Annotated in this window: 58 protein-coding genes, 2 tRNA genes and 1 pseudogene (2 of these 61 cut by a window edge); 35 read left to right on the forward strand and 26 right to left on the reverse strand. The window is 42.8% G+C overall.

The window, feature by feature from the left end; genetic code table 11:
- The 7 genes in view from AC4MCC_RS00510 to AC4MCC_RS00540 are tightly spaced (at most 26 nt apart) and all read left to right on the forward strand, a layout consistent with a single transcriptional unit that may run on beyond the window.
- A protein-coding gene (locus AC4MCC_RS00510; protein WP_491885520.1) for a polysaccharide biosynthesis protein crosses the window boundary here: on the forward strand, positions 1–635 show its 3' end. Its footprint begins 1,240 nt before the window's first position; the window shows 635 of its 1,875 coding nt (coding positions 1,241–1,875); the start codon falls outside the window, past its left edge; its stop codon occupies positions 633–635.
- Between the two features lie 26 nt (positions 636–661).
- Positions 662–1,537: a UTP--glucose-1-phosphate uridylyltransferase GalU gene (galU, locus tag AC4MCC_RS00515; RefSeq protein ID WP_491885521.1), complete on the forward strand. Its 876-nt coding sequence runs from the start codon at positions 662–664 to the stop codon at positions 1,535–1,537.
- Positions 1,538–1,552: 15 nt separating this feature from the next.
- Positions 1,553–2,809, forward strand: coding sequence for a nucleotide sugar dehydrogenase (locus tag AC4MCC_RS00520; protein ID WP_312157531.1), 1,257 nt, complete (start codon positions 1,553–1,555; stop codon positions 2,807–2,809).
- Positions 2,809–4,464 carry a glucose-6-phosphate isomerase gene (gene pgi, locus AC4MCC_RS00525; protein ID WP_491885522.1) on the forward strand — a complete coding sequence of 552 codons (1,656 nt, stop codon included), beginning with the start codon at positions 2,809–2,811 and terminating at the stop codon, positions 4,462–4,464. Before AC4MCC_RS00520 ends, pgi begins: the two co-directional genes overlap by 1 nt.
- A 22-nt stretch (positions 4,465–4,486) precedes the next feature.
- Positions 4,487–5,503 (forward strand): UDP-glucose 4-epimerase GalE, encoded by a 1,017-nt coding sequence (gene galE / locus AC4MCC_RS00530; protein WP_491885523.1) that lies wholly within the window; start codon positions 4,487–4,489, stop codon positions 5,501–5,503.
- Positions 5,504–5,509: 6 nt separating this feature from the next.
- Positions 5,510–5,725, forward strand: a complete 216-nt coding sequence (locus AC4MCC_RS00535; protein ID WP_491885863.1) for a hypothetical protein — start codon at positions 5,510–5,512, stop codon at positions 5,723–5,725.
- The gene (locus AC4MCC_RS00540; protein ID WP_491885524.1) at positions 5,694–6,386 is read left to right on the forward strand and encodes a beta-1,6-N-acetylglucosaminyltransferase; all 693 of its coding nucleotides are present in this window, start codon (positions 5,694–5,696) and stop codon (positions 6,384–6,386) included. Before AC4MCC_RS00535 ends, AC4MCC_RS00540 begins: the two co-directional genes overlap by 32 nt.
- A gap of 73 nt (positions 6,387–6,459) precedes the next feature.
- On the opposite strand, the gene AC4MCC_RS00545 is transcribed toward AC4MCC_RS00540, so the two are convergent.
- The gene (locus AC4MCC_RS00545; RefSeq protein WP_491885525.1) at positions 6,460–7,830 is read right to left on the reverse strand and encodes a phosphohexomutase domain-containing protein; all 1,371 of its coding nucleotides are present in this window, start codon (positions 7,828–7,830) and stop codon (positions 6,460–6,462) included.
- Between the two features lie 143 nt (positions 7,831–7,973).
- On the opposite strand from AC4MCC_RS00545, the gene AC4MCC_RS00550 reads away from it, so the two are divergent.
- Entirely contained in the window at positions 7,974–9,038 is a 1,065-nt protein-coding gene (locus AC4MCC_RS00550) for an acyltransferase family protein (protein WP_491885526.1), read from the forward strand.
- Between the two features lie 56 nt (positions 9,039–9,094).
- Here the strand turns inward: AC4MCC_RS00550 and glmS are convergent, their stop codons facing one another.
- The 9 genes from glmS to AC4MCC_RS00595 all read right to left on the reverse strand — a co-directional run bounded on the left by glmS (position 9,095) and on the right by AC4MCC_RS00595 (position 19,056).
- Positions 9,095–10,933 (reverse strand): glutamine--fructose-6-phosphate transaminase (isomerizing), encoded by a 1,839-nt coding sequence (glmS, locus tag AC4MCC_RS00555; RefSeq protein WP_491885527.1) that lies wholly within the window; start codon positions 10,931–10,933, stop codon positions 9,095–9,097.
- A gap of 12 nt (positions 10,934–10,945) precedes the next feature.
- Positions 10,946–12,313 (reverse strand): bifunctional UDP-N-acetylglucosamine diphosphorylase/glucosamine-1-phosphate N-acetyltransferase GlmU, encoded by a 1,368-nt coding sequence (glmU, locus tag AC4MCC_RS00560; protein ID WP_491885528.1) that lies wholly within the window; start codon positions 12,311–12,313, stop codon positions 10,946–10,948.
- A 20-nt stretch (positions 12,314–12,333) separates the two neighbouring features.
- Positions 12,334–12,810, reverse strand: a complete 477-nt coding sequence (locus tag AC4MCC_RS00565; RefSeq protein WP_491885835.1) for a phosphatidylglycerophosphatase A family protein — start codon at positions 12,808–12,810, stop codon at positions 12,334–12,336.
- Between the two features lie 22 nt (positions 12,811–12,832).
- Positions 12,833–13,750, reverse strand: coding sequence for a thiamine-phosphate kinase (gene thiL / locus AC4MCC_RS00570; RefSeq protein WP_491885529.1), 918 nt, complete (start codon positions 13,748–13,750; stop codon positions 12,833–12,835).
- A 17-nt stretch (positions 13,751–13,767) separates the two neighbouring features.
- The gene (gene nusB / locus AC4MCC_RS00575; protein ID WP_005233270.1) at positions 13,768–14,217 is read right to left on the reverse strand and encodes a transcription antitermination factor NusB; all 450 of its coding nucleotides are present in this window, start codon (positions 14,215–14,217) and stop codon (positions 13,768–13,770) included.
- Positions 14,218–14,221: 4 nt separating this feature from the next.
- Positions 14,222–14,692, reverse strand: coding sequence for a 6,7-dimethyl-8-ribityllumazine synthase (ribH, locus tag AC4MCC_RS00580; RefSeq protein WP_004280926.1), 471 nt, complete (start codon positions 14,690–14,692; stop codon positions 14,222–14,224).
- An 11-nt stretch (positions 14,693–14,703) separates the two neighbouring features.
- Entirely contained in the window at positions 14,704–15,825 is a 1,122-nt protein-coding gene (gene ribBA, locus AC4MCC_RS00585; protein ID WP_179992743.1) for a bifunctional 3,4-dihydroxy-2-butanone-4-phosphate synthase/GTP cyclohydrolase II, read from the reverse strand.
- Positions 15,826–16,239: 414 nt separating this feature from the next.
- Positions 16,240–17,751 carry an acetaldehyde dehydrogenase ExaC gene (gene exaC, locus AC4MCC_RS00590; protein WP_166135102.1) on the reverse strand — a complete coding sequence of 504 codons (1,512 nt, stop codon included), beginning with the start codon at positions 17,749–17,751 and terminating at the stop codon, positions 16,240–16,242.
- 336 nt (positions 17,752–18,087) lie between these two features.
- Entirely contained in the window at positions 18,088–19,056 is a 969-nt protein-coding gene (locus AC4MCC_RS00595) for an alpha/beta hydrolase (protein ID WP_491885530.1), read from the reverse strand.
- A gap of 519 nt (positions 19,057–19,575) precedes the next feature.
- Here AC4MCC_RS00595 and AC4MCC_RS00600 point away from each other — a divergent pair.
- The gene (locus AC4MCC_RS00600; protein ID WP_491885531.1) at positions 19,576–20,166 is read left to right on the forward strand and encodes an LOG family protein; all 591 of its coding nucleotides are present in this window, start codon (positions 19,576–19,578) and stop codon (positions 20,164–20,166) included.
- Positions 20,163–20,564 (forward strand): NUDIX hydrolase, encoded by a 402-nt coding sequence (locus AC4MCC_RS00605; protein ID WP_034170792.1) that lies wholly within the window; start codon positions 20,163–20,165, stop codon positions 20,562–20,564. The genes AC4MCC_RS00600 and AC4MCC_RS00605 overlap by 4 nt, the downstream gene beginning before the upstream one ends.
- 342 nt (positions 20,565–20,906) lie before the next feature.
- Here the strand turns inward: AC4MCC_RS00605 and AC4MCC_RS00610 are convergent.
- A tRNA-Gly gene (locus tag AC4MCC_RS00610) sits at positions 20,907–20,982 on the reverse strand.
- 45 nt (positions 20,983–21,027) lie between these two features.
- Positions 21,028–21,103: transfer RNA gene (locus tag AC4MCC_RS00615), tRNA-Gly, on the reverse strand.
- Positions 21,104–21,333: 230 nt separating this feature from the next.
- Between AC4MCC_RS00615 and AC4MCC_RS00620 the strand changes: the two genes are divergently transcribed.
- The 5 genes from AC4MCC_RS00620 to AC4MCC_RS00640 all read left to right on the forward strand — a co-directional run bounded on the left by AC4MCC_RS00620 (position 21,334) and on the right by AC4MCC_RS00640 (position 24,135).
- Entirely contained in the window at positions 21,334–21,642 is a 309-nt protein-coding gene (locus AC4MCC_RS00620; RefSeq protein ID WP_419375109.1) for a BolA family protein, read from the forward strand.
- Positions 21,643–21,651: 9 nt separating this feature from the next.
- The gene (locus tag AC4MCC_RS00625; RefSeq protein ID WP_491876389.1) at positions 21,652–22,044 is read left to right on the forward strand and encodes a SirB2 family protein; all 393 of its coding nucleotides are present in this window, start codon (positions 21,652–21,654) and stop codon (positions 22,042–22,044) included.
- A gap of 61 nt (positions 22,045–22,105) precedes the next feature.
- Positions 22,106–22,942, forward strand: a complete 837-nt coding sequence (locus tag AC4MCC_RS00630) for a ParA family protein (protein ID WP_491876390.1) — start codon at positions 22,106–22,108, stop codon at positions 22,940–22,942.
- A gap of 13 nt (positions 22,943–22,955) precedes the next feature.
- Positions 22,956–23,348: a hypothetical protein gene (locus AC4MCC_RS00635; protein ID WP_491885532.1), complete on the forward strand. Its 393-nt coding sequence runs from the start codon at positions 22,956–22,958 to the stop codon at positions 23,346–23,348.
- A gap of 193 nt (positions 23,349–23,541) precedes the next feature.
- Positions 23,542–24,135 carry a threonine transporter RhtB gene (locus AC4MCC_RS00640; protein WP_419375110.1) on the forward strand — a complete coding sequence of 198 codons (594 nt, stop codon included), beginning with the start codon at positions 23,542–23,544 and terminating at the stop codon, positions 24,133–24,135.
- Between the two features lie 25 nt (positions 24,136–24,160).
- Here the strand turns inward: AC4MCC_RS00640 and AC4MCC_RS00645 are convergent, their stop codons facing one another.
- A complete protein-coding gene (locus AC4MCC_RS00645; protein WP_034704672.1) occupies positions 24,161–24,799 on the reverse strand; it encodes a DedA family protein in 639 nt (212 codons plus the stop codon).
- A gap of 482 nt (positions 24,800–25,281) precedes the next feature.
- On the opposite strand from AC4MCC_RS00645, the gene guaA reads away from it, so the two are divergent.
- On the forward strand, positions 25,282–26,850 hold the full coding sequence (gene guaA, locus AC4MCC_RS00650; protein WP_005233328.1) for a glutamine-hydrolyzing GMP synthase: 1,569 nt from the start codon (positions 25,282–25,284) through the stop codon (positions 26,848–26,850).
- Between the two features lie 68 nt (positions 26,851–26,918).
- Here guaA and AC4MCC_RS00655 read toward each other — a convergent pair whose 3' ends face one another.
- Both AC4MCC_RS00655 and AC4MCC_RS00660 read right to left on the reverse strand, forming a co-directional pair.
- A complete protein-coding gene (locus AC4MCC_RS00655) occupies positions 26,919–28,142 on the reverse strand; it encodes a GGDEF domain-containing protein (protein ID WP_491885533.1) in 1,224 nt (407 codons plus the stop codon).
- A 159-nt stretch (positions 28,143–28,301) separates the two neighbouring features.
- The gene (locus tag AC4MCC_RS00660; protein ID WP_419375112.1) at positions 28,302–29,654 is read right to left on the reverse strand and encodes a GGDEF domain-containing protein; all 1,353 of its coding nucleotides are present in this window, start codon (positions 29,652–29,654) and stop codon (positions 28,302–28,304) included.
- Positions 29,655–30,149: 495 nt separating this feature from the next.
- Between AC4MCC_RS00660 and AC4MCC_RS00665 the strand changes: the two genes are divergently transcribed.
- From AC4MCC_RS00665 to AC4MCC_RS00675, 3 genes are all read left to right on the forward strand, one after another.
- The gene (locus AC4MCC_RS00665; RefSeq protein WP_491885836.1) at positions 30,150–31,097 is read left to right on the forward strand and encodes a pirin family protein; all 948 of its coding nucleotides are present in this window, start codon (positions 30,150–30,152) and stop codon (positions 31,095–31,097) included.
- 34 nt (positions 31,098–31,131) lie between these two features.
- The gene (locus AC4MCC_RS00670; RefSeq protein ID WP_180047783.1) at positions 31,132–31,530 is read left to right on the forward strand and encodes an OsmC family protein; all 399 of its coding nucleotides are present in this window, start codon (positions 31,132–31,134) and stop codon (positions 31,528–31,530) included.
- A gap of 120 nt (positions 31,531–31,650) precedes the next feature.
- Positions 31,651–32,301, forward strand: a complete 651-nt coding sequence (locus tag AC4MCC_RS00675) for a glutathione S-transferase (RefSeq protein ID WP_491885534.1) — start codon at positions 31,651–31,653, stop codon at positions 32,299–32,301.
- A gap of 52 nt (positions 32,302–32,353) precedes the next feature.
- On the opposite strand, the gene phoR is transcribed toward AC4MCC_RS00675, so the two are convergent.
- From phoR to AC4MCC_RS00690, 3 genes are all read right to left on the reverse strand, one after another.
- Positions 32,354–33,712, reverse strand: coding sequence for a phosphate regulon sensor histidine kinase PhoR (gene phoR, locus AC4MCC_RS00680; protein ID WP_491885535.1), 1,359 nt, complete (start codon positions 33,710–33,712; stop codon positions 32,354–32,356).
- 24 nt (positions 33,713–33,736) lie between these two features.
- Positions 33,737–34,447 carry a phosphate regulon transcriptional regulator PhoB gene (phoB, locus tag AC4MCC_RS00685; RefSeq protein ID WP_491885536.1) on the reverse strand — a complete coding sequence of 237 codons (711 nt, stop codon included), beginning with the start codon at positions 34,445–34,447 and terminating at the stop codon, positions 33,737–33,739.
- A 221-nt stretch (positions 34,448–34,668) separates the two neighbouring features.
- Positions 34,669–35,361: a TetR/AcrR family transcriptional regulator gene (locus tag AC4MCC_RS00690; protein ID WP_179992733.1), complete on the reverse strand. Its 693-nt coding sequence runs from the start codon at positions 35,359–35,361 to the stop codon at positions 34,669–34,671.
- 219 nt (positions 35,362–35,580) lie between these two features.
- On the opposite strand from AC4MCC_RS00690, the gene AC4MCC_RS00695 reads away from it, so the two are divergent.
- The 10 genes from AC4MCC_RS00695 to AC4MCC_RS00740 all read left to right on the forward strand — a co-directional run bounded on the left by AC4MCC_RS00695 (position 35,581) and on the right by AC4MCC_RS00740 (position 44,932).
- Entirely contained in the window at positions 35,581–36,429 is an 849-nt protein-coding gene (locus AC4MCC_RS00695) for an SDR family NAD(P)-dependent oxidoreductase (protein WP_419365017.1), read from the forward strand.
- A gap of 185 nt (positions 36,430–36,614) precedes the next feature.
- Positions 36,615–37,556 carry a TauD/TfdA dioxygenase family protein gene (locus tag AC4MCC_RS00700; RefSeq protein WP_491885537.1) on the forward strand — a complete coding sequence of 314 codons (942 nt, stop codon included), beginning with the start codon at positions 36,615–36,617 and terminating at the stop codon, positions 37,554–37,556.
- Between the two features lie 118 nt (positions 37,557–37,674).
- On the forward strand, positions 37,675–38,379 hold the full coding sequence (locus AC4MCC_RS00705) for a Crp/Fnr family transcriptional regulator (RefSeq protein WP_491876394.1): 705 nt from the start codon (positions 37,675–37,677) through the stop codon (positions 38,377–38,379).
- 110 nt (positions 38,380–38,489) lie between these two features.
- Positions 38,490–38,705 carry a TOBE domain-containing protein gene (locus tag AC4MCC_RS00710; protein ID WP_179992729.1) on the forward strand — a complete coding sequence of 72 codons (216 nt, stop codon included), beginning with the start codon at positions 38,490–38,492 and terminating at the stop codon, positions 38,703–38,705.
- A gap of 13 nt (positions 38,706–38,718) precedes the next feature.
- Positions 38,719–40,206 (forward strand): hypothetical protein, encoded by a 1,488-nt coding sequence (locus AC4MCC_RS00715; protein WP_491885538.1) that lies wholly within the window; start codon positions 38,719–38,721, stop codon positions 40,204–40,206.
- A 24-nt stretch (positions 40,207–40,230) separates the two neighbouring features.
- Positions 40,231–41,298: an ABC transporter substrate-binding protein gene (locus AC4MCC_RS00720; protein WP_491885539.1), complete on the forward strand. Its 1,068-nt coding sequence runs from the start codon at positions 40,231–40,233 to the stop codon at positions 41,296–41,298.
- Between the two features lie 27 nt (positions 41,299–41,325).
- A complete protein-coding gene (locus AC4MCC_RS00725; RefSeq protein ID WP_491885837.1) occupies positions 41,326–42,180 on the forward strand; it encodes an ABC transporter permease in 855 nt (284 codons plus the stop codon).
- Between the two features lie 10 nt (positions 42,181–42,190).
- The gene (locus AC4MCC_RS00730; RefSeq protein ID WP_491885540.1) at positions 42,191–42,952 is read left to right on the forward strand and encodes an ABC transporter permease; all 762 of its coding nucleotides are present in this window, start codon (positions 42,191–42,193) and stop codon (positions 42,950–42,952) included.
- An 18-nt stretch (positions 42,953–42,970) separates the two neighbouring features.
- Positions 42,971–43,783 carry an ABC transporter ATP-binding protein gene (locus AC4MCC_RS00735; protein ID WP_166138948.1) on the forward strand — a complete coding sequence of 271 codons (813 nt, stop codon included), beginning with the start codon at positions 42,971–42,973 and terminating at the stop codon, positions 43,781–43,783.
- A gap of 336 nt (positions 43,784–44,119) precedes the next feature.
- Positions 44,120–44,932 carry an ABC transporter ATP-binding protein gene (locus AC4MCC_RS00740; RefSeq protein ID WP_491885541.1) on the forward strand — a complete coding sequence of 271 codons (813 nt, stop codon included), beginning with the start codon at positions 44,120–44,122 and terminating at the stop codon, positions 44,930–44,932.
- A 148-nt stretch (positions 44,933–45,080) separates the two neighbouring features.
- Here AC4MCC_RS00740 and AC4MCC_RS00745 read toward each other — a convergent pair whose 3' ends face one another.
- The 3 genes from AC4MCC_RS00745 to AC4MCC_RS00755 all read right to left on the reverse strand — a co-directional run bounded on the left by AC4MCC_RS00745 (position 45,081) and on the right by AC4MCC_RS00755 (position 49,233).
- Positions 45,081–46,448 (reverse strand): LLM class flavin-dependent oxidoreductase, encoded by a 1,368-nt coding sequence (locus AC4MCC_RS00745; protein ID WP_491885542.1) that lies wholly within the window; start codon positions 46,446–46,448, stop codon positions 45,081–45,083.
- A 161-nt stretch (positions 46,449–46,609) separates the two neighbouring features.
- Positions 46,610–47,974, reverse strand: a complete 1,365-nt coding sequence (locus AC4MCC_RS00750) for an MATE family efflux transporter (protein ID WP_491885543.1) — start codon at positions 47,972–47,974, stop codon at positions 46,610–46,612.
- A gap of 104 nt (positions 47,975–48,078) precedes the next feature.
- On the reverse strand, positions 48,079–49,233 hold the full coding sequence (locus AC4MCC_RS00755; protein WP_491885544.1) for a methionine aminotransferase: 1,155 nt from the start codon (positions 49,231–49,233) through the stop codon (positions 48,079–48,081).
- Positions 49,234–49,506: 273 nt separating this feature from the next.
- Here AC4MCC_RS00755 and AC4MCC_RS00760 point away from each other — a divergent pair.
- Positions 49,507–49,776, forward strand: a pseudogene (locus AC4MCC_RS00760) (type VI secretion system tip protein VgrG); the annotation flags it as partial.
- Between the two features lie 47 nt (positions 49,777–49,823).
- Complete coding sequence (locus tag AC4MCC_RS00765; protein ID WP_419365521.1) at positions 49,824–50,756, forward strand: IS5-like element IS17 family transposase; 933 nt, start codon at positions 49,824–49,826, stop codon at positions 50,754–50,756.
- 108 nt (positions 50,757–50,864) lie between these two features.
- Here AC4MCC_RS00765 and AC4MCC_RS00770 read toward each other — a convergent pair whose 3' ends face one another.
- Complete coding sequence (locus tag AC4MCC_RS00770) at positions 50,865–51,785, reverse strand: Dyp-type peroxidase (RefSeq protein ID WP_491885545.1); 921 nt, start codon at positions 51,783–51,785, stop codon at positions 50,865–50,867.
- Between the two features lie 159 nt (positions 51,786–51,944).
- Between AC4MCC_RS00770 and AC4MCC_RS00775 the strand changes: the two genes are divergently transcribed.
- Entirely contained in the window at positions 51,945–52,565 is a 621-nt protein-coding gene (locus AC4MCC_RS00775) for a LysE family transporter (protein WP_125279444.1), read from the forward strand.
- A gap of 39 nt (positions 52,566–52,604) precedes the next feature.
- On the opposite strand, the gene AC4MCC_RS00780 is transcribed toward AC4MCC_RS00775, so the two are convergent.
- The 4 genes from AC4MCC_RS00780 to AC4MCC_RS00795 are packed head-to-tail and all read right to left on the reverse strand — an operon-like array spanning position 52,605 to position 55,144.
- Complete coding sequence (locus AC4MCC_RS00780; protein WP_491885546.1) at positions 52,605–53,075, reverse strand: 2-thiouracil desulfurase family protein; 471 nt, start codon at positions 53,073–53,075, stop codon at positions 52,605–52,607.
- A 3-nt stretch (positions 53,076–53,078) separates the two neighbouring features.
- Entirely contained in the window at positions 53,079–53,879 is an 801-nt protein-coding gene (znuB, locus tag AC4MCC_RS00785; RefSeq protein WP_491880366.1) for a zinc ABC transporter permease subunit ZnuB, read from the reverse strand.
- A 3-nt stretch (positions 53,880–53,882) separates the two neighbouring features.
- Positions 53,883–54,665, reverse strand: coding sequence for a zinc ABC transporter ATP-binding protein ZnuC (gene znuC, locus AC4MCC_RS00790; RefSeq protein ID WP_419364987.1), 783 nt, complete (start codon positions 54,663–54,665; stop codon positions 53,883–53,885).
- Positions 54,647–55,144 (reverse strand): transcriptional repressor, encoded by a 498-nt coding sequence (locus AC4MCC_RS00795; protein ID WP_005233384.1) that lies wholly within the window; start codon positions 55,142–55,144, stop codon positions 54,647–54,649. The genes znuC and AC4MCC_RS00795 overlap by 19 nt, the downstream gene beginning before the upstream one ends.
- Positions 55,145–55,289: 145 nt before the next feature.
- On the opposite strand from AC4MCC_RS00795, the gene AC4MCC_RS00800 reads away from it, so the two are divergent.
- From AC4MCC_RS00800 to atpB, 3 genes are all read left to right on the forward strand, one after another.
- On the forward strand, positions 55,290–56,129 hold the full coding sequence (locus tag AC4MCC_RS00800; protein WP_180168100.1) for a metal ABC transporter solute-binding protein, Zn/Mn family: 840 nt from the start codon (positions 55,290–55,292) through the stop codon (positions 56,127–56,129).
- A 170-nt stretch (positions 56,130–56,299) separates the two neighbouring features.
- Positions 56,300–56,698: an ATP synthase subunit I gene (locus tag AC4MCC_RS00805; protein WP_166139355.1), complete on the forward strand. Its 399-nt coding sequence runs from the start codon at positions 56,300–56,302 to the stop codon at positions 56,696–56,698.
- Positions 56,699–56,802: 104 nt separating this feature from the next.
- On the forward strand, positions 56,803–56,827 hold the 5' portion of the coding sequence (atpB, locus tag AC4MCC_RS00810; protein WP_004970145.1) for a F0F1 ATP synthase subunit A. It continues 851 nt past the right edge of the window; only the first 25 of its 876 coding nucleotides appear in the window; its start codon is at positions 56,803–56,805; the stop codon falls past the right edge of the window.

The raw sequence follows: 56,827 nt of genomic DNA on the forward strand, positions 1-56,827 counted from the left end.
CAACCAATGTCATGGGTGCGACCAAACGTATGGCAGAGCTTTATTGTCAGGCCATGGCTGAAGCACAGAATCAAACCCAGATCAGTATTGTGCGTTTCGGAAATGTCCTAGGCTCATCGGGTTCGGTTGTCCCACTATTTAAACAGCAGATAGCTAAAGGTGGCCCTATCACCGTCACTGATCCTGAGGTCACACGTTTCTTTATGACAATTCCTGAAGCTTCGCAGTTAGTGATTCAGGCAGGTGCTTTAGGCACAGGTGGTGATGTATTCCTGCTCGATATGGGTGAACCGGTAAGAATCCAGGATCTGGCTCGTCAGATGATTTCACTGAGTGGCTTAAAGGTGAAAGACAGTCAAAACCCCGATGGTGACATTGAAATTCAATATACTGGGTTGCGTCCAGGTGAAAAACTATATGAAGAGCTGTTAATTGACCAAGAAAATACAGAGATTACTTCACATAAGCGAATTTTAAGATCAGTAGAAAAGCATTATCCTTTAGCTGAAATTTTGGAAGTATTTAATCGTATGCATGTGCTGACAGCGACTCAGAGTGATGTGGACTGGGCGTTAATGCAGCTTGAGCACTATGTCGATGGTTATCAGCGCGGTCAGGAAATTAAAGTAAATTAAATTTGGAAATAATTAGGTTGAATAACATGATTAAAAAGGCAATTCTCCCTGTTGCAGGACTTGGCACACGTTTTTTACCAGCCAGCAAATCCATCCCCAAAGAAATGGTGACGGTGGTTGACCGTCCGGCCATTGAATATGTGGTAAAAGAAGCAATTGCAGCTGGAATTGAACAAATTATTTTGGTGACGCATTCTTCCAAAGCATCGATTGAAAATTACTTTGACCGTAACTTTGAACTTGAAACTACACTTGAGCAAAAAAATAAAACCGATTTGCTTAAAGAAGTTACTGAAATTTTACCCCCTCATGTTAGTGTGATTAGCGTACGTCAGCCACAACCTTTAGGCCTTGGTCATGCCGTGCTCTGTGCTAAAGCTGTCATTGGTGATGATAATTTTGCTGTCTTATTACCGGATGTTCTGGTTAAAGATCAGGATACGCAAAATGACCTGTCTCGTATGATTCAACGTTATGAACAGTCTCGTGCATCACAAATCATGGTTGAGGCAGTTCCTGATCATCTGGTTGATCAATATGGGATTGTGGATGTTTCTGTTTCGCCTGCCGAAGGTGAAAGTACGGTGATGCAAGGTATTGTGGAAAAGCCAGCGATGGGTACCGCACCGTCGAATTTATCAGTAGTAGGCCGTTATATCCTTCCGGCAAAGATTATGCAACTACTGGAGCAGACACCGAAAGGGGCAGGTAATGAAATCCAGCTAACTGATGCGATTGCACTATTGCAGCTAACAGAAGTTGTCGAAGCTTATCGGATGAAAGGCCAAACCTTTGATTGTGGTAGCAAGCTCGGCTATCTTAAGGCTGTATTGCATTATGGCGTAGATCATCCCAAACTCGGTGCTGAGTTTAAAGCATTGATTCAGGAATTGGCCTTATAATAAAAAAGGGATACTATGAAAGTCGCAGTATTAGGAAAAACCTTATTCTCAGGTGTTATTTCAGCCCTTTTAGCTGAATGTGGCCATCAGGTCGTATGGTGTAATAGCTTCAATACAGGTGAGCCTGCCCGGACATATTTCCAAGATGAATCTTTACAGTTATTGCTACAAAAACAGCAGGAATTAGGATTCTTAAACTGTTGTGATTTTCAGCATCTGACTTTTAATCAGGATGTTTTTTTCTTCAGTTTTAATGCTACCGAAGAGCAGCTAGCATTTCAGATGTTAAATACCATTCATCATGCCTGCTTTGCGCACCCTAAACTGATGATTAATGCATCCACCTTTGGTTTACATGGTACAGCGCGATTCCAGCAACTTTTACCGAATGATGACTGGGTCTATCTTCCAGATATTATTCAAGAAGGAAATGCTATTCGCAGTTTCGTTCAAGCGACTCAACTGATTGTGGGTTGCGATCAGCCAGATGTACAGCTCAAAGTTAGAGAGTTGTTACGTCCCTTGTTCCCTCGTGCCCAGCAATATCTGTTTATGCCTATACTGGATGCAGAATTTACCAAGCTGAGTATTTCCGGCATGTTGGCTACCCGGATCAGTTATATGAATGATCTGGCGAGCGTTGCTGAAAAACTGGGAATTGATATTGAGCAAGTCCGTCAGGGTATGGCGGCAGATAATCGTATTGGTTCAGCTTATTTATTTCCAGGTGTGGGCTTTGGTGGAGAAAACTTTTCTCATGATATCCGGACGCTGACTCACGCTGTGGCGGATTCTGGGGTAAAAAACCAGTTACTGGAACAGGTTTGGGATATCAATGAGCAACAGAAAGAATTGTTATTCCGGAAGTTGTGGAATTATTTCCGTGGAGACCTGCAAGGCAAAACAGTCGCTATCTGGGGAGCTGCATTTAAAGAAAATACGCCAAGTATCCAGCAATCACCGGTGCATGCCATGTTGGCAGCATTGTGGGCACAAGGTGCGACAGTGAAATTGCATGATCCACAGGCTTTGACCAATATTGAACAGATTTATGGTCAACGTACCGATTTAATTTTATGTGAAGACCAGTATCAGGCGGTAGAAGATGCAGATGCATTGTGTTTAATCACGGCCTGGAAACAGTATGGTAGCCCGGATTATGCTTATCTCAGCAAGTTGATGCAGCATCCTTTGATTCTGGATGGACGTAATCTCTATGACCCTGCTTATATCAAGTCACGCGGTTTTAACTATATTGGGGTGGGACGTTGATGTTAGACCAGCTTAAATCAGACCAGAATAGCAATAATGCTTATAAAAAGCTGAATTCTGTAAAAGAACAATTGAAATCGATCCATTTACGCCAACTCTTTGCAGCAGATCCTGAACGGTTTAATCAGTACTCGGTGCAATTTGAGCAGGTAGTTTTTGACTATAGCAAACATAGAGTCAATCGTGAAGCTGTGCAGCATCTGATTGAATGCGCAGAGACACAAAATCTAAGATCCTGGATCGGGTCTTTATTTTCCACTCAGACGATTAACTATACTGAACAACGTGCAGCCATGCACTGGGCCTTACGTTTGCCGAAAGAGGACCAGCAGCATGAAGATCTGGCAGCTGAAGTTCATGCTCAGCTAGACCGTATGTATGCTTTGGTCGAGCAGATTCATGCCGGACAACGCCGTGGAGCTACCGGTGAAGTCATTCAGGATGTAGTGAATATCGGGGTAGGGGGATCTGACTTAGGACCGTTAATGGTTAGTCATGCGCTCTCGGATTTCAAATATCAATCTGCCAAACCCCTGAATGTGCATTTTGTTTCGACGATGGATGGTAGTCAGCTGTCTGAATTGCTTCATCAGTTACGTCCAGAAACCACGCTTTTTATTATTTCTTCCAAGTCATTTGGAACGATTGATACCTTATCCAATGCCCAAACAGTGCGTTTATGGCTGGAAAAATCTTTAGGCCAGCATCCTTCTATTGTGAAGCATCATTTTATTGGGGTATCCACTAAACCTGAAAAAATGACAGCCTGGGGAATTGCACCTGAAAATCAGCTGTTGTTATGGGATTGGGTCGGTGGGCGTTATTCTCTCTGGTCGTGTATTGGTTTGCCGATTGCACTCAGTATTGGAGTGGACGGTTTTAAACAACTGCTTGCGGGTGCTTATGCTGTAGATCAGCATTTCCAGTACAAGCCTCTGGAACAGAATATCCCAGTATTAATGGGCTTACTGGGTGCCTGGAATACGAATTTTCTGGATATTCAGACCCATGCCATTTTGCCTTATGATGGACGTCTGAAATATTTCGCGTCTTATTTACAGCAGCTGGAAATGGAGTCCAATGGTAAATCCATCCAGCGCAATGGTGAAAAAGTACAGCTCGACACTTGTCCGATTATTTGGGGCGAAGTCGGACCAAATGCTCAACATGCCTTTTACCAGCTGTTACACCAAGGCACTCAGGCAGTCAGCTGTGATTTTATTGCTCCTGTAAAACGTTATAACAGTCAGCAATATACCTATGTTGATAATGCTGATGCTTTGATTGAACAGCATCATCTGGCTTTATCTAACTGTCTGGCACAATCACGTTTACTGGCATTTGGTAATGATGCCTTGGATCAGACTGAATTGCAGGGCTTGCCAGCCTATAAACAATATGAGGGTAACCAGCCAAGCAGCACTATTTTATTACAGGAATTAAATCCTTATAGTTTGGGAATGCTGATTGCGTTGTATGAGCATAAAGTTTTTGTGCAGTCGGTACTGTGGAATATTAATCCCTTTGACCAATGGGGTGTAGAAAAAGGCAAGGAAATTGCCAATCAGTTATTGCCTATACTGAATGGTGAGCAAACTGATATTAGCGGTTTAGATGGTTCAACCCAGGGTTTGATTAAAATCCTAACAGCTTGATTAAAATTATAATAGGAAAGACATGGCTAAAATTTTAGTGACGGGTGGAGCAGGTTATATTGGTTCACATACCTGCTTGGAACTATTAAATACGGGGCATGACGTCGTAGTATTGGATAATTTATCCAATAGCTCGGTTGAGTCTTTAAATCGTGTCCAGCAGTTGACCCAAAAAAGCCTGAAATTTGTAGAAGGTGATATACGGGATAGTCAGGTCTTAGACCGAATATTCCAAGAAAATACCATTGATGCGGTGATTCATTTTGCTGGCTTAAAAGCAGTCGGTGAGAGCCAGCAAATCCCCCTTAAGTATTTTGAAAATAATATTTCCGGTTCAATTAGCCTGGTACAGGCCATGGAGCGTGCTGGAGTCTTCTGTCTGGTCTTCAGTTCTTCAGCCACAGTCTATGGTGAGTTCAACCCTTCACCTTATCAGGAAGATATGCCTCTAGGCATGCCAACCAATAACTATGGCTACACCAAAATGGTGGTTGAACAGTTATTGGAGAAGACCGCTCAAGCCAATCCACAGTGGTCGATTGCCTTGCTGCGCTATTTTAATCCGGTAGGTGCACATAAAAGTGGCCAGATCGGAGAAGATCCACAAGGTATCCCAAATAACCTGATGCCGTTTGTTACACAGGTGGCGGTAGGTCGACGTGAAAAGTTGTCGATCTTTGGTCATGATTATCCGACTGAAGATGGGACATGTGAGCGGGATTTCATTCATGTTGTCGATCTGGCCAAAGCACATGTATTGGCGATTCAGAACCGTTTGCAACAAATGGGTTGTCGTGCCTGGAATATCGGTACAGGAAAGCCTATTTCAGTACTGGCAATCAAGAATACTTTTGAGCAAGTAAATGGAATAAATATTGCATTTGAATATGCACCAAGGCGAGCTGGTGATTTGGCCAGCTTCTATGCAGATAGCCGCCGTGCGACAGAGGAACTTGGATGGACGGCTGCTTATACTCTCGAGGATATGCTAGCTGATAGTTGGAACTGGCAAAAGCAGAATCCCCATGGATATGGATAATAAAATATGAATTTTATTTATGGGATTATGTGTCATCAATTAACTAATCCACTTGTTTATCTTGTAAATGAGCTGATTAAAAGTCCTAATAGTAAAATTTTAATTCATGTAGATAGAAAATCAGATCTTGATCATATAAAAAAATCGCTACCAAGCAGCTCACAAATAGAATTTTTGACAGAAAGAGTGGATGTGCATTGGGGGGGGGTATACTCAAATTAAGGCCACTCTAAAACTTTTAAATTATGCCAGTCAATTTGAATATCAGTATTTTTCTTTATTGTCCGGTGATGATATTCCATTAATGTCTATTGAAAGTATAGAAAAATATCTTTTAAGCAGTGATCAGGAATATATCGGTTATGAACTTCAAGCAGATCCAAAAAACCGGATTAAATATTTGTATCCAGACTTCTTTTTTATTAAAGAAAAATCAATTTTAGAAAAAATCAAATGTAAGCTAATTATTTTTTTACATAAACTTGGTTTATATACTCAAAATATAGAAGGGTTGCCGAAACTATATAAAGGATCTTTATGGTTTATATTAAGCCATCAGGCGGTTCAATATATTTTAGACTTTATAAAAAATAATAAAGACTATGATTTGGCCTTTAGAAAATCACTGTGTGCCGATGAAGTTTATTTCCATACCATTATTCAGAATTCATATTTACAGGAAAGAATTTACCATCCAGAAGATAAGGAACAAGTATCTGAAGGGGGATTAAGATATATCGACTGGATGTCAGGACCAGATTACCCCAAAATTCTAGATGAGTCTGATTTTGATAAGATGAAACAATCAGGCATGTTATTTGCCAGAAAAGTGAAGGCAAATATCGATATAGATCTGCTCAAACAATATTTTCAATATTCATAATAAAAAGCCCCTTCAAAATGGACAGTTCTTCTAATCTGAAGGGACTTTTTTAAGATTTTTCTAATAGGTAGAATTATCCCTGAATTAACTGGGTGAGCTCATCTACATAAGACTGCATTGGACGAGGGTTCTGGTCGCGACGGCTTTCAATATTTAAACGTAACAAAGGTTCAGTATTGGAAGCACGAACATTAAAGCGCCACGCCCCAAAGTTCAGGCTAACGCCATCTGTCTGATCGATTTCTGGTTGCTGGTCGGCATAATGATCAAAGATTTTTTGGATCGTCGCCTGAGTATCTGCGACTTTAAAGTTGATTTCACCCGAACAAGGAAATTTGGCAATCATCTCTTCAACTAGGGAAGATAGTGATTTTCCGGTTTCTGATAAAACCGCAATGGCAAGCAACCATGGAATCATGCCACTATCACAATAAGCAAAGTCACGGAAATAGTGATGAGCACTCATTTCACCACCATAGGCTGCGTTGTGCTCACGCATGACATCCTTGATAAAAGCATGTCCTGATTTAGATTGAATAGCTGTTCCTTGATATTGTTCGACAACATCAAAAGTATTCCAGACCAGACGTGGATCATGCACGATTTTTTCGCCAGCTTGTTTTAGCAAGAAAGCCTGTGCCAGTAGACCGACAATATAATAGCCTTCAATAAACTGGCCTTTTTCATCAAACAGGAAGCAACGGTCAAAATCGCCGTCCCACGCAATACCCATGTCAGCTGAATGTTGAATCACAGCATCACGTGTACTAGCACGATTTTCAATCAGAATCGGGTTAGGAATACCATTCGGGAAATTACCATCCGCCTCATGATGAATCTTAATAAATTCGACTGGAATATTGAGTTCTTTAAATTTGATCTCAATTGCATCAATCACATGACCCGCTGCACCATTGCCTGCATTCACTACCAGTTTCATTGGTCGAATTTTTGCTGGATCAATATAACTCATCAGGTGATCGACAAATTCAGGCAGGATATTATATTTTTTTGTCGTACCCTTATTTGTAACTTCAGCGAATTCTTTATTTTCAGCCAGTGCCTGAATGTCTTTAAGGCCGGTATCTGCGCTAATCGGACGAGCATTTTCACGGACCAGTTTCATTCCGTTATAATCCATCGGGTTATGACTGGCAGTAATTTCAATGCCGCCCTGAACATCCAGATGAAATGCACCAAAGTAAACTTCTTCAGTGCCGGTCATGCCCAGATCGAGGACGTCGACACCTGCATCATTTAAACCACGAATGGTCGCCTGTTTTAAGTCTTCACTAGTCAGGCGTACATCACAGCCAACTACAACGGTTTTTGGTTGATAAATCTGTCCATAGGCACGACCAATGCGGTAGGCGATATCTTCATTTAATTCGGTACCTAACTTGCCGCGAATATCATAAGCTTTGAAACAAGAAAGTTTTTTCATAATTTATTATTTAAGAGTACAATTGAAAAATATATTCTAACCCAAATAAAGATTTTTACCATTCAGCTGGTTACATAATATTAAAATAATGTTTCATTTGAAAAATAAAGTATTGTATTAGAAAAATTATAAGGACGAAAAATATGTCTAATAATAAATTATATTCAATTAATATATTGAGATTTATTGCTGCAAGTTTTGTCTTGCTCAGTCATATAGAAAATAAAGTTCATCAGTATAATATCCTGTCTTTAGAGTGGTATCGATTTAGAGGGCCTGGTGTTGATATTTTCTTCGTAATGTCCGGTTTTATTATCTGTTTAACGACAGCTAAAAAAAATATAACCCCTATAAAATTTTTAAAAGGCCGTATGCAAAGAATATTGCCTCTATATTGGTTCTTTACCACTGTGGCTCTTTGTATCTTTTTATATAACCCCGACCTTATTAATATGAGTGGTGGATATACAAATGTTATAGCTTCTTATTTGTTAATTCCAGGGGAGCATAAGTTCCTTGTTCAAAATGGCTGGACCCTAAGTTATGATGTTTATTTCTATATCATTTTTGCTTTATCTCTCTATTTCTTTAGAAATAAAATAAATTATATTGCATTAATAGCGGTATTAACCTTTTTACCTGCTGTAGGAATATTGGTATTAAATTTAGATAAAGTATTCTTTTTTAATGTGATTTTTTTAGAGTATGCCTTGGGTATTTGTGCATATCTCATTTATATTGAATGCAATTTAAACTTTGTGCTGAATATTATTCTGATTCTATTGGGAACTGCATTTATTTTCTTTCAGAATATATTTAATGTGTTTGAAACTGGATTTGGTCGTGCTTTGGACAGAGGAGTGCCAGCCTTTTTATGTGTGGTTGGTGTGATTGGTTTGGAAAGCTTTTTTAAAAACCATTATCATAAATTTGTTAACATTCTAGATAGATTAGGGAACACGTCTTATTCTATTTACCTGAGCCATCCTTTTATCCTGGTCATAGGAACAAAATTATATATAAGCTATTACTTTTTTCAGAATCTTAATTTTGCTTTATTTTTATATGTGATCTGTATTTTCATTGGGTACTATGTAAATAAATTTATTGAAGTGCCTTTAAATAGGACAGTTAAGAATTCATTTAATTCAAATTCTATATGGATATTAAAGATTAAAATATTTATTCGGAATTTAAGAAATATATAGTTAACCTGTTATATGAGAGTAATCAATATCCTCATATAACAGGCTAATTTTATGGATTATTCCACTGTTACTGATTTTGCCAGATTACGTGGCTGGTCAACATCAGTACCACGCAGGACTGCCACATGGTAAGACAGTAGCTGTACTGGAATACAATAAACAATTGGCGCTAAAACAGCGTTTACTTCAGGAATATGCACGACATGCTGGCGTTCTTTGGCTTTAATACCGCTATTTTCATCAGCAAAGACAAATAATTCACCGCCACGTGCCTGAACTTCTTCCATATTGGATTTCAGCTTATCCAGCATGTCATCTTGCGGTGCTAGAATTACTACTGGCATATCATTATCTACTAAAGCCAGTGGACCATGCTTCAGCTCACCTGCTGCATAACCTTCAGCATGAATGTAGGAAATTTCCTTCAGTTTAAGTGCGCCTTCCAGTGCGATCGGGAAGTGTGTACCACGACCTAGGAAGAGACAGTGCTGTTTCTCTACAAAGAGTTCAGAGAGACGCAAAATTTCATCATCATGACTTAAAGTATCTAGCAGTACCTTAGGCATATGCCATAGTCCAGTCGTGATCTCAGTCATCTGTTCAGCTGAAATGGCATTTTTCACTGTACCGATTTTCAGTACCAGTAACATCAAAGCTGCGAGCTGGGTGGTAAAGGCTTTGGTCGAAGCCACACCAATTTCAGGACCCGCTAAAGTCAGCAGACTGTAATCTGTTTCACGTACCATTGAAGATGTAGCGACATTACAAATCGTCATCGTCGTAATGTTTACACCTTTTGATGTAGCACGTTTTTGCGTATCACGCAGAGCGGCTAAGGTATCGGCTGTTTCACCTGACTGAGAAATACACACATAGAGTGTGTTATTGACAATCACTGGCGTACGGTAGCGGAATTCACTGGCAATTTCGACCTGACAAGGCAGATCAATCAGCTGTTCAAACCAGTATTTGGCAATCATGCCGGCATGGTAACTGGTACCACAGGCAATAATCTGGATTTGCTGGATTGTTGAAAAATCCTGTTCTGCATTTACCAGAAAATCTTCACGCAGTGTATTGCCATTTAGGGCTTGTGAAATGGTCTGTTTTAGGGCTTCAGGTTGCTCATAGATTTCTTTGAGCATGTAGTGCTTATATTCACCCTTAGAAGCATTACTCACGGTGGCATCCAGTTCTTTTACTGGACGATCTACCAGTTGACCATCCACAAATACTTCAATGGTAGTACGGGTCAGACGTGCAATATCACCTTCTTCAAGATAGATAAAGCGATTCGTGATTGGTAATAAAGCCAACTGGTCAGAACTGATAAAGTTTTCACCAATCCCGACACCAATCACTAATGGTGAACCTTCACGTACAGTAATCAATTCATCTGGATGATCTGTATGTACGATCCCGAGCGCATAAGCGCCTTTCAGCTGTGGTACGACCTGACGAACAGCTTCAAGCAGGCTAGGGGTAGATTTCAGTGCATCATTGACCAGATGGGCAACCACCTCAGTATCAGTTTGTGAAGTGAATACATAGCCTAAAGCTCCAAGATCATCTTTCAGTTCCTGGTAGTTTTCAATAATCCCGTTATGAACCACAGCAACATTACCCGAAATATGGGGATGAGCATTGTTTTCAGTCGGTTTACCATGAGTTGCCCAGCGTGTATGCGCGATACCTAATGAACCATTAATCTGTGATTCATTCACAGCTTGTTCAAGGTTCGCAACTTTACCTACACGGCGCTCACGTAGCACCTGGCTATTATTGATTAAGGCCAGACCCGCAGAGTCATAGCCACGGTATTCAAGACGTTTTAGGCCTTCAATTAAGATATTGCTGATATTACGTTCCGCGATGCCACCGACGATACCACACATACTAACTTCCTCTTATTTCTTGATTTTTTGCGGACGCTGATAGTTTTCTTTGGCAAATTGCTTGGAACGTTCTACCGCTAAACTGTTCTCTGCCACATCACGGGTAATTGTTGAACCCGCTCCCACTGTCGCGCCATTACCGATCTGGACTGGTGCAACCAGAGAGCTGTTAGAACCAATAAAAGCATGATCCCCAATGATAGTCTTAAATTTGTTGGCACCGTCATAGTTGCAGGTAATCGTCCCTGCACCAATATTGGAACCGCTACCGACTTCAGCATCACCTAAGTAAGTGAAATGATTCGCCTTAGAACCTAGACCAATACTAGAATTTTTCACTTCAACAAAGTTACCAATATGGACTTCAGCTGCCAGTTTTGCCCCTGGCCGCAAGCGTGCAAATGGACCAATCTGTGCTTCTTCACCCACAATTGCCTGATCAAAGATGCTATATGGCTGAACTTTAGTACCCGCAGCAATCTTGGTATTTTTAATTACGCAGCCTGCACCGATTTCAACATTATCACCGAGTTCGCAATCACCTTCGATAATGACATTGATATCGATCCGCACATCTTTACCAACAGTGAGTTGACCACGTAAGTCAAAACGGCTTGGGTCAATCAGATGTACACCTTGCTGCATCAGCTGTTTAGCCTGATAAGCCTGGAACTGACGCTCTAAAGCAGCCAGTTGCACACGGTCATTGACGCCTTCCACTTCAAAAGCTAGCTCAGGTTCTACAGATGCAACACTCATACCATCTGCTAGTGCCATTGCCACGATATCCGTCAGGTAATATTCACCTTGGGCATTATCATTAGACAATTTTGGTAGCCATTCATGTAACTTGGTATTGCTGACCGCATAAATACCGGTATTAATTTCTTTAATTTGGCGCTGTTCTTCAGAGGCATCTTTATGTTCAACAATCGCTTGAATCTGACCATCATCTTTACGCACAATACGACCATAACCACTGGCATCTGCAAGGGTCAAGGTCACCAGGCCAATGCCTTGCTCTTGAGTAGCATCGAGCAGATTCTGAAGCGTCTGTTGGCTAATACAAGGGACATCACCAGACAGGATTAGTGAAATACCATCTTTAGGCAAAACAGGTAGTGTCATTTGTACGGCATGACCGGTACCAAGCTGTTTAGCCTGTTCTACCCACTGGATATCCTGGTCTGCAAATGCGGACTGAACCTGCTCACCGCCATGACCATAAATGGTAATAATATTGTCTGCATTGAGTTTTTTTGCTGTGTCGACTACATGGCCGAGTAAAGGTCGTCCTGCAAGCGGTTGTAATACTTTCGGTAAGTTGGAACGCATACGGGTTCCTTTACCTGCAGCAAGAATAATCACAGTCGTAGACATGTTCTAATCCTAGATATGGCTTAAGCCATCGTAAAGTAAAAATAAATCCAAATACAAAGTGCTGCCCAGAGGCCAGCGATAATGTCATCCAGCATGATGCCAAAACCACCACCAACCTGACGGTCAATGACCCGAATCGGCCAAGGTTTCCAGACATCAAATAAACGGAACAGGGCAAAACCAATGAGTAGCCATAACCAGTTCATCTGGGCTAAATAAATCAGTGGCAAAAAGGTGATGGATTGTCCTGCAAACTCATCCCAGACAATGCGTCCATCATCATGCACACCCATGAGCTTGGCTGTTTGGCCACAGATATATATGCCAATCAGGGACATGATGACAATGGCAAAAAGACTATTTACAAAACCTAAGTAGAGCCAGATGGGTACAAATAAAAGTGCAAAAGCTGAACCAAAAGTTCCGGGCGCTTTAGGCGCCAGACCAGAACCAAATCCTACCCCACTAAAGACAATGAGCCGGTTGGTCCATGACATGCTTTTAAAATTGATCGCAGGTTTATGCAAAATGTTGATACCCGTTAAATTGAAGTAAATGATCTACGCCATCTTTTTCAAAAGTTAAACCGTGTTGCTGCTGAATGGAGCCAATTATATTAATCGAAACATCCAGCTGTTTTTGCAATAATTTTTCATAATTTTGCGGGCTTATTGTAAAGCATAACTCGTAGTCATCACCACCCGCGAGTGCATATTGCCAACGCTGTTCATCACTTACTGCCTGTAGAGCAGGACTGATTGGTAATTTTTCAAGCGTTAGCTTTGCACCTACACCTGATGCCTTAAGAATATGCCCTAAGTCTTGTGCCAAGCCATCCGAGACATCAATCATGCTATTAGCTAGGCCTTTTAAGGCAGTACCCAACTGACAGCGTGGGGTTGGATAATCCAGACGTTTTTGCAATGGATGACCGAGATGATTTAAAGCAAAAGCGGCATCGCCCAGTGTACCGGATACACAAATCAGATCGCCAGGCTTGGCACCTGAACGTGGCACAGCTTGTCCTGTATCTACCCAACCAAGGGCAGTCACAGATAAGGTCAAATGAGGGCTTTGGGTGGTATCACCACCAATTAAACTCACACCAAATTGATCGCAGCAATCATAGAGACCCTGACTAAAGGCTTTTAGCCAGTCATGATCAATTTGGGGTAGGCTCAAGGCAAGTAAAATACTATGCGGGGTCGCGCCCATCGCAGCAATATCAGAAAGATTAACAGCGACAGATTTCCAGCCAATGGCATGTGGATCGGTGTCTAAAGGAAAATGACGTCCAGCAACGAGGGTGTCGGTACAGATGACCAGTTGTTGCTGTGGAGGAGGGGTGAGCAAGGCTGAGTCATCGCCAACGCCTAAATCGACAGAATTTTTATTCTGACGATTAAAATAGGTATCGATAATCGAAAACTCAGCCATACAACAATTCGACTAGATTAGTTGGCTTGCTGTTTTTCTGCTGCACGTAAAGTTGTCGCTAAACGGTCCAATACACCATTGATGTATTTATGGCTGTCTGCACCGCCAAAGTGTTTAGCTAACTCAATTGCTTCATCCAGAACCACGCGGTATGGAATCTCAAGGTGTTCTTTGAGTTCATAAGCGCCTAGGCGAAGTGTAGCGAGTTCTACACCATCAAGTGCAGAAAGTTCGCGATCCAGCACAGGGATAAGCAAAGCATCCAATGCTTCATGATTGGCAACCACTTGAGTCAACAATTCATGATAATAGCTGAGATCCACTTTGTGCATGGCATTGTCCACACGAGTACGTGCTTCAATCTCATGCACCGGATTGTGGCTCATCTGCCATTCATAAATTCCTTGTACAGCAAAGCGACGTGCTTTACGTTTTGCTGCATAAGTTGCTTGAAGTGTTTGCGACATAGCGTTAAATAGCCTTTAACAAGTTAACCATTTCAATTGCAGTCAAGGCAGCTTCACTACCTTTATTACCTGCTTTTGTACCCGAGCGTTCAATCGCCTGTTCGATACTATCCGTAGTCAATACACCATTAATCACTGGTAAGCCAGTGTCCAGGCCAACTACGCCCAGACCTTTGGCACATTCACCAGCTACAAAATCGAAGTGAGGCGTGCTGCCACGAATCACAGCGCCCAGCGCGATGATGGCATCGAAACGATCTGAAGCTGCCAGTTTTTTCGCAACCACAGGAAGTTCCCAAGCACCAGGTGCATGAACAACAGTGATATTATCCTCTGATACGCCATGGCGTTTCAATGTATCAATGGCACCTTCTAACAGATGTTCAACAACAAAGCTATTAAAACGACCAACTAAAATCGCATAACGGTCTTCGTTCGCGAGATGCAACATACCTTCAATACGGCGAACTGCCATAGGAACCTCGATTATTTCTCTGATGTTTGTTGTGCGGTGATGTATTCCACCACTTCTAAGTTAAAGCCGGACAGGGCATTGAAACGTAATGGAGAGCTGAGCAGCTTCATTTTTTCCACGCCGAGGTCACGTAAAATTTGTGCGCCGACACCAATGGTCTGATACTGCTGGGAAAGTGCAGCATTGGATTTTACATTTTTGGGTGCGGTAAGTGCATCTAGGGCAGGGCCTAAGTCCTGTAAATGACGCTGGCCAATCCAGACCAGAACACCACGATCACTGTTTGAAATTTCTTTTAAGGCACGGTCCAGATTCCAGGCCGGTTCACCATCTTGCTTGTTCAGCTTTAATAAATCACGGGTGGGATTAAAGCCATGAACACGTACAGTCGTCACGCCATCTTTAGGCTGGCCTTTCACCAGTGCTAAATGAATGTCGGGGTTACCGATTTCACGGTAACGATAGAGATCAAACACACCGTATTCAGTATCTATAGTTTGCTGGTCAATACGCTCAACCGTTTGCTCATTGGTCATACGGTAATGAATCAGATCAGCAATAGTGCCAATTTTCAGGCCATGTTTTTCTGCGAAAATTTCAAGATCTGGACGACGCGCCATAGTGCCGTCTTCTTTGATGATTTCACAGATCACAGAAGCTGGCTCAAGACCCGCAAGACGAGACAGGTCACAACCGGCTTCGGTATGACCAGCACGGTGCAATACGCCACCTGGCTGTGCCATTAATGGGAAGATATGTCCTGGCTGTACGATATCACTTGGTTTGGCATGTGCAGCCACCGCAGTTTGAATGGTATGCGCACGTTCAGCTGCAGAAATACCGGTAGTAATGCCGTTGGCTGCTTCAATTGAAAGGGTGAAGTTGGTTCCGTGCTGAGCGCCGTTAGCATCCACCATCAAAGGTAGATTTAACTGCTGGCAACGTTCTTTGCTTAAAGTCAGGCAAACCAGACCACGCGCATGGGTGATCATAAAGTTGATGTCTTCAGGACGCACGTGGGTCGCAGCAATAACCAGATCACCTTCATTCTCACGGTCTTCGTCATCCATCAGGATAACCATTTTTCCTGCACGGATATCTGCTACAAGCTCTTCAACTGTATTGAGCGGCATCAACCTTCACCTTCTTTTTTGATCTATACCAGACCGAATCATGACATTATTACTGCATAGTCTAACGCTTTTTAAGCAATTTTGCCTATGCTTATTGCTTTCCCTCAGGGGTTCATTGTTATACACAGTCTTGCGTAGCATGAAAAGTCGACTTTAAATGAAAGCACAGGCTTTATGCTGGATTTTTAAACGATCAGAAAGCATAAAAAATGACAAACTTATTTAAAATCAACATAACTATAAATAATCTCTTATTTTTTATGCAGTTTTATTTATTGGTTTAATACAGCCCCTAAAAATACGTATACCTCCCCCCATTCTTCCTTTTATGAATTTTTTACCAATCAGTTTAAAATTCTGTTTGAAATAATAAATGAATCAGGCGGACCGAAGTCCACCCGAATTCAGATCAGTTTAGAAGAAACCTGCTGGTTTGGTTGAATAACTCACTAACAGGTTTTTGGTTTGCTGATAATGATCCAGCATCATGCGATGGTTTTCACGGCCAATCCCGGATTTTTTATATCCCCCAAAGGCTGCATGAGCCGGGTAGATGTGATAGCAGTTGGTCCAGACCCGACCAGCCTGAATCGCGCGACCAGCGCGGTAAGAGGTATGTGCTGAACGTGACCAGACACCGGCACCGAGTCCATAAATCGTATCATTGGCAATTTTGATGGCTTCATCGAAGTCTTTAAAAGTCGTCACTGCCAATACCGGTCCAAAAATTTCTTCCTGAAAGGTGCGCATGTCATTGGAACCTTTAAAAATCGTTGGCTCGATATAAAAACCTTGTCCCACTTCCTGACGTTCATTGCCGCCTAACAAGATTTCTGCACCTTCTTCACGGCCAGTTGCAATACAGCCGAGAATCTTGTCTTGCTGCTCCTGAGAAGCCTGAGCACCGATCATGGTCTCGGTATCCAGGGGATGACCAGTCTTGATCTTTTTCACTCGCTCTACTGCAAGTTCCAAGAATTGGTCGGCAATACTTTCCTGAATCAGCGCACGTGATGGACAGGTACAGATTTCACCCTGGTTTAAAGCAAACATGGTAAAGCCTTCCAGGGCTTTTTCCAGGAAGTCATCTTTCTGATCCATGATGTCAGCAAAGAACAGGTTCGGAGATTTCCCTCCAAGTTCTAACGTGACGGGAATAATATTCTCAGTCGCATATTGCATGATCAGCTGACCCACAGCGGTAGAACCGGTAAAGGCAATCTTGGCAATGCGTGGATTAGTCGCCAGTGGACGGCCGACTTCAACGCCGTAGCCATTTACGATATTTAACACCCCTTCAGGTAACAGATCCTGAATCAGTTCGACCAGCACCAAAATACTCACTGGTGTCTGTTCAGCGGGTTTCAGCACAATACAGTTTCCGGCTGCAAGGGCAGGTGCCAGTTTCCAGGCAGCCATCAGAATCGGGAAGTTCCACGGGATAATCTGACCCACGACGCCCAATGGCTCATGAAAATGGTAGGCAATGGTGTCTTCATCAATTTCCGAGATGCCGCCTTCCTGGGCGCGAATGCAGCCGGCAAAATAACGAAAATGGTCAATGGCTAAAGGAATATCCGCTGCCAAAGTTTCACGGATCGGCTTACCGTTATCCCAAGTCTCTGCGACTGCCAGCAGTTCAAGATTTTCCTCAAGTCGGTCGGCAATTTTTAATAAAATATTGGAACGGGTAGTAGGGGAGCTGTTATTCCATTGCTGTTTGGCGGCATGAGCCGCATCGAGCGCCAGTTCAATATCTTCCACTGATGAGCGCGGAACTTTGGTAAAGGCTTTACCATCTACGGGCGAGACATTATCAAAATATTCACCTTTGACTGGTGGAACCCATTTGCCGCCAATGAAGTTTTCGTATTGGGATTTAAATTGCACTTTTGAACCGTCAGTATTGGGATCTGCATAACGCATAATTCTATTCCTTAATATGATTATTATTGATGAATGCCGAATCACTTCTGTCCTGCAAAAGCCTTCAGATTCAACATCTCAGCTCTACTATAGAGAGGGAAAAAAATCGCAGGATAAATACTTACAAGCTTGCTACAAAAGGCAACATTTGGATAAAAATAGAATTAATTATCTTTATAGATTTCAATATCTTATTTTTATCATGAAATGATTTTAATATGTGAAAAGCATTACTGATCAGCTTGATATTTTTATTTCATATCCAAGAAAAATAGGTAAATAAAATCATTGGAAAATAAGACAGGCAGAGCTTGCTACCTATCTTATTCATCTGGCTTATAGGGCTTTATTTTCCAGCCATTGAAATAGCTGCTGATAGACCTGCTCACGAACCGGTTTTTCTGAAAGAACCAGATCATGTACCCCATTTTGAATCGAACAGAGTTTCACATCGCCCTGAATTTTTTGCGCATGTTCAATCATGTCATGTACCTGAAGAATCACATCACTGGTTTGAGCATTACGGTTAAAACGTAAGGGATAAGTGGTTTTATGGGCATGCATTAGCAAAGTCGGAATATTTAAACGCACACCCTGATGAATTTCTTTTTGTGCTTCGTGAATGGCATGTACAAAACTCAGACGCACCCAGTGATAGCTGGGTTTTTTCCATTCCAGATCAAAATGCCATTCCCCCTGATAGCTGATATGCAGACTTGGCACATAATGACGATTTAACCGGCTAGGAAATAGCATTTCCGGAAAACGTTTTCCCAGACGGCTTAATTTAGGCACCAGAAATTTTTTCTCAAAAGGCGTCATATTAAAGTCATAAAAAGGACTATTGAGCCATAAGCCTTTAATTAAGGGGTGATCCGGATGGTGTGCTGCATACAGGGTAGTAATCAGTCCGCCAGTAGAATGGCCACTGAGTAAAACCGTATCATGGCCTTCCTGTCCAATAATTTCGAGAGCCTGGCTGATTTCTGCATCATATTCTGATAGATGATAGACATTATAAAGTTTCTGATGTGACAGATAGGATCGGCCGTATTTACGTAAATCCAGTGCATAAAAATCAAAACCTTGCTGATTAAAACGCTCTGCCATTTCAGTCTGGAAAAAATAATCAATAAAGCCGTGAATATAGAGGACAGCTTTAGAGGTGGGCTGGTCTGCCTTTTTGCGGATCAGTGTGGCCACTACTGTACCTTCAGTATCTGGCGGGAATTCTAAAGTGGCCTGTTCATAACCTTCACCTAGAATGTCAGGTTGATATTCAAGGCTGGAAAGTGGATGGGACATATTGTTCTACTCATGATTATTTTTATTCACTTATCCTTGTGGATTGGCTTGCATTTGTCAAATCCTGCTGTCTGACCCATTCGAGATCAGTAGCACCATGCAGAGAATAGTCAAATATAAAAACTCAGGTCATTGGCAGCCTGACTGACTAAATAAAAATTAATAAAAAACCCCTGCATCCTGCCGGGGTTTTTCGTATTGGTTAGCTCGGTATAACTCCTGTCGTACCTTACAATCCTTGTGCTTATCTATTGTCATTGTTATATGGAACTTCCTGTTCCTGATGTAAGTATCATAGGAAAATTCCACTATTGGGGATAGCCGTAAAGAACCGGAATCGATGTAAGTTAATGCGTACAAGTCTGACTAAAAATTATCCGTATTTTTCTGTAGAAGTGAAAGTTTATTCTGAATCATGCGCTTCGATAAACTAGCCGATTATGGCTATTTTGCTTGTTTTTAAGACAAATTTTTTATTTTAATGCCGTTAGAATACACTGATCGATGAGGGGATAAAAAATGAAATCTATTGCAGTCTTTTGTGGTTCAGCTATGGGGAATAGCGAAAACTTTAAAGAACAGGCCCAAGCTTTAGGTAAATCTATTGCGAAACGGGGAATCACGCTGGTTTATGGGGGTGGCCGAGCTGGACTGATGGGCGTTGTGGCTGATAGTGCCTTACATGCTGGTGGAACGGTCATTGGAGTGATTCCGCAAAATCTGGTCGATGCAGAATTGGCTCATCCGCTGTTAACAGAGCTGCATGTAGTAAAAAATATGCATGAACGTAAAACAAAAATGTCTGATCTGGCGGATGCATTTATTGCCTTACCGGGTGGGGTGGGAACTTTAGAAGAAATTTTTGAGCAGTTGACCTGGGGGCAGTTGGGCCTTCATCAGAAACCTTGTGCATTTTTAAATATCCACGGATTTTATGATGAATTGCTGAATTTCTTGATGAAAACGACTGAGGCTGGATTTACCCAGTCACGTTTTACCGATGCCTTGATCTCCTCAAGTTCAATTGAGGAAGTACTGGATGCTGTGGAGCATTATCATGCGCCTGAACCGAAATGGAATAAAAGCGTAAAGGCAGTAGAATCAGTATGAGTAATAAAGTGATTACGATTGCTGCGGCTATCATTCTCAATGAACAGAATCAGATTTTGTTGGTTCGTAAAAAAGATACCGATTTCTTTATGCATGTGGGCGGAAAGCTGGAACCCAATGAATTGCCTGAAGCTGCACTTTCTAGGGAAGTTCTGGAAGAAACAGGCTGTGAGATGGAAATACTGTCTTATATTGGCAAATATGAAACCGTGGCTGCGAACGAATTGAATCATTCGCTGGTCAGTTATTTGTATCAGGTTAAGTTAAAAAGTCAGCCACAGGTTCAGGCTGAACTTGCGGAAATGCAATGGGTTGATCTTAATCATCCAGACTTGCCTTTAGCCCCTTTAACTCGGGATATTTCAATTCCATGGTGTAAGCAACTATTGGGAATCTAATGGGATCTCAAAAAATTTTAATCTATAGATATGAAATTTAACCAGATTGTCATATTAGAGCGTTAATATTGATGTTTACAAAAGCCCATTTCCCCTCAAATGGGCTTTTTTTATGGTTTTTTATCATTAATTGCTTGGATGAATTAGATGCTTAAACCTGTATGAAGTGCAATCCTTTTAGCAGGAGTTCCCTAAAAAGATAAATCGAACCAGAGTTCTAGAGATTCAAGATTTAAAGAAAATTTTCTTAATTTGAGAAAAAAGCAGGGTTAGTCAGAATATTTAGTCATTGAGAACGACAATAAAAAAAGCCCCAATCTTTCGATCAGGGCTTTTTGAATCTGGAGCGGGAAACGAGACTCGAACTCGCGACCCCAACCTTGGCAAGGTTGTGCTCTACCAACTGAGCTATTCCCGCAGGGTCGATCGATTTTTTACTTTAAAAAATGAACAAAAAAGAATTTGGAGCGGGAAACGAGACTCGAACTCGCGACCCCAACCTTGGCAAGGTTGTGCTCTACCAACTGAGCTATTCCCGCATGCCGTGTATAATACAGCATGCAAAAACAGGGTCAATAACTTTATGAAAAATCTTGTGTCGATTGCATAAAATAAAAGCAATATTCTCTGTGCTTCCAGACAATTAGACAAAATTTATGCAAAATTTAATGAAATCTCGGCACAATCAAATAATTGCAGACATTTCTTGCACCGAAATAGCGGATAGAACAGGGTATACTGGACCCATATCTTGAATCGGAGTCAGGCCATGAGCTTAGAACAACAACTGAAAGACCGTTTGGCACAATTGTCACCTACCTATCTGGAAGTCGTGAATGAATCTTCGGGTCATGGTGGATATTTTCCGGGTAAGGAATCGCATTTTAAGGCGGTGATTGTCAGTGAAGCCTTTGCTGGCCTGCGTGCGGTACAACGCCATCAAAAGGTCTATGCTGCGGCAGGTGATTTGCTGTCTAAAGCTAAAATTCATGCTTTGGCAATTCATGCTTTCTTGCCTGAAGAGTGGACAGGACAGGATACGTCTAGTCCGGAATGTGCACATGCACCAAAAAACTAAGAGGACTTTATGGATACCCAGCTTTTAGTCAAGATTATTCATATGTCTGCGGCAGGACTGGCCATTGTGGCCATTCTTGCGCGTGCTATTACCCTGTTTATGGGTACACAGGGCAATCAACCGAATCCAAAAGCACGTGTATTTCTGGTCGCTTTGCAGCACCTGATTATTAGCGTGATTGCCTTAACTGGGATTATTGCCCTGTTTTTAAAGAATTTTGATGTACAGCCTTGGTTTTATGCCAAAATCATTTTATTCCTGGTGCTGATTTCATCCCTGGGCAAAGCCTATAAAAAAGATGATTCAATCCTGCTGGTACAACGCCGTGCTGGCTTATTTATTGCTGTGGTTTCACTTATTGCGATTATGGTATTGGTCATGATCAAGCCGAATTTTGGCTAAATTATTCATCAGTCAATGAACTCAAACATACTGATCATTAGAAAAATAAAGAGGGGTGTTTATGCATACTCGTGTGGTATTTAACCAGAAAGGTGGGGTGGGGAAGTCAAGTATTGCAGTCAATCTGGCTGCAATCAGTGCGCATCAAGGGTTTAAAACTCTGTTAATCGATCTTGATCCGCAGGCAAACTCCAGCCAGTATTTACTAGGGGATGATGCAACTTATTCGAGTGACAAGCCGGCGCTGGAACCGAATATTGAAAACTATTTTGAAGATGTATTGGGGAACCAGCAGAGCAAAAGCTTAATTGGTAATGCGATTGGCTCCATTCTCAAGACCCGGGCCAAAGGGCTGGAAAGTTATCTGCATCAATCACCTTTTAAAAATCTGGATGTCATTCCGGCAAGTCCGAGTTTGGGCACATTAGCCCATGCACTGGAATCAAAACATAAGATTTATAAGCTGCGCGATGCCTTGCAGCCGCTTTCTGAGCATTATGATCGGGTGTTTATTGATACTCCGCCGGCATTTAATTTCTTTACACTTTCAGCCCTGATTGCTGCAGACCGTGTCCTGATTCCATTTGACTGTGATGTGTTTTCTAAACGGGCCTTACAAACTCTGATTGAGAATGTCATCGAAACTCAGGACGATCATAATGAGCGTCTGGAAATTGAAGGCATCGTGGTCAACCAGTTTCAGGCTCAGGCAAAACTGCCGCGAGAAGTGGTACAGCAACTGAAAGATGAAGGTCTTCCGGTGCTAAATAGCATGTTGCCGCCGTCGGTGCTGATGAAAGAGTCACATCAAAAAAATCAGCCATTAATTCACTTGGCAACTGATCATAAATTGACTCAGGCCTATCAATCATTGTTCAATGAGATAGAGCAGCATTAAGATCGAGTTAACTATGAAACTTGTGAAAATAAGTCTGGCAATCAGCATACTTAGCTTGCTGAGTGCCTGTGCAACGACGGTCAAACCGACCTATGTTTCACCGACCCATTATCAAACCCTCAACTGTCAGCAGCTTCAGGGTGAATACAACCGTATTCAGCAGTATCTTGATAATGGTGTTGAGCCGCCTAAACGTACAGGTGTCGGCGTAGGGGTAGGCGTCGGTGGTGGCTGGGGCAGCCGCGGCGGCTGGGGCATTGGTCCGAGTGTATCAGTGAATATGGGACAATCTTCCAATACCAAGCGCAGTGAAACGGCACGTCTACTGGGTGAACAGGAAGCTATTGTACAAGCTGCAAAATTTAAAGCTTGCCCAATTGTGATCCGTCAAAACACCAATAAATAGCCCTCTAAACATCAAAAAAATGCTGACTTTAAGTCGGCATTTTTTCTATCTTAAAAGTGATTGGTCAAGTGACAGAATTCACAGTATTTGCCAGAAAAATGACCGATGCGCATAAAATTTTGAAAGATCTCGTCTTGTGATCAGAACACGAGATTGGTTAAGGTAATCACCTTGTCTGATATGTTTAACCACCATGATTGAAAACTGGCTCTTTGTTTTTGCAACAATAGCAGTGCTGATGATCCCTGGACCTGCCAATGCATTGGTGGCCAGTTCTGCCTATCAGCAGGGAACAGCCAAAACCAGTCTGTATATTCCCGTCATTCTGGTGGGGTATTTATATGCGATCAATGGGTGGGCTCTGCTGGTTCATCTGTTTTCACCAATCTGGCCGAGTTTTCAGGAACTGGTGCATGTGCTGAGTGCAATCGGTGTGGGCTGGATGACCTTCCATTTATTCAAGGCGCGGCAACTGGAACAATATAATCAGAGTCATCCTCAGATCCGTCCCTGGCAGATGTTTAAGGAAACCCTAAAAAATCCCAAAGCAGCGCTTCTGGCGACCGGAATCTTGCCGCTCTCCACTTGGGAAAGTCCGAATAACTTTGTTCTGGTCTTTGCGATTTTTATTGGGATTGCCTTGCTGGTTGCGTTGTTCTGGATGATCTTCGGACAAGCGATTCTGGCGGGAGAGTCGGCAAAAAGAAAAGCCGACCTGATTTATAAAGGGTCGACTCTGTTTTTACTGCTTTGTCTGGTGCCCTTGTTGATTAATTGGCTGGAATAAATTTTCAATCAATAATTCTAGGCTTTCAGGCGATTTTATTTTTCTTGAGTTTCTGCTGAATAAAGCCAATTACACCTGGCATGACACTTAAAATAATGATGCCGAAAATCAGATGAGTGAAGTTGTCTTTGACGATTGGCATGTTGCCAAACAGATAACCCAGGATCACAAATGAACTGATCCAGAGAAAGCCGCCGATCATATTGTAGGTCAGGAAATATTTATAATTCATACTTCCCGCACCGGCAACAAAAGGTGCAAAGGTACGTGCAAAAGGAATGAAACGGGCAAAAATAATGGTTTTGCCGCCGTGTTTGACAAAGAACTGCTGGGTAGCCAGCAAATGTTTTTTATTAATAAAACGTGATTCAATTTCAAATACACGTGGCCCAATGTATTTACCAATATGATAATTCAAGGTGTCGCCCAGCACTGCCGCAGTGAACAGTAGTGGAATCAGTACCCATGGATCCATAGCACCCGTTGAAGCCGCCAGCGCACCTGAAGCAAATAGCAAACTGTCTCCCGGCAGGAACGGCATCACCACCAGTCCCGTTTCAACAAAAATAATCAGGAAAAGAATGCCATAAATCCAGATGCCGTAATTGGTAATGAATTCGAGCAGGTGATCATCAACGTGGAGGATAAAATCAAGCAGTTCCATAGGGAAAAAACAAGCGAAAAGGTGATCAAATCCTAACAGTCTGGGGCATGAAAGTCAGTACCGAAAAGGAAAATAATTGCCCGCTCATCCCTGAGGGGTGAATTAAAAATTTATCTTACAAACTAGCGGTGAATTCCTGCGAAAAACAGGCTTAGCATGAAAACGTCATTAAAATAAAAATCAAAAGGTGGCTCCCATATCTAACCCTAAACCCCATCAAATGAAGACCGTGATAGAGATAGATGAAATAAACTTTCAATAGCCACTTAACTTGCCGATCTTAAAATGGTTGAAATCCAAATAGCGTAAATACGCTGAATTCCATGGAGAGAAGGGAAGACTCTTCTGCTGAATCGAAAGCGTTATTCCATCTAAAAAATAAACTGCTTAATTATTATGCTGATGGGAATAGTGTGCTTAAGCCTAATAAAAATGCTAGAATACGGCGCTTATCTTTCGTTTGCCTTTCATAGTTGTTTGTCATGACTACCAATACTCAAATTACTGAAGATCGTATCCTGATTCTGGATTTCGGTTCTCAATATAGTCAGCTCATCGCACGTCGTGTCCGTGAAGCTGGTGTATATTCTGAAATGTATGCCTATGACATGTCTGAAGAAGACATTCGCGCATTTAATCCAAACGGTATCATCTTGTCTGGTGGACCTGAAAGTGTTCACCTGGAAGGCAGCCCGCGTGCGCCGCAAGTGGTATTTGAGTTAGGTGTACCTGTACTGGGTATCTGTTATGGCTTGCAAACCATGTGTGAACAGCTTGGCGGTAAAGTTGAGCCAGGTACTGTACATGAGTTCGGTTATGCAGAAGTGGATATCGTGGTACGTGACCAGCTGATTGGTCAGCTGCAAGACCGTGAAAACCAGCTGCATGTCTGGATGAGTCATGGTGACAAGGTTGCACGTATTCCAGAAGGCTTCCAGGTGACTGCAAGCACACCAAGCTGCCCGATTGCCATGGTGTCTGATGAAACTCGCCGTTTCTATGGAATCCAGTTCCACCCTGAAGTGACACATACTTCGAAAGGTGCAGAATTACTGTCTAACTTCGTACACCAGATTTGTGGTTGTCGTGGTCTGTGGACACCAGAACATATTATTGACCTGCGTGTAGAACAGCTTCGTGAACAGATTGGCAATGAAAAAGTATTGTTGGGTCTTTCAGGTGGTGTAGATTCATCAGTTGTAGCTGCGCTTCTACACAAGGCAATTGGCGATCAGTTGACTTGTGTATTTGTAGACAACGGTCTGCTTCGTTTGAACGAAGGCGATCAAGTAATGCAGATGTTTGCAGACAACATGGGGATCCGTGTGATTCGTGCTGATGCTGAAGACCGTTTCCTTTCTGCATTGGCTGGTGAAGTTGATCCAGAGAAAAAACGTAAAATCATCGGTCGTGAATTCATCGAAGTCTTCGCTGAAGAAGCACGTAAGCTCGATGGCGTAACCTTCCTTGCACAAGGTACGATTTATCCAGACGTGATTGAATCTGCTGCCAGCAAACAAGGTAAGGCACATGTCATCAAGTCGCACCACAACGTAGGTGGCTTGCCAGAAGATTTGGCATTTGACCTGGTTGAACCATTGCGTGACCTGTTTAAAGATGAAGTACGTAAATTGGGTACAACTCTAGGCTTGCCACACAGCATGATTTATCGTCATCCGTTCCCAGGCCCAGGCCTTGGTGTTCGTATCTTGGGTGAAGTGAAAAAAGAATATGCAGATATTCTTCGTCTGGCTGATGACATCTTTATGCAAGAACTTCGCGCAAGCGGTTGGTACGACAAAACTGCTCAAGCCTTTGCCGTATTCCAACCAGTGAAATCTGTGGGTGTGGTCGGTGATGGCCGTCGTTATGCATGGGTGATCGCACTTCGTGCAGTTGAAACCATCGACTTCATGACAGCTCGATTTGCACATCTCCCATATGACTTGGTTGACCGTATTTCTACACGTATCATGAACGAAATTGCTGAAGTTTCTCGTGTGGTGTATGACGTTTCATCTAAGCCACCAGCAACAATTGAATGGGAGTAATTTTCTAACGAAAATTACTTATCAAAAGAGCGCTTAGGCGCTCTTTTTTATTATCTTTCAAATGACATTTAAGCCGGTTTAACCTGCCAGTTTTGAAGTTCTCCAAGCAAACCTTGGTCAAGTTCAGGATCATAACACTCGACCCGGTTCCGGCCATTGGCTTTAGCCTGATACAGGGCAATATCAGCCTGTTTAATCAGCGTCATTAAATCCGTTTCACTACTTTCCAGAATGGCTGCACCAATTGAAACGGTGAAATCGAGACGATGCCCATGTTCCAGATTGACCATAATATTCTCGATTTTGTGTCTTAAACGCTCGGCAATTTTTAACGCATCATCTAGTGAAGTTTCAGGCAGGCATGCGATAAATTCTTCACCCCCATACCGTGCCAGCACATCATGGCATCGCATTTCATTGCGTGTAGTCTGTGCAATCATCTGCAATACCTGATCTCCAACATCATGCCCATAACGGTCATTGATCTGTTTAAAGTGATCGACATCAAAGACCAGCAAACTGATTGGAGCAGGCTGTTTGAGATTCTTTTGGATCAGCTGTTGCACCAGATATTCAAAACAGCGTCTATTATTCAGGCCTGTCAGCGAATCAGTATGGGCGAGATTTTCAAAGGTCTGACGATGATATTCATTCAGGGTATGTTGCAGGAATACTAAACGGGATTTTAGTGTAGAGCTCCAGCTGATATATAAACTGAAGGTCAATACCGGCATATAGATCAGGGAAAACAAGAACATCTGATACAGATCAGCTTGGGTATTGAAATACACACCAATATAAATTACCAGTGTAATCAGACCAGAATTAATCAGGCTAGGCCAGAAGCGGATCTGCACACATAAATTGGCCAAGACAATAAAGACCAGTGAAGCATATTGATAAATGAGCGTATGCGGACTTTCAGACTGATTCAGATTAAAAAACCAGATCGCACTTGCCCCGATAATCGAGGTCGGCAACAGCAGGTCAAATATAGGCAAATTCCGGTAAAAATGATACATCCAGATGGTAATCAGCACGATCACCAAGGTATAGCCTAGCTTGGTCAGAATGAGTAAATTCATAATGTCATTCAGTACCAGAATATCGGCAAGGGTGTAGGAGGCATATGCTACCTGTGCAAATAGATTCACCTGCAACAGGTATTTTAGGGTGAGCTGTTTCTGATGGTTAAAGTAGGCAGGTTTTAAAGACCCAGGAATACGAACAAGAGGATCTTGAAGGGCATCCTGAAGCAGGAGGCGAGCTTCTTCTTCATATTTATCTGGCATATCGCCTTCCCACATTAAATCCAAAGAAATGAATAAGATGAATATTTATATTTGTATGAAAAATATTCTATTCTTTTAGGGGTTATTTGAAAAGCATCACAAACAGATTTAGGCCTAATTCTTAAATTCTTGTCTAACAATCTTGGTTTTGCTATCAGCTTACAAAGCAGACCAAGACTGTTTCGCTTTATGATGAGCGCCAGACTGCTCCTGTTTATTCAAAGGTTTAAATACATTCCAGGGATTTGGAGAGAGCGGTTTAGTCGGTTGCAGCATATTAGGATGATAGACCCTAATCCGGTTTCTTCCCGCTTTTTTAGCTTCGTAAAGCGCAATATCCGCATGTTTAATCAGGTCTTCAAGTTCCTGTTGCGGAGATTCAAGTTCAGCAATACCAATAGAGATCGTGAACTGGATTTTCTGGTCGGGATTGATGTGCATCACCTGCTTTTGAATCGAACAGCGAATCCGTTCTGCAATCATCAGGCAGTCCTGTAGCTGGGTATCTTCCAGCAAGGCAATAAATTCTTCTCCACCAAAACGTGCCAGTACATCGCTAGAGCGCATTTCTTTACGGGTAATTTCAGCAATCAGTTGTAGCACCCGGTCACCCACATCATGACCATAGTTGTCATTGATTCTCTTGAAATAATCGACATCAAACATCAATAGACAGGTGCTGGCAGGCTTCGGCCATTGATGGATTGAACGTTCAGCCATATCCACAAAATGACGTCGGTTAAATAACTGCGTCAGATCATCAGTATGGGCAAGATTCTTTAAGGTTTGATAATTCCATTCATCCAGCAAAGTGCGTAGAAAAGAACGCCGTATGTTGATGATATTATTCCAGTTAATATAAATACTAAATGCCCAGAGAGGCGTGAACACAACGGTAAAAATAAAGGCCTGCGATAGACTCATGAGATGAGTCACTCCAATCATGATAAACAGGGCGATAAAAATAGAACAATACAGTGCACCCTTAAACTCGGTCTGTACACAGAGATTGGTAATTAAAACAAAGATCGCAGAGGCATAGATATAAGTTGACACATGCGGGCTACTCGACAGCAGGAGCAGGCCAATCCAGGTCGCTGCAGCCACAGTCGTGCCCACAGGCAAAATCATGTCCAGAACCCGGATATTCTTTTGATGCTTAAACAGGTAATAGCAGCAAAACATGACAGCAATGACCAGTGATACCCGGATCAGGCCAGACAGGAAAAACATGTCAGGAATAATAAAAATATCGGCAAAGAAATACAGCAAAAAGGCGATCTGCGCCATGTAATTAATCTGGCGAAGATTTTGATGACGATGCACATAAAGATAATTATAAAAGTACTGCTGGAATTGCGCAGGAATAGGTGCAGCGCGATGTGCAAGCGCATCTTCAATTAACTGGCGATTTTGCAGATCACATTCGGCCAACTTTAATGATCTATCCGTGGTCGAGTTTTGAAAAGACATATTCGCCGTTGAATATATATTTTCATTCGAGGATGACATGTCCTGATCCAATCTTATTTTTATTGGGTCCTATTATGGACCAAATGAGTAAAAAACAATCTCCCTAGAATCAGGGGGTAGCACGATTTTAAAAAAGAAAACGTAACAAAATTTTTGTTTTGTGAACATAAAACTAGACGGATCACATTTTTATAGATTGCTGATTTTAAAAGTTTATATCAATAAAAATGAGCGTTTCACGTGAAACATGAGCATGATGAATAAGTTGATTTAAACGAGATAATGCTGGTTACTTGCATGATTATATGATTCATCACCAAGATCTTGATTACAGGATTTGAAAGACTGAAGCCTTTAAGTATTTGAACTGTTCTGATGAGTAGCACATTTTATACGTATCGAAATATTTCCAAAGATAGATTTTGCGGGTAGACGCGGTACATTGTTGTATGAGGTAGACATCTTGTGATGATCAGGGAAAGATGTCTTGATGCAGCATACAGCCAGAATGAACTTGCCGAGGTCAGCTCAACCATGTCGAATAATAATGATATTGAACTGTCAAATTCAGATGATTGTGAAAAGTATATCAATCAGTTCATACAGGAAGTTCCTTTACGGCGTGCAGAAATTGGGCAGGGAACTGTCATTAAACGCGCCTTGCCGAGTCGGCATAAACGCATGATTGGCGCCTGGTGTTTTCTGGATCATGCCGGTCCTACTCAGTTTCCTCAGGGAGATGGTCTGGATATCGGACCGCATCCGCATATTGGCCTGCAAACTTTTACCTGGATGATTGAAGGCACCATGATGCACAGTGACAGTCTGGGTAACCGGCAATTGATCCGGCCGAAACAGGTTAATCTGATGACTTCAGGCTATGGCATTTCGCATACAGAGGTTTCACCGGAAACTGAAACCAAGATGCATGCAGCACAGCTCTGGATCGCCCTGCCTGATGACAAGATCAATATGGCTCCCGCGTTTGATCATTATCCGGAATTACCTGTGATCGAAGAACAAGGCATTCAATGTACGGTCCTAGTCGGGGAATTCCTAAATACACAATCCCCGGTTAAAGTGCATACTGAACTTTTGGGTGTGGATCTGTTTGCTGCTGAAAGTACCCGTGCCCATTTGAGTTTAGATCCAAGATTTGAATATGGCTTTATGGCCCTTGAGGGTCTGGCAAGTATTAATGGGCATGAACTGACCGAAGATAATATGGTGATTCTTGAACCTGGATTGCAGCATGTAGATGTTGAAATTCATGCCGGTGGGCGAATCTTGCTGATTGCTGGAGAGCCGTTTGAAAGCCCTATTTTATTGTGGTGGAATCTGGTTGGTCGTGATGTGGAAGAACTGAAGCTGGCCCGTGAACAGTGGATGATGGGGCACCCGCGTTTTGGCACCATTCCAAGCTATGATGGGCCGCGCATGGAAGCACCGGCATTTCCAGAACATATGCGTGTTTCTCGATAAATCTTTCATATAACTATAAGAACAAAGGATCAGTATGGCCCGTATCGCAATTGCCAAAATACAGAGCTTAACCATACCGTGGCAGGGAGAAATCAGTCATGGTCAACATCATTATCTGACCGATAAACCTGAATCCTTCGGCGGGCAGGATGCAGGTCCTGCACCTTATGATCTGCTTTTAGGCAGTCTGATCTCTTGCACCATGATTACGTTGCGCATGTATGCCAAGCATAAGGACATTGAACTGGGCGACTTTCAGGTTGAAGCAGAATTCTTTGCCAATAAAGAAGGACAGGAATGGATTGAACGACGCTTAAGTTTCGATATTACTCATGATTCGGCTTTGCAGCAGAAAATTCTGGAGATTTGTGCCAAAACCCCAGTGACCAAAACCCTGTTACGTAGTCTGGAGATTCGGACCAGCCTGATTTAAGCTAAAAGAGGGTACGTTATATCCGGTAGGGAAAATGTAAGTAGACTGATAAACTCTTTAATCAGATCTGGACTTTTTGCTATGCTCACGCAGTAATAACAATAAAATCATGAGTCTAATATGCGTGTTTTACATCATCTCGAACAATCAAGATCATTTCGAATCATGTGGGCCTTGGAAGAGCTGGAACTTGATTATGAGATCAAGTATTACAAACGCCTGCCTAACTATTCTGCTCCGCCTGCTTTGAAACAGGTTCATCCTCTGGGTAAAGCCCCGATTCTGGAAGATCAGAATCTGGTACTGGCTGAGTCTGCCGCCATTCTGGAGTATCTCCAAGAAACCTATGATTCGACCCATCAGTTTCAGCCGATCAGTGCCGAGAACAAGGCGCAATACCGCTACTGGATGCATTATGCAGAAGGGTCTTTGATGCCTTTACTGGTGATGCAACTGGTGATGACCAAAGTTCCTGAGCAAGTGCCATTTCTGGTACGTCCGGTTGCTAAAACAATTTGTGAAGGGGTGAAGAAGCAGTTTGTGCAAAGCCGTTTAAAAGACCATATCCAGTTTCTGGAAGATCATTTAAGCCAGTATGAATATTTTGCCGGTCGTTTCAGTTTTGCTGATATCCAGATGAGCTTTCCGCTTGAAGCCATGCAAAGCCGTACCGGTAAAAGCTATCCGGCGATTCAAGCCTATCTGGAACGGATCTCGCATCGAGCGGCTTATTTCCGGGCCTTATCCAAAGAGCAGGCATTAAAGTCTTAAAGCCTTCGCTAAAAAAGAAAAGGTGCGACTTGCACCTTTTTTTATTTTTGCATCAGTCTGGGAAACTGAGGCGTTCTTTAGGGAAAATCACCTTAAAGGTGGAGCCCTGATTTTCACGGGAATCAATTTCGAGCTGGGCCCGATGTTGCATCAGTACATGCTTCACAATCGCCAGTCCCAAACCTGTACCACCAGTACGGCGACTACGGTCAGAATCAACCCGGTAAAAACGTTCAGTCAAGCGAGGTAAGTGTTTAGGATCAATGCCAATTCCAGTATCTTCTACGACAAAATAGGCCGATTCACCATCATCATGCCAGCCCATGGTGACGGTTCCACCTTTAGGCGTGTACTTGATGGCATTGGTAATCAGGTTACTGAAGGCACTGGCAATTTCCATATCTGAGCCAATCAGGTCACAGTGACTGTCAATATCCAGATTTAGGGTATGGCCATAATCCACGTTATAGGCTTGCGCATCATCAAACAGCTGGTTCATCAGATTCGGCATATCAATAATCTGGTTCTTGGCAATATTCTTGTCATTTTCCAGACGGGATAGCAGCAACAGGTCATTCACCAGTGCATTCATGCGACGGGTCTGGGATTGCATCTGGTCAAAGGCGCGTTTCCAGCGTGGGCTAATATCTTCCTGATTGGTAAAGGTTTCGATATAGCCACTGAGCACAGTTAACGGCGTACGCAGTTCGTGCGAAATATTATCGACGAAGTCCTTACGCATCTGTTCCAGATTATGCATCCGGGTCACATCATAAGCGACCAGTAAACGGCTTTCACCGCCAAAACGGGTCATTTTGATTTGCACATAATGATCTTCGAATATCGAAGACTTCATTTTAAGGCCATCAGGTGCATCATCAATATGATGATAGTAATCAATGAAATTTGGCTGACGTAACAAACTCAGGATATTACGGCCGCGATCTTCCTGACCAATCCCTAGTAAACGTCCTGCCGCCGGATTCCACCATTCAATCTGCTGGTTTTCATCAATCAGCACTACAGCTTCTTGAAGGGCGACTAGCGAGGATTGTGCACGGTCAATCAGCTCGACCATTTCAGCCTGAACAACGCGTTCCTGACGCTGGGCCCGATAAACATTGAACAGTAAAGCGCCCCAGATTCCGTTGATATTTGGCGGTACATCATAGGGACGGTTCGAGATCCATTCATTGACCAGGTAGAGTGAACGCAACTGTGTGCCAAAGAAGGCAACAAAGGCCAGAACGATACAGATCCAGAAATAACCGATGCCTAGACCAATACAACTGGCAATCACTAGGAAGAGAAGAAGTAAACGCAAATCTTGCTTGGCAAAATCCCATAGGCTGCTGTAACGGAGTCTTTTGTGCTCATGTGACAGTTCGGGAACAGGATAGGGCTCATACATAAAACAAGATTTACCTAAAAACAATTAACCCAGTGCAACATCGGTACGGGTCGAGAAACGGTAACCGGTGCCACGTACAGTTTGTACATAGCGGTCAGCGCCATAAGGTTCAAGCACCTTGCGCAGACGACGGATATGCACATCAATGGTCCGGTCTTCAATATAGACGTTGCCGCCCCAGACCTGATCCAGCAATTGCGCACGGGTATAAGCACGTTCCGGATGGGTCATGAAAAATGCCAAGAGACGATACTCAGTCGGTCCCATGTCCAGAATAGTACTGCCAAAATTCACGCGCTGACTGACTGGATCTAATACCAATCCATTAGCATCAATGGATTTTTCACCACTGAGGGCATTGGAGCGACGTAAAACAGCTTTAATACGTGAAACCAGCTCACGGGTCGAAAACGGCTTGGTCATATAGTCATCGGCACCGGCATCCAGACCTTGTACCTTGTGGTCTTCTTCACCGCGTGCTGTCAGCATGATCACCGGGATTTCAGACAGGCTTTCATCACGTTTTAGACGACGACAGAGATCGACACCACTCACGCCACCCGGCATCATCCAGTCCAGCAAAATCAATGCTGGACGCTGGTCCACAATCATTTGATGAGCCTGCTTGGCATCTTCTGCCTGTAAACATTGAAAGCCCGCCATATCTAGAGCAGTATGGATCATTTCACGAATCGGCAGTTCATCATCAACAATAAGAATGTAGTCATCTTTCACAGCGCAATACCCTATTTCATGCAAACGGTGGACCGTTTTATATTTATGACAGGCTTATTACAAAGATTAATTATGACAGTATCATTGCAGAATAGGTAGTTCCGTGGCCTTTCGCAAAGATTTGTCACAATTTAAGCTGTTATTTTATAAGAGGGTCTTAATTCAAAATCTTGTAGATCACTGACAAGTAAATCTATCTAGAACTTATCTTGATTTAAAAATTATCTAACCGGATCTGCCGGTTTTTCTGTACCCAAAGTATCTAGTAAAGCAAAGAATACCAAGCTACAGGAAGACAGAATTTCTTCCAAAGACTGCTTAAAGCCGCTCATGACCCAACGAATGGCAATCTGGGTAACATAACCATTGAGTCCGGTCGAGACCAGGGAAATCTCTCTTTCAGAACGATTCAGGTTCGGCATCATTAGCATGACAAAGGCCTGAATCATACGGTCGAAACGGCCCATGGTTTCATGAATCGTGGCCTGATTATGCAGTTCCTGAACCAGCATCGCATCGATATAAATAATTCGTGCCATACCCGGATTGTCACGTAAGGTCGTCAGCAAGGCAGTCAGACCGGCTTCGATCATTTTCTTTGGATCAGAAGAAGCCTGCATCATCGCCTGCATGACATTTTGCTGTAACTGGTCAATCAGCTTGAGGAAAATAGTCTGGAACAGATGTTCGCTTTTCTTAAAGGATTCATAAAAATAACGTTCAGTCAGTTTGGCTTCGTTACAGATATCCTTTACTGTGACTGAAAAGAAACCATGACGACCATAAGCCTCGATCCCGGCCTCAATCAGCTTTTCACGACGTGCCTGCTGACGCTCAGCCATAGAAAGTCCTTTAAACTGGCGTTCTTTACTTTTACTTGCTAGTTTTTGTCCTGAATTTACTGCATCCGTCATAAAGACCATAGACTCATGTGCTTGAGATTTTAAGTATCTTATCAATAAATCCGGCTTTGACCTATGCTGAAATTCAAACCTGAAAATTGGCCCGTAGAGACATGCTGGAATTATTGACAATATGGATTGTCAAAACTATATTGAAACGGTGTGCTGTATCCCTATGCGACAGAAAAACAGGCTGTCATGGAAGGGCAGTGTTTTAATCAAGGAAATTCAATGAAAAATTTTAATAATAAAGTCGCGGCCATCACAGGTGCAGGTTCAGGTATCGGCCAGCAACTTGCGGTGCTTTTAGCAAAGCAGGGCTGTCATTTAGCTTTAAGCGATGTGAATGAACAGGGTCTGGCTAAAACCGTTGAGCTGCTGAAAGGTAGTGATGTTCGTGTCACAACCAAAAAGGTCAATGTGGCTAATCTGGAAGAAATGCACGCTTGGGCCGCTGAGGTCGAGAAAGATCATGGCAGCGTGAATATGATCTTTAATAATGCTGGCGTGGCACTCGGTTCTACCGTAGAAGGCGCCAGCTATGAAGAGCTGGAATGGATCGTAGGCATTAACTTCTGGGGCGTGGTCTATGGTACCAAAGAATTCCTGCCTTTAATCAAGAAAACCGGTGATGGTCATGTCATCAATATTTCCAGCCTGTTCGGTTTAACTGCCCAGCCAACTCAGTCTGCTTATAATGCCACTAAATTCGCTGTGCGTGGTTTTACCGAATCCTTGCGTCAGGAACTGGATATGGAAAACTGCGGCGTAAGCGCACTCTGTGTACACCCAGGCGGAATCCGCACCAATATCGCCATTGCAGCGAAAATGAATGACAGTATCCGTAGTCTGGGAATGCATCCGGAAAAATCTGCACAGAATTTTAATAAGCTGCTGCGTTGCCCACCAGAAGAAGCAGCCCGTCAAATACTGGATGCGGTACAAAAAGACAAACGCCGTCTGCTAATTGGAAATGATGCCAAAGCGATTGATTTAATTCAGCGCCTCATGCCAACTGGCTATCAGAAAGTCACGGCTTTAGCTACCCGCCTCGGCAAGCAGAAGAAAAAGTCAGCTTAAAACACTCTGATCAAAGCCCGCGTAAGCGGGTTTTTTTATGCCCGAAAACTTAAGCAGCTAAAGTATTTTATAAATCAAAAATGGTGCATAAGAATGTCAATAAATTGACAGCGTTAGATAAGCCGATTCGGCATGATGATTTCACAGACCTAAGGTCGACATAATTATAGATAGAGGAAATGATCATGGCTTATGAATACAAACACATCCAGGTTCAACCAATTGGTGGCCGTATTGGCGCTGAAATCCAGGGCATAAAACTGTCAGCGGATTTGGCTGATGAAGTGGTGAATGAAATCAACCAGGCATTATTGCAGCATAAAGCGATCTTCTTTAAAGATCAGCAACATCTGGATGATGTAGTCCAAGAAGCCTTTGCAGCACGTTTAGGCACACCGTTGAATCACCCGACTGTACCGGTAAAAGATGGCTCTGCACATATTCTGGAAATTGATTCACGCGGTGCACGTGCAGACAGCTGGCATACGGACATCAGCTTTATTGATGCCTATCCAAAAGCTTCTATCCTGCGTAGCGTGGTTGCACCTACAGTAGGTGGCAATACCGTATGGGCAAATACAACCGCTGCCTACAATGATTTACCTGAAGAACTGAAAACACTGGCGGATAGCTTGCGTGCGATTCACAGCAACAACTTTGACTATGCTGCAAAAGTCAGTGTTCCAAAAGAAGCTTTAGAAAAATATAAAAACTACTTCAACTCAACTGAATACGAAACTGAACATCCATTGGTACGCGTTCATCCTGAAACAGGTGAAAAAACCTTGTTATTGGGCCATTTCTTTAAGAGCTTCGTCGGTTATAGCTCAAGTGAATCACGCCGTTTATTCGACCTGTTCCAAAGTTATGTAGAGAAGCTGGAAAATATTGTGAGCTGGCGCTGGAGTGCAGGTGATGTGGCGATCTGGGATAACCGTGCAACGCAACACCGAGCGATTAATGACTATGGTGACCAGCACCGTGTAGTGCGTCGTGTGACTTTAGAGGGTGATGTGCCAGTCGGTGTGGATGGCCGTCCAAGCCGTGAACTGCGTAAAGACGTCAAGCAGGATATCAGCAACTTCCGCTATAACAGCGAAGATGGTATTTATGAAAAAGTTTCATAAGTAATTCTTATTGAATTGGAAACTTTGCATATAAATAGCTAAAGAATCAAGAATAAATGATTCGCCAGTCATTAATGATCCATCTAATATTTAAATAAAATATAGGGTGGATCATTTTATGCAAATTCATACTGCAAAAAATAATGTAAATTACGACATATTAAAAAATATATTTAAAAATATCTCTGAGGATAAACTGGATTATATTTTAAAATGTTCAACGATTCGAAAATATCAAAAAGGCGATTTAATTTTAAATAAAGAAAACTGCCATACTGCTTTATATATATTACTTGATGGGATTATACAGATTGGATATTTAAGCCCGTCGGGTCGTTTTCATGCCTTTAATTATTTCTCGGAAAAGCATCTGATTAACCTGCTTCCGTGCCTCAATACACAAGTGATTGATTATGATTATTATGCTTTTAATCAGGTTAAAGTCCTGCAAATTCCACAGCATATATTTATAGAAGAAATAAATGATAACAATCACTTAAAGCAGGATGCTTTAAATATTCTCAGCCATCGGATGCAATATCTGATCCAGCAGGTTAAATTCCTGCAAGTCGCTAATTTACATCAAAAAGTGTGTAAGGTTTTGCATGACCTTTCGATTCAGTACGGTCGATCTCATCCTCTGGGAACTGAAATTAAGCTCAAAATTTCCCAGCATGATTTAGCAGATTTACTCTCTGCTTCACGCCAAACTATTAATAAAGAAATAAAGAATCTGGCCAGTCAAAATATTCTGGATTGGCAATATGAAAATATCGTGATTAAAAACAAAGAATATTTAAATTATCAGATTAACTGGATTTAAAATAATATTTTTAGATTTTATAAAATAATATATAAAAATCTATTTATATTATTTTTCTGCATATTAAAAATCATGCATATTAATTCCAACCAAAACAACAGGGATTAATAATGACAATTCAATCTATTAATGTGCGTAACCAGTTAAAAGGTACTATTCAGGAAATTGTAAAAGGTGATGTGGTTTCTGAAGTCGATGTGGTGACTGCTTCAGGTATTTTCACTTCGGTAATTACGACACGTTCTGTAGAAGAGCTGGATTTGCAGGTAGGAAGTCAGGTGATTGTGCTGATCAAATCGACTGACGTTTCACTGGCAAAACTGTAGGTGTGTCGATTGTATGAAGCAATATTTTAAACAAGGGGCAACGGTACTGACTCTGCTGAGCGCGAGTATTGGCTTAACGCATGCAGATGCGGAGGTAGGTCAGTTACAACAACAGGTCAGTCAACTCGAGCAGTCATTAAAACAATTAAAAACCCAGTTGGCGCAGATTCAGAATCAGAACGAAGCCGTTACAGAAGCCACTACTGCTGATGAGATTGAGGTGGCTACTGATGCAGAAGCTGACACTGACGATGACCAAAGCTTTGTGACACGTGCCGAGTTGCAAGGTCTGCAAAGCGATCTGGAAAACTATAAATATCAGGTACAACGTGACCGCGATACCAAAACGGCATTATCAACACGTCAGTTATTGATTAACGGGGTGGTACAAGCCAAAGCCTCTTATATCGATGAAGCACAGCGCACTCCACCTACGGGTACCAATACCGGGATGGCAGTTCAAGACCGCCACTCTTCGTTTGATTTAGGTGCAGTCCAAATTGGTTTTATTGGCAACCTGTATAAAGACTATGAAGAAGGCAAAAACCTGGATTTCAACCTGCGTTTTGGTACTTCTCCACAGACAGGAACCAATAACAGTTATCTGAACTTATTGGATGCACAGCTGACTTATCACGTATTACCAACCTTAAGTGCCGACACGGGACGCTTGAGCGTCACTTTAGGTCAGCAACTATTGCCATTTGGCCAAGAAGTTCAGGCCACTGAAGATTTGAAGCCCACCATTAACAATGCCTTGTTCAGTTTACCGGGCCTAGGTTATGGACTGGCACTGCGTGAAGTCGGCCTGATTGTACGCGGTGATGCCTTACCAACCGTGGACTATGGTTATAACTATCGCTCGCCAATGATCAGCTATGCCTTTGGTCTGGTGAATGGTAATGGTGCCAATAAATCGGATGACAATGATGACAAAAACTTTATTGGACGTCTGCGTTATACCTTGCCTGCAGAATATAACTCATGGCTGCGTGAACTGAGTTTTGGTCTGTCCTGGTATCAAGGCAAGAGCAATCTATTTGAAATTGATGGCACCAGTGCGGCCTTTGCTGGTAAAGGCGATGTGCTGCGTAAAGGCTTCGATATTTACTATAACCATCATCCATTCGGTGTGACCTATGAATATGTGCAAGGTGAAGATGACACCTATATTTCACAAACCGCACAGACCTATAAGCGTGAAAGTGAGTCACACACAGGTACCTTGTTCTGGAACTTTGGTGAGCAGTTTGTCAAAGGCTTCCGTAATCAGGGCCGTTATGACGACTGGTGGCCAAAGTCTTATCAGGCCTTCTATCGCTACGACACCATTGATCGTGACAAAAATTTAGCCGATCAAACGGTTGATATTCACAGTCTGGGCCTGAATGCATTTTTTGCGGAAACCACCAAGTTTCAGATCAACCTGAACCATGTCAACAATGACATTACAAACAAGAGCTATAACGAACTGGTCGCACAATTCCAGTACGGATTCTAATTTTATATTTTGAGGAATTTTCACATGTTTAAATGGTCAAAAGTATTATTTGCTGGCCTTCTCTCCACAGCAACACTGGTGCCTGCTGTTCAATCTTTTGCAGCAGAAGCTAAACCTAATGTTATTCGTTTTGCCTCTCCAATGGTAGGAACTGGTAACCGTCCTGTAGGTTATGGCAATTACTATGCAACGGCACAGACACTGGGTTTATTTGAAAAAGAATTCCAGAAAGATGGCATTAAAGTGCAATGGAATAACTTTAAAGGTGCGGGTCCTGCAATTAATGAATCCTATGCCAATGGTTTGGTAGATATTACTTGGATTGGGGATTTGCCTGGGCTGATTGGTAGGTCGAGTGGGCTTGATACCAAAGCTATTTTAGTGGCGAGTACTAAAACAGATACTTATCTAGCCGTTGCTGCAGATTCCAATGCAAAATCATTAGCAGATTTGAAAGGTAAACGTATCGGCTTCTTTAAAGGAACCAATATCCATTTATCGATTATTAATGTCCTTAAAAAATACGGATATACCGAAAAAGATTTCCGGTTTGTGAATATGGATGGGCCAGTTGCTTATTCAGCACTTGCCAGTGGTGATATTGATGCCATCTGGAGTGCGGGACCGATTTTATCCATTGTAGATCGTGGCATTGCTAAAGTCATTTATACCACTAAGAATGAACCAGATGTTTATAAAACTTCAGGTTATGTTGTAGTGAACTCGAAGTTTGAACAGAAATATCCTGAAGTGGTACAGCGTATCGTGAATGTCTTAGTTAAACAGGCAGCCTGGGAAAGTAATCCTGTCAATAAAGATCAGCTATTCAAGCAATGGGCAAAATCAGGTCTTCCTTTCTCTGTTATTAGCAGACTACATACTGGTGTGGATTTAAAACGTAATAGTGCGCCAATTTTTGATGCATACAACGTTAGTCTGATTAAGCAAAAACTTAAAGCAGGTCAGGAGCTTAAGCTCATTCGTGGTCAATTCAATGTAGATTCATGGATCGAACCAAAGTATGTCAATAATGCTGTAAAAACGCTGAATTTACAGAACTATTGGAAACATCTCAATGCCAATGGGCAATAACCATCATGCTCTTGAGGAGGTTGAGTGATGTTACAGGAAATCGAGCTTGAAACAGCCAAGACACCGACACAGGACAATGCTGCATCCAGATTGAACCGAAAAAGTATTCTGAATTTTTTTAAACAGAATCAGGTGTTCATATGGGGAATCGGAGCAATTTTCCCCATCGCGTTGCTCTATCTGTGGCATGTGTCGGTAGAACGGAACTGGGTGAATCCTTTATTGCTGCCTGCACCTGAACTGGTCTGGGTTGCCCTGAAAGATCTGTATCAAACTGGCGAACTGTGGAGCAATCTGAGTGTCAGTCTGAGCCGGATTGGCTACGGGTTCAGTGCCGGCATTGTACTGGCATTGGCTCTAGGTCTGACCATGGGACTATCGCATCGAGCAGAGGCCTATATCTGGCCTACGTTTAAAGCCATTAATCTGGTACCCGTGATCGGCTGGATTCCACTGTTAATTTTACTGGTCGGGATTGATGAAGCCCTCAAGATTATTCTGATTGCTAAAGCCGCGCTGGTACCGATGACCATCAATGTATTTAAAGGCGTGCGCAATATTCCACAGCAATTGACCGAAGTCGCGGAAGTTTATCAGTTGAGCACCTGGTCCAGATTTAAAAATGTGGTTCTGCCGGGTGCTTTTATCAGTTTTATCGGTGGTCTGCGTTTATCTCTGGCAAGTTCATGGGGCGCTCTGGTTGCAGTAGAACTGCTAGCTTCGAGTGAAGGGATCGGCTATGTGATGGTCTATGGCCGTCAGATTTTCCAGCTCGATGTGGTGATGGCAACTGTAGTGGTGATTGGACTGGTGGGGTTTGGCTTTGACGTCATTATCCGCCTCATACAAAAACAGTTCCGTGGTTGGGATCAGGCTAGATAGAGAAAACATCATGAAAAAAATAGATTATCGCGGCTGGGTCATTCCTCTGGTTCTGTTGGTTGCCTGGTGGATCGCGACTGCAAAACAATGGGTTGATCCTGCTTTGCTGGCACCGCCAGCTGCTGTATGGCAGGCCTTTGTAGAAAGCTGGCAGGCAGGCGAGGTGACAGAAAATATTATCGCCAGTCTACTTCGCAACACGGCAGGGTTTATTGCCGGTGGAGTGATTGGTGCAGTGCTGGGTTTGACCCTGGGTCTAAACGTCTGGCTGGATCGAATCTTTTCTCCAACATTGAACGCTATTAAACACGTGGCAGTATTTGCGTGGATTCCATTGATGATCATGTGGTTTGGACACGGTGAAGTTTCAAAAGTGATTTTTATTGCCTTGGTGGTGTTCTATCCGGTGTTCTTTAATACCTATGACGGGGTGAAGAATGTGCCGGTCAAAATTAAGGAAGTGGCGCAGATCTTCCAGCTCAGTCCGGTACGTACTTTTTTTAAAGTGATTTTACCCGCAGCAGCTCCAAGTATTTTTGCCGGTTTGAATATTGCGCTGGTGTTTTCATGGGTGGCGACTGTTGGCGCGGAGTATTTCTTTGTGTCTTCGGTTGGCGTGGTCAATCCAATCATGGATGGACAGAACCTGTTCCAGATGGAAGTGGTGCTATATGGCATGGCCATTATTGCGATTGTCGGGCTGTTATTTTCCAAGGCAGCACAATTCTTTGAAAACTATAACTTACGCTGGCGTCAGGCGGCCAATAAATAAAAGATGTGAGATAACAACATGAATCAACAGGTGAATATTAAGGGTCATGTCGAGATCCAGAAGCTCGACAAGTTCTTCCCTAAAGATGGGGAAGAGTTGCAGGTATTAGATCAGATTAATTTGAATATCCAGCCAGGCGAGTTCATTAGTATTGTCGGTAATAGTGGCTGTGGTAAATCAACCTTATTGCGGCTTTTGGTGGGCCTTGATGCCGAGTTTCAAGGTAGCATTTTGATTGATGGCAAACCGATTCAGGGCACCAGTCTGGATCGCGGTATTGTGTTTCAGGATCACCGTTTGTTTCCTTGGCTGAGTGTCGAACAAAATGTAGCTTTAGCGCTGGAAAAATCAGGCCTGAGCAAAGCCGAAAAGCAGGAACTGATTGATTATCATCTGGAACTGGTGCAATTGAGCCAGTTTAAAACTGCCTATCCAAGTCAGTTGTCCGGGGGCATGAGTCAGCGTGTGGCAATTGCACGTAGTCTGGTAAATCGTCCACAAATTTTATTGCTGGATGAACCTTTCGGTGCCTTGGATGCCTTGACCCGTGCCAACTTGCAACAGGAATTACAGCGGATTTGGCAGTCGGAAAAGATCACCTCTATTCTGGTCACTCATGATGTCGAAGAAGCGGTATTGTTGGGCGATCGCGTGGTAGTAATGCAGCCGCATCCAGGACGAATCAAGCGTATTGTGAAAGTGGATCTGGAACGTCCGCGTAAGCGTGAAGACTACCGTCTGGCGGCCATTAAAAATGACATTTTGCTTGATTTCCAGGATCAGGTCGAGCTTGTACCGCATGAACTGGAACAGTATAAATTGGCCTGGTAAGCTGAACCAATTGAATACCCGCATTCGCGGGTTTTTTTATTGCCCTAGTATTGTTGTGATTTGGTTATGCGGAATATTTTAAATAACGTTTTCTAGAAGAATAAAATTTTAAGATATTGAAGTTTATTAATTTATTTCTAACGATTAAAACCTATATATGCTTTTGATAACCAAATAAAAAATCAAGATAACTCCTTACCCCAAACTCTTTTATAGTCAAAAGAGTCCTATTTTCAGCAGATCTAAAAGAGACAGAAATTTATCCAAGTTCATAAGTAGGATAGATCTAGCCTAGAACAATCATTAAATATGTATTGCAGCAAAAGGTGAGGAAAAATGACGGAGCAATCTCAATGTAGAATCACGATTCAAAATTTATATAAAAGTTATAGCACCGCACCAGATCAGCAGACCCAAGTCCTCGAAGATATTAATCTAGATATTCATGCAGGTGATTTTGTCAGTGTGGTAGGGCATGCTGGCTGCGGTAAATCCACATTGTTACGCTTACTAATGGGCTTGGAACAGCATCAGCAGGGCCAGATTCTGATTCAGGGAAAACAGCCAGCTGAACATCTTCCAAATCTCAGTATTGTCTATCAGGACCATCGTCTATTTAACTGGCTCAGTGTGACGGAAAATATCCGCATGGCCTTACATCAAATCCCTTTAAGCAGAGAAGAGGAAAACCGAAGAATTCAGGAACAGCTGGAATTGCTGCAATTGACGCCGTTTAAGGATGCTTATCCATCGCACTTGTCTGCTGGCATGAATCTGAAAGTGGCAATTGCCAAAAGCCTGATTACTCAACCAGATATATTATTATTAGATGATCCTTTTGCTGAACTGGATGCGCTGATGCGTCAACATCTACATGAAGAATTACAACGAATCTGGAAAACTAAAAATATTACCGTGATTTTAGCGACCAAAGATATTGCTGAGGCCTTATTGCTGAGCAATTCAGTAGCCGTGATGCAGGCTAATCCTGGACGAATCGAACAGGTTTTAAAAGTGCCCTTATCTTACCCACGCAAGCGCCAGAATACGCGACTACAGCAGTTGAAAAGAGAAATTCTAAAAGTATTAAATTTTTCAACTATAAAGGATCAGCCGCTACTCACAAGCTCTGGTCAGTTTTGCTGGTAGGCTAGGGGCTTCATTCATTTCAAGTTATACAGAAATCAACAGGAATAAACCTCGCCCATATTTGTCATTTCCACTAGCCCCAATTACCCCAGTGCTTAACTTAAAGAAATAAAAAATGCCCTATCGGGCATTTTTTATAATGGATGGTTTAAGAAGCAACCGCAGTATTTTGTTGCGCAATCACATACTGATTTTCTGGACGTTTCAATCCTAAGTTTTCACGCAGAGTTGTGCCTTCATATTCAGTCCGGAACAAACCACGGCGCTGTAGCTCGGGTACGATGAAATCGACAAAATCATTCAGACCGGCAGGTGTCGTTGGTGGCAAGACATTAAAACCATCAGCCGCTTCATTTTCGAACCATTCCTGTAGCTGGTCGACTACCTGTTCAGGTGTTCCGATCAGTGTCCAGTGACCGCGAGCAGAGGCAATATATTCATATAGCTGGCGAATACTAAAGCGATGCTTCGCTGCAATTTCGAACATCATTTGCTGACGGCTAGACTTGATCTCAATGTCTTCTAGAGGAAATGGAGCATCCAAATCATAGTTTGAAAGATCAATATCACCTGCCAGACCAGACAGTAAGCCCAAACCGACATCTGGATGAATCAGACTATTCAGCAATTCATATTTTTCTTTGGCTTCCTGTTCGGTTTTAGCCACAAAGACAGAAACCCCCGGCATTACTTTTAGATCATCCGGATGACGGCCATATTTAGCCAGACGACCTTTGACATCACGGTAGAAGGCTTGGGCATCAGATAGACTTTGCTGGGCGGTAAAAATCACTTCGGCATATTTGGCGGCCAGCTCACGTCCATCTTCAGACTGGCCTGCCTGAACAATCACTGGATAGCCTTGTGGTGGACGAGGGACATTCAGTGCACCCTGGACATTAAAATATTTGCCGCTATGCAGAGGTTCATGCTGTTTAGATGCATCAAAGAAATGACCGCTTTCTTTGTCATAGAGGAATGCATCATCTTCCCAGGAATCCCAGAGCTTCTGTACAACTTCAATAAATTCATCCGCGCGCTCATAACGGACTTTGGCATCCGGATGTGCACTGAAACCAAAGTTCCGCGCGGTTTCAGCAGATATAGTGGTGACGACATTCCAAGCGGCACGACCCTTACTAATATGGTCTAAAGAGGCATATTTTCGTGCCAACAGATACGGTTCTTCATAGGTGGTCGAAGCAGTGGCAATAAAACCAATATTTTGGGTGACGGCTGAAATCGCTGCGAATAAGGTAACTGGTTCAAAGCCCACGACTTTATCGCTATAACCGACATTCTTATTATGTTTGGAAGCACCATGACTCCAGTTGACTGCCAGACCATCTGCAAGGAAATAGGCATCAAACAGGCCGCGTTCAGCAGTTTTCGCTAATTCAATCGCATAATCAATGCTTAAATGATCCTGAGGACGAGACTCAGGATGGCGCCAACCTGCCGCATGTTGCGAAGTCATTGGAATAAAAGCACCCAGTTTAATTTGTCGTTTAGCCATGAGTAGACCTTGTGTTTTTATACAATACACTGCTTATAACAAGGATCTCCATGGCTGAAAAATATAATAAAAATGAATCCATATAAAAAATATGGATTAAGCAGGAAATACGCTATTTAGAAGTGCTTTGCTAGGTTTATCCAGTAGTCCAAGCTGGAAGATTAAACCAGTGCCTCGATGGTTTTTTTCTTCCAGATAAACTGGTAATACAAGCCTTGCATAATACAAAGACAGACAAAGGCAAGGGCATAGCCATACCAGATCCCTTGTAAACCCCACCAGCGGCTGAACATATAGGCAGCTGGTACTTCAATGCCAATAATGGCAATAATATTGATCAACATCGGGACTGTCACTGTGCCACTGGCCCGCATGATCGAAGCAAAAATTGCGCTAGCACCAAAGAACAAAATCGACCATAGGACAATGAAGAGAAGTTGCTGACCCAATACCACGACCTGTGGGTCAGTGATAAATAGTGCCATGAGATATTTAGAAAACAGATAAGCCAGAATTACCAGACTACCTGTGAACAAGATATTCATACTTAAAGCAGTTCGAGTCACTTTATTGAGCAAATCATTTTTACCAGCACCAATGGCCTGTGCCCCAAAGACGGAAGCTGCAATGGCAATAGAAAGAGCAGGGAACTGAATATAATTCAGCACCTGATTCACGGCACCATAGGCTGCTGTTGCTTCTGCACCATAACGGTTGACCAGACCCACAATGACCAGACCAGCGACTGAAGTCGTCACCATTTGAACCCCGGTTGGAATACCTAAGCGCAGGATAATTTTGCTGAGCTGGGGCTGATGACGGATATCTTTGATCAACGCCCAGTCTGGTCTTAGAGGATGACGCTTATAATTTAAATAGAGAATGAGAAATAACAGAACAGCCAAGTTGCCCAGAATGGTTGCAATTGCTGGAGAGATGATCCCCATCTTAGGAAAACCGAAATAACCGGCGATCAAGACTGGTGTTACTACCAAGCCCACACCAATCGTTAAGGCAGAGGCAAACAGTGGCGTAGTGCTATCTCCGACACCACGTAAAATTGAAGTATAAATAATATAAATAAAAATCAGTGGGCTACCAGCCAGCATCCATTGCACATAAGGCAAAGAAAGGTGCATCACATCCGGATCTGTACCTAATAATTGCAGGATATTTTCAGCAAAAAATACACCCAATAGGGCAATCAGGCTGCCACCAATCAGCGTCATAAACAAGGTAGAGCCAACTACACAGCGCACTTTTTCCAGGTTTCTGGCACCCCAAGCCTGTCCTACCAGAACCGTAGAACCTGCAGAGAGACCAATCACAAAAGCCATCAGACAGAACAGAATCGGGAAAAATACTGCAACTGCAGCAATCGCTTGCACGCCGAGCATTTGCCCCACAAAAACAGTATTAATCGTACCGGACAGGCTTTGCAGGATGTTGGTAACGACCAGCGGTAACAGGAAAATAAAAAATGTTTTGCATAAATTCTGCTGGTGAACCAATGCTTGCTGTGCCATATGACATCCTGTTCTTGATTTTTCATATATTTATCAGGACTAAATTATCCTTGATCCGCATCAAGAACGCCTTAGCTTTTCAGTAACCAATAAGTCTATTTTTTTTAAACTTTGGAAAGAGTATGTGCTGCTTCTATTAAGGTTTCATCCTTTTTGGCGAAGCAGAAGCGTAATAAGTGTAAATCTTTAGGCGGTTCCTGATAAAACGCTGATACCGGAATCGCCACAACACCGTGTTGTTCCGCCAGATAATGGCACATAGACAGTGCATCCAGATCAGGACGAATTTCACTGTAATCCAGATTCTGGAAATAGGTGCCTTGTGACGGCGTCCAGTGAAAACGGGAATCTGTAAGTGCATGATTAAACAAATCCCGTTTGGCCTGATAAAAACCGGACAGCTCATGAATATGTTCAGAATGCAGCTGCATATATTCGGTCAGAGCCACCTGAATTGGGGTTACGCCACAGAAGCTGACAAACTGGTAAATCTGTCTGAACATCTGCATTAAAGCTGGCGGTGCAACACAGAAACCAGTTTTCCAGCCGGTCACATGAAAGGTTTTACCAAAAGAACCAATCACAAAACTGCGTTCACGGAGTTCCGGAAATGATGCTGCGGAATGATGACGAATTTCATCAAATACCAGATGTTCATAAACTTCATCGGACAGAACTACAATATTGCGATCACGAATCAGTTCAATCAGCTGTTGCCAGTCTTGCTCTGTCCATACCGTTCCGGTGGGATTATGCGGTGTATTCACTACAATCATGCGGGTACGGTCATTGATTGCATCTTTGACCTTATTCCAGTCCACAGAAAAACCAGGATATTCCAGAGCGATATGTACCGGTTTGGCACCGACCAGCTTCACGCTTGGCGCATAACTATCATAACTGGGATCAAAAATAATGACTTCTTCACCCGCCCGTACCGTTGCCTGAATTGCACAGAAGATTGCAATCGTTGCGCCAGGGGTAATGGTGATTTCCTCTACCGGATCTAAAGTGAGCTGGTCACGATGCTGATAAAGATCAGTGACCAGCCCACGTAATACTAGTAAACCATCACCCGGTGCATATTGGTTAAAACCATTTTCAGCCGCCCGACTGAGGGCTTCAATCAATTGCGGTGGAGCAGGAAAATCCGGAAAACCTTGTGACAGGTTAATTGCCCCGAGTTTTTGTGCCAAGGCCGACATGGTGCTAAAAATGGTGACGCCCAGATTGGGAAGTTTGGAATGTAATTCAAGCATATCCTTGGCCTCTGGCTTATCCTGTAATCGAGGATGATGTAGGAGATATAAAGTATTCGGCTTTCAGTGTAGCAGTAAGTGAATCGGCAAATAATCAGAAAAATCGAAAAGGTTGAAACAGAATACATCTTCTATTTCATAAGCATAGAGAATATAAGGTCAGGATAAGGCTATTTGTGGTTAATTCATGTGAAATAAATACCAAGATGGATTGTTCTAAGCTTATTCCCTAAAATCAGTGCGATAAAAATAACCTCAAATAATAATTATAAAATGCTACAGAGTATTTATACGGTGCTTGAGGGCTTGGGTCTAAGCTCACAGAAGCGTGCACTTCATCTCCGATTTTCTAATGAAATTTTAAATTCTCAGGTTCTGATTCAGCGTATTGAAGGCAGGCACTGGATCAATGAGGGGCTACATGCTGAATTACTTTGTCTATCCACTCATCCCTATATTCCCTTAAAACAGTTTATTGGCTGTCAGGTTGCTGTTGATCAGGTCACTGATCAAGGTGAGCTTTTCCGGACTACAGGGGCTTTGTTGCACAAACCTATCTGTAAAGGCTTTTTCAGCGATATAATTTTCAAATGAAGAAGCCTACACATAAAATCTACCGCACAACCAATTGGCCCGCATATAACCGAGTACTCATGAGTCGCGGAAATATTGCCATTTGGTTTGATCCTGCTACGCAATGGTATGCTCCATCAAAAGGCAAACAAGGGCGAAATCAAACCTACTCCGACGCAGCTATCCAATGCTGCTTAATGATTAAATCCTTATTCCGTCTATCTTTACGTATGGTCACTGGCTTTGTGCAAAGTCTGATTGAACTTTGCGGATTAAATTGGACCGCACCAGATTACAGTACGCTTTGTAGAAGACAAAAGCATATTGATATTGCAATCAGCTACCAAAAAAGTAGCGAGGGGCTGCATCTACTTGTAGACTCTACAGGCATGAAGTTTCTAGGTGAGGGCGAATGGAAACGCAAGAAACATGGAGCTGAATATCGTCGCCAATGGCGTAAACTACATATTGGTATAGATGCCAAAACCCTACAAATACGCGCTATTCAGCTCACGACCAATAATGTCAGTGATTCACAGGTGCTTGGTGATTTACTTAATCAGATTCCACAAGATGAGCAGATTGACTCTGTTTATACCGATGGAGCTTATGACACCAAGCAATGCCGTCAGGTCATTGCAGATCGGCAAGCACATGCGGTGATTCCACCTAGAAAAAATGCGAAACCATGGAAAGATAGAAAGAGTAGCTCGCTAGAGCGAAATGAATTACTTCGAACAGTTAAACGTTTAGGCAGGACATTATGGAAAAAATGGTCAGGCTATCATCGCCGCAGTTTGGTGGAAACCAAGATGCATTGCATCAAATTATTAGGCGATAAATTAATGGCAAGAAGCTTTCCTAGTCAGGTGAATGAAATTCATGCACGTGTAGCAGTCCTCAACCGATTTACGGAATTAGGTCGACCACTTACCCAAATTACGCCTTAAATTTGGCTCAATTAGGGGCGCTTTGCATTTCAAATCTTTGTGCAACAAAGCCATTGTGAAATAAAATATTAGTTTTAAAAAAGGCTGATATCATCAGCCTTTTTAATTTTATCCTTCCAAAATCTCTTCCAGTAACTCCTCACTTGGTGCAAAGTAATATGCTCCATCCATTGGAGTCACGAAGTGTAGCAAGCGATCATGAATCCCATCGCCTGATGTACCAAACATACGCACTAACATGGCATCAATGATTTTCAAGTCTTTGGTATAAGCAATAAAGAATAGGCCTTGGTCACCACGACCATCTCCATAAGGCAGAGAGTGACGTAGAATTTCCATTTCCTCGCCTTCCTCATCTTCAACGACAGTACGAGCGATATGCGCATTGGCAGGTTTTACCTCATCCTCCAGCTCAATCGATTCAAGTTTGGTACGGCCCATCACTTGTTCTTGAGCATCGACTTTGAGTTTCTTCCATTTATCCAGGTTATGCGCATAACGCTGTGCAAAAATGAATGAACCGTCTTGGAAAATACCAGCATCTTCACCAAGTAAAGCTACTTCAGCTCGATCATCCGGGAATTGTGGATTTTCAGTCCCATCGATGAAACCGGTAATATCGCGGCCATCAAAGTAACGGAAGCAAACACGCTCATCTAGTACTTCAACCTGATCGCGAATACCTTCGAAGAAAGACTGACTCAAGGCGAAACAGATATCGGCACGCGCACTGGCAATATGAATCAGTACATCAGCGGGAACCACAGGCATATTAAATGAACCTTGAATTGGCTCTAATTGTTTAAAACCAGCAGGTGCCTGTTCATACAATTTTGACCAGAGTTCAGGACCAAAAGCGACAGCCGTTTTAATTTGCGCATTCGGATGTTGGGTAATCAGGCGATCGCGTGTGGTAAATAGCTGTACTAATCGTTCCTTAAAATCTTCAATACTGAGATCTTTCAGGCGTAAAACAATAAAGCGAGCATGATCTGAAGGTAATGGCAAAATTACAGATTGGGCTGTCATTCATGGCTCCTGTAATAAATTTCTGTATCCAATCCTGCTATTGTGCCTGAAGCACTATAGAGTGAATAGTATGCAGTCTGATGTTTAAGCAATTTTTTTGGCTGAAAATATTGGAAAAGTCATATAATTAGATCCTGAATCTGAATGAGTTAAATCTCCATGTCCTATCAAGTCTGGTTTGCTTATATGTTAGCCTGTTGGGTGATCAGTATTTCCCCAGGTGCGGGTGCTATTGCTTCGATGTCGAGCGGACTAAATTATGGCTTCCGACATGGATATTGGAATGCGCTCGGCCTGCAACTCGCCCTATTGGTTCAAATTGCCATTGTGGCTGCCGGGGCAGGGGTATTGTTCGCGACTACACCTTGGGCATTTCTTGCAGTGAAATGGTTTGGAGTTGCTTATTTACTGTATCTGGCCTTTTTGCAGTGGAAAGCACCGGCGCAGTCGATTGAAATTAAACATGAGCTCGCACGAAAATCAGCTGGAAAACTCGTCATCCACGGTTTTCTGGTCAATATGAGTAATCCCAAGGCAATTGTATTTTTGCTGGCGGTATTACCGCAATTTCTGGACTTATCTAAACCGCAATGGATTCAGTATGTGATTATGGCCGCGACTATGGTAACGATTGACCTGATCGTGATGGCAGGTTATACCGGTCTGGCTGCCAAGGTTCTGCGTCTTCTGAAATCGCCAAAACAGCAGAAAGTCATGAATCGAACTTTTGCCAGCTTGTTCGCTGGAGCTGCGTTTTTATTGAGTTTGGTGCATCAGTAGGGAAACCTCTCCTTAAAGGAGATGGAATTCAACGATCTCTTAAAGAATCATCTGTAAAAATTCATCTTCAGTCATGACCTTAATATCATGCTGTTTAAATAATGCAGCCGTTACGCCATCACCTTGAATTTTATTCCCAGTAAATGAACCATCATAAATCAGCTTGCTGCCGCAAGATGGACTATTGGCTTTTAAGACTGCATGGGTGACTTGAAATTTCTGTGCTAGTTCCAAGGCAGCATAAGCTCCCTGTATAAAAGCAGTAGATATATCTTGTCCTTGAATATCTGTTACTTGAGCTAAACTTTTAAGAACTTCTAATCCTGTCCCGCCTTGAATTTCTGCGGCGGGTCGGGGGATAGGCAAACTACCACTGACTTCAGGGCAAATTGTGACATATTGATCTGGTAGCAAATGATCGACCAACTCTTTTACCAGACAGTCGCGACCATCATAACGAACCTTGTGTCCGAGCAAGCAGGCACTGATCAGGTAAAATTTGTCTGCCATGCCTTAAGTCAGTTTTTTAAACTTCTGTAGAATAAAAATAGCGGTAAACAACACTGACATGGTTAGGACAATGGTCAGACCTGTTGACGTATTCAGACCTGCACTTGACCAGAGTCCGACTGTCACACCAATCTGTGCAATCACAAAAGCCCAGATCACCATTTGACGAGGGGAATTTGCCAGTAGGCGAGCAGTGAGTGCTGGAATCACCAGCAATGCCCCCATCAAGAGTGAACCGACTGCACGTAATGCTAAAACAGTGAATAGTGCCAGTAACAACATGAAGATCAGACGTTGCAGTTTTGCATTCACGCCTTCACTGATTGCCATATCAGGATCAATCGCAATTTGGATTTGCGCCTGCCAACTTTTATACAGAACGGCCAATGCCAAGATAATCACAACGGCAAAAGTAGGAAGATCTGTCCATGAAATGGTGAGTAGATCACCAAACAAATAGCTAAGCAGTTCCGGTCTTAAACTCGGTAAATGTTGAATAAATAACAGGCCTGAACAGAGTAGGGTCGCTGAGCAGAGTGCCAACAATGCATCATTTGGCAAGCGTGGGTCATACAGTACCCAAAGTACAGCGACCAATAAGACTGCAATAAAGCTGACACCCATCCAGAGTGGCAGGCTCATCGCACCGGCAATCGCAACACCGAGCAAAGTACCATGTGCCATCGTATCTGCAAAGAAAGACATACGACGCCACAGCATCAGACAGCCGAGCGGTGCGGTCAGGAACACCAAGAGTGTTCCCATAATCCATGCAGGTAATAGGAGAGATAACCAATCCATCATGGCTTAAGCTTCCGGCTCGGGGTGAATGTGGGGACGTGAATCGTGCTGGCATGGTGTCGCGGAGTCACCATGCGCACAATGGTCATGATGATGCTGGTAGAACACCCGGTTGGTACCAAAAATGGCCTGATATTCTGGATGTTGCTGCACACTTTCCGGTAGCCCGCTACAGCAGATATGTTTGTTGAGACATACCACACGATGCGTACCTTGCATCACCCATTGCAGGTCATGCGAGACCATTAAAATGGCACAGCCATATTTTTCCGGCAGGCTACGCACATATTCATACAGTTCAGCCTCAGACTGAATATCTAGACCCTGCATCGGTTCATCCAGTACTAGAATATCCGGCTGACGTAATAAGGCACGAGCCAACAACACACGTTGACGTTCACCGCCAGAAAGCTGTTGAACTTTGGAATTTTCCAGCTTGGCAATGCCAGTATCCCGAATGATTTCAGCTTTAATAGCTGAAGGGCATTTTTCTAGTGCCAGCAGATCTTTAACCCGTAGCGGCAGACTATGTGACGGATTGAATTTTTGTGGCACATAAGAAAATTTCAGCTTACGCGCCGTTTTGATTTCACCGGATTTCGGTTTGACGATCCCAAGCATGACCTTTATTAAGGTCGACTTACCGGCACCGTTCGGACCAATCAGCGTAACAATCTCTTTCTCCTGTAGCGAGAAATCAATAGCCTTTAAAATGTCACGATCATCAATATTGACCCAGATCTTGCAAAGCTGGATCAAGGGTGATGCATTCAAGCTTTGTTGCGACACTGCTGACAGATTCCTGAAATTTCGATAATGCTGTGGTGTGCACTAAAATCGTCTGAAGCCGCCAAGGCATCCAGTTGTTCTAATAAACCTTGTGCAGATGCTTCTTTGACTGCTTTACATTCAGTACAAATCAAGAATGCCGCCTGATGGCCTTCACGCGGATGGCAGCAGGGAATATAGGCATTAATAGAGGTCAGGCGATGAATAAAGCCTTTTTCTAATAAAAAGTCGAGTGTACGGTACACGGTCGGTGGGGCAGCGGGACGGTCGCTGGCATTTTTCATTTGTGCCAGCAGATCATACGCACCCATCGGGCCGCTTGCATTCAGAATCAGTTCCAGTACCTCTTTACGCAAAGGAGTGAGGCGTGCGCCACTTGCCGCACAAAGACTCTCTGCTTCGGCCAGGCGTTGCGCGACATTTGGATGGTCGTGTACGCCGTGCAATGCATTGTGGTGTTCGTGCGAACATGAACCCATAGTTCACCTCAGGTGCGAAACTGAAAATTAAAAGATTTCAAATCTTAACATGAAGCGCCCAGAGTTTCGATTGGGCATAGGTATTTTTATAATTTTGTTATATTATAACACTATTAAATTTGTCCTTATATAGCGATTTCTCTTCATGTTCCGTTTCCTTGCCCTGTGTAGCCTGGCTTTGTTCAGTACCCTTAGCTGGTCGCAAAGTCTGGTGGTTTCAACGCAGCCGATTTATCTGATTGCCAAGACCATTACTCAAGGCGTGGAACAGCCGACTTTATTATTGGCCAATCAAAGCGGTCATGATGTCAGCCTGACCCCGGCACACCGTAAAACGATTCAGGATGCTGGCTTGGTGATCTGGTTAGGGCAGGCACATGAAGCACCGTTGGCAAAAGTGTTGAACAATAACAATAAAAGTATTGCGATTTTAGATTCGGGTATTCTGACCACTTTGCCAATGCGTAATCCACGTGGGCAAGCATTAAAAGATACTGTTGATACCCATGTCTGGCTCGATCCCAACAATGCAGTGCGCATCGGTTTCTTTATTGCTGCATTACGTTCTCAGCAGCTGCCTGAGCATCGGGAAGCCTATTGGAAAAATGCGCGTGAATTTGCCCAAACTATGTTTTTGACTGCACAGCGTTATAGTTCTACAAGTAAAGCTAAACCTTACTGGTCCTATCATGATGCCTATCAATATCTGGAACGCCCATTGAATCTGAAGTTTATGGGAGCCTTAACCGATGATCCACATGTGTCACCAACCGTGGCGCAAATCAAGTATCTGCAAGACAGTCGTGTGCAGAGCAAAATGTGTCTGCTGGCAGAAGCACATGCTGGTGAAAATCAGTACCGTAAACTGAAACCGATTGTGTTCCAGAGTGTCGATGAAAGCATGAGTGGGGCAGGGGACTTTATCCAGGCCTGGCAGAAATTGGCCGAGCAAACCCGTAAATGTGTGTTAAATGCCCATCAATGATTTAAAAATAATCAAGTTTTGATTAGTTTGCCAGCATTTGATCTGTTGAAAAAAACACGACTAAGGTCGGGAAAAGATTGCATGTTCAGGGGTGTAACTCTATAATGCCTGCGATTAAAAATAATCATCAGCTAAACTTGTCAAGCATGCTTGCTGTGAGTGAATAAATAATGAGCCGAACTAGTCGCTTGATTGACCGACGATTAGCGAAAGCTTTAGTCCTCTTACAAGCATTAATGATTCCTGTTTCAGCCTTGATTGGCTGGGTCGTGAAAGACTCAACCGTAGCCTTGAGTGCCGCTTTGGGGGCGTTCGTCTGCTGGCTTGCGAGTTGTTATTTTTCATGGCAATCATTTCGAGCGGCAGGAGCCCGGGCATCTAAGCAGGTTCTTTCGAACATGTATAAAGGCCTGATGGGCAAGTTTGCAATTGTGATTGTTGGTTTCATTTTAATTTTAAGCAATGTCAAGCCGTTATCCCCGGTTGCGTTGTTTTGTGGTTTTATGCTCGTTCAAGCCATGTCGTGGGTCGCTCCTTTTTGGGTGTCACGTCTACAAAAACGAGTTTAAACACAACAAAAAATTGAAAAGTTTTTTTAGGAGCAGGCGAGATATCAAGCAGCACGCGATATTCGTTTGTTCTATAGTTTTTTGACATTGACCAGGTGTGATTTATGGCTGCTGAAGAACATGCCCTTA

It is taken from the genome of Acinetobacter sp. CAU_H_56, from assembly GCF_058599425.1.

Excerpts from the sequence above, each read along its gene's own strand:
- galU (WP_491885521.1), top strand. The coding sequence starts at position 662 with ATGATTAAAAAGGCAATTCTCCCTGTTGCAGGACTTGGCACACGTTTT.
- AC4MCC_RS00520 (WP_312157531.1), top strand. The coding sequence starts at position 1,553 with ATGAAAGTCGCAGTATTAGGAAAAACCTTATTCTCAGGTGTTATTTCA.
- pgi (WP_491885522.1), top strand. The coding sequence starts at position 2,809 with ATGTTAGACCAGCTTAAATCAGACCAGAATAGCAATAATGCTTATAAA.
- galE (WP_491885523.1), top strand. The coding sequence starts at position 4,487 with ATGGCTAAAATTTTAGTGACGGGTGGAGCAGGTTATATTGGTTCACAT.
- AC4MCC_RS00535 (WP_491885863.1), top strand. The coding sequence starts at position 5,510 with ATGAATTTTATTTATGGGATTATGTGTCATCAATTAACTAATCCACTT.
- AC4MCC_RS00540 (WP_491885524.1), top strand. The coding sequence starts at position 5,694 with ATGTGCATTGGGGGGGGGTATACTCAAATTAAGGCCACTCTAAAACTT.
- AC4MCC_RS00545 (WP_491885525.1), bottom strand. The coding sequence starts at position 7,830 with ATGAAAAAACTTTCTTGTTTCAAAGCTTATGATATTCGCGGCAAGTTA.
- AC4MCC_RS00550 (WP_491885526.1), top strand. The coding sequence starts at position 7,974 with ATGTCTAATAATAAATTATATTCAATTAATATATTGAGATTTATTGCT.
- glmS (WP_491885527.1), bottom strand. The coding sequence starts at position 10,933 with ATGTGTGGTATCGTCGGTGGCATCGCGGAACGTAATATCAGCAATATC.
- glmU (WP_491885528.1), bottom strand. The coding sequence starts at position 12,313 with ATGTCTACGACTGTGATTATTCTTGCTGCAGGTAAAGGAACCCGTATG.
- AC4MCC_RS00565 (WP_491885835.1), bottom strand. The coding sequence starts at position 12,810 with ATGTCATGGACCAACCGGCTCATTGTCTTTAGTGGGGTAGGATTTGGT.
- thiL (WP_491885529.1), bottom strand. The coding sequence starts at position 13,750 with ATGGCTGAGTTTTCGATTATCGATACCTATTTTAATCGTCAGAATAAA.
- nusB (WP_005233270.1), bottom strand. The coding sequence starts at position 14,217 with ATGTCGCAAACACTTCAAGCAACTTATGCAGCAAAACGTAAAGCACGT.
- ribH (WP_004280926.1), bottom strand. The coding sequence starts at position 14,692 with ATGGCAGTTCGCCGTATTGAAGGTATGTTGCATCTCGCGAACGAAGAC.
- ribBA (WP_179992743.1), bottom strand. The coding sequence starts at position 15,825 with ATGCCGCTCAATACAGTTGAAGAGCTTGTAGCAGATATCCGTGCAGGA.
- exaC (WP_166135102.1), bottom strand. The coding sequence starts at position 17,751 with ATGCGTTATGCAGATCCCAATACTGACGGTTCAAAAGTGCAATTTAAA.
- AC4MCC_RS00595 (WP_491885530.1), bottom strand. The coding sequence starts at position 19,056 with ATGTCCCATCCACTTTCCAGCCTTGAATATCAACCTGACATTCTAGGT.
- AC4MCC_RS00600 (WP_491885531.1), top strand. The coding sequence starts at position 19,576 with ATGAAATCTATTGCAGTCTTTTGTGGTTCAGCTATGGGGAATAGCGAA.
- AC4MCC_RS00605 (WP_034170792.1), top strand. The coding sequence starts at position 20,163 with ATGAGTAATAAAGTGATTACGATTGCTGCGGCTATCATTCTCAATGAA.
- AC4MCC_RS00620 (WP_419375109.1), top strand. The coding sequence starts at position 21,334 with ATGAGCTTAGAACAACAACTGAAAGACCGTTTGGCACAATTGTCACCT.
- AC4MCC_RS00625 (WP_491876389.1), top strand. The coding sequence starts at position 21,652 with ATGGATACCCAGCTTTTAGTCAAGATTATTCATATGTCTGCGGCAGGA.
- AC4MCC_RS00630 (WP_491876390.1), top strand. The coding sequence starts at position 22,106 with ATGCATACTCGTGTGGTATTTAACCAGAAAGGTGGGGTGGGGAAGTCA.
- AC4MCC_RS00635 (WP_491885532.1), top strand. The coding sequence starts at position 22,956 with ATGAAACTTGTGAAAATAAGTCTGGCAATCAGCATACTTAGCTTGCTG.
- AC4MCC_RS00640 (WP_419375110.1), top strand. The coding sequence starts at position 23,542 with ATGATTGAAAACTGGCTCTTTGTTTTTGCAACAATAGCAGTGCTGATG.
- AC4MCC_RS00645 (WP_034704672.1), bottom strand. The coding sequence starts at position 24,799 with ATGGAACTGCTTGATTTTATCCTCCACGTTGATGATCACCTGCTCGAA.
- guaA (WP_005233328.1), top strand. The coding sequence starts at position 25,282 with ATGACTACCAATACTCAAATTACTGAAGATCGTATCCTGATTCTGGAT.
- AC4MCC_RS00655 (WP_491885533.1), bottom strand. The coding sequence starts at position 28,142 with ATGCCAGATAAATATGAAGAAGAAGCTCGCCTCCTGCTTCAGGATGCC.
- AC4MCC_RS00660 (WP_419375112.1), bottom strand. The coding sequence starts at position 29,654 with ATGTCATCCTCGAATGAAAATATATATTCAACGGCGAATATGTCTTTT.
- AC4MCC_RS00665 (WP_491885836.1), top strand. The coding sequence starts at position 30,150 with ATGTCGAATAATAATGATATTGAACTGTCAAATTCAGATGATTGTGAA.
- AC4MCC_RS00670 (WP_180047783.1), top strand. The coding sequence starts at position 31,132 with ATGGCCCGTATCGCAATTGCCAAAATACAGAGCTTAACCATACCGTGG.
- AC4MCC_RS00675 (WP_491885534.1), top strand. The coding sequence starts at position 31,651 with ATGCGTGTTTTACATCATCTCGAACAATCAAGATCATTTCGAATCATG.
- phoR (WP_491885535.1), bottom strand. The coding sequence starts at position 33,712 with ATGTATGAGCCCTATCCTGTTCCCGAACTGTCACATGAGCACAAAAGA.
- AC4MCC_RS00690 (WP_179992733.1), bottom strand. The coding sequence starts at position 35,361 with ATGACGGATGCAGTAAATTCAGGACAAAAACTAGCAAGTAAAAGTAAA.
- AC4MCC_RS00695 (WP_419365017.1), top strand. The coding sequence starts at position 35,581 with ATGAAAAATTTTAATAATAAAGTCGCGGCCATCACAGGTGCAGGTTCA.
- AC4MCC_RS00700 (WP_491885537.1), top strand. The coding sequence starts at position 36,615 with ATGGCTTATGAATACAAACACATCCAGGTTCAACCAATTGGTGGCCGT.
- AC4MCC_RS00705 (WP_491876394.1), top strand. The coding sequence starts at position 37,675 with ATGCAAATTCATACTGCAAAAAATAATGTAAATTACGACATATTAAAA.
- AC4MCC_RS00710 (WP_179992729.1), top strand. The coding sequence starts at position 38,490 with ATGACAATTCAATCTATTAATGTGCGTAACCAGTTAAAAGGTACTATT.
- AC4MCC_RS00715 (WP_491885538.1), top strand. The coding sequence starts at position 38,719 with ATGAAGCAATATTTTAAACAAGGGGCAACGGTACTGACTCTGCTGAGC.
- AC4MCC_RS00720 (WP_491885539.1), top strand. The coding sequence starts at position 40,231 with ATGTTTAAATGGTCAAAAGTATTATTTGCTGGCCTTCTCTCCACAGCA.
- AC4MCC_RS00725 (WP_491885837.1), top strand. The coding sequence starts at position 41,326 with ATGTTACAGGAAATCGAGCTTGAAACAGCCAAGACACCGACACAGGAC.
- AC4MCC_RS00730 (WP_491885540.1), top strand. The coding sequence starts at position 42,191 with ATGAAAAAAATAGATTATCGCGGCTGGGTCATTCCTCTGGTTCTGTTG.
- AC4MCC_RS00735 (WP_166138948.1), top strand. The coding sequence starts at position 42,971 with ATGAATCAACAGGTGAATATTAAGGGTCATGTCGAGATCCAGAAGCTC.
- AC4MCC_RS00740 (WP_491885541.1), top strand. The coding sequence starts at position 44,120 with ATGACGGAGCAATCTCAATGTAGAATCACGATTCAAAATTTATATAAA.
- AC4MCC_RS00745 (WP_491885542.1), bottom strand. The coding sequence starts at position 46,448 with ATGGCTAAACGACAAATTAAACTGGGTGCTTTTATTCCAATGACTTCG.
- AC4MCC_RS00750 (WP_491885543.1), bottom strand. The coding sequence starts at position 47,974 with ATGGCACAGCAAGCATTGGTTCACCAGCAGAATTTATGCAAAACATTT.
- AC4MCC_RS00755 (WP_491885544.1), bottom strand. The coding sequence starts at position 49,233 with ATGCTTGAATTACATTCCAAACTTCCCAATCTGGGCGTCACCATTTTT.
- AC4MCC_RS00765 (WP_419365521.1), top strand. The coding sequence starts at position 49,824 with ATGAAGAAGCCTACACATAAAATCTACCGCACAACCAATTGGCCCGCA.
- AC4MCC_RS00770 (WP_491885545.1), bottom strand. The coding sequence starts at position 51,785 with ATGACAGCCCAATCTGTAATTTTGCCATTACCTTCAGATCATGCTCGC.
- AC4MCC_RS00775 (WP_125279444.1), top strand. The coding sequence starts at position 51,945 with ATGTCCTATCAAGTCTGGTTTGCTTATATGTTAGCCTGTTGGGTGATC.
- AC4MCC_RS00780 (WP_491885546.1), bottom strand. The coding sequence starts at position 53,075 with ATGGCAGACAAATTTTACCTGATCAGTGCCTGCTTGCTCGGACACAAG.
- znuB (WP_491880366.1), bottom strand. The coding sequence starts at position 53,879 with ATGATGGATTGGTTATCTCTCCTATTACCTGCATGGATTATGGGAACA.
- AC4MCC_RS00795 (WP_005233384.1), bottom strand. The coding sequence starts at position 55,144 with ATGGGTTCATGTTCGCACGAACACCACAATGCATTGCACGGCGTACAC.
- AC4MCC_RS00800 (WP_180168100.1), top strand. The coding sequence starts at position 55,290 with ATGTTCCGTTTCCTTGCCCTGTGTAGCCTGGCTTTGTTCAGTACCCTT.
- AC4MCC_RS00805 (WP_166139355.1), top strand. The coding sequence starts at position 56,300 with ATGAGCCGAACTAGTCGCTTGATTGACCGACGATTAGCGAAAGCTTTA.